This window comes from Pseudorhodoferax sp. Leaf267, from assembly GCF_001422405.1.
Classification (GTDB): domain Bacteria; phylum Pseudomonadota; class Gammaproteobacteria; order Burkholderiales; family Burkholderiaceae_C; genus Pseudorhodoferax.
This window is the reverse complement of the sequence record NZ_LMMV01000002.1, coordinates 55,698-112,633: the sequence shown is the minus strand read 5'-3', so window position 1 is coordinate 112,633 and position 56,936 is coordinate 55,698. Positions and strand designations below refer to the sequence as shown.

49 protein-coding genes and 1 pseudogene (2 of these 50 cut by a window edge) are annotated in these 56,936 nt (G+C 69.5%); 29 read left to right on the top strand and 21 right to left on the bottom strand.

The window, feature by feature from the left end:
- On the top strand, positions 1-32 hold the final stretch of the coding sequence (locus ASF43_RS07275; protein WP_056178358.1) for a GntR family transcriptional regulator. The gene continues 643 nt to the left of window position 1, outside the view; the window shows 32 of its 675 coding nt (coding positions 644-675); its start codon lies beyond the left edge, outside the window; the stop codon is at positions 30-32.
- Positions 33-191: 159 nt separating this feature from the next.
- Positions 192-2,020 (top strand): annotated as a pseudogene (ggt, locus tag ASF43_RS07270) (gamma-glutamyltransferase).
- Positions 2,021-2,065: 45 nt separating this feature from the next.
- Here ggt and guaD read toward each other — a convergent pair.
- From guaD to xdhA, 5 genes are all read right to left on the bottom strand, one after another.
- Positions 2,066-3,352 (bottom strand): guanine deaminase, encoded by a 1,287-nt coding sequence (guaD, locus tag ASF43_RS07265; RefSeq protein ID WP_056178356.1) that lies wholly within the window; start codon positions 3,350-3,352, stop codon positions 2,066-2,068.
- 4 nt (positions 3,353-3,356) lie between these two features.
- Positions 3,357-4,658 carry an NCS2 family permease gene (locus ASF43_RS07260; RefSeq protein WP_056178354.1) on the bottom strand — a complete coding sequence of 434 codons (1,302 nt, stop codon included), beginning with the start codon at positions 4,656-4,658 and terminating at the stop codon, positions 3,357-3,359.
- Complete coding sequence (locus ASF43_RS07255; protein ID WP_056178770.1) at positions 4,655-5,623, bottom strand: LysR family transcriptional regulator; 969 nt, start codon at positions 5,621-5,623, stop codon at positions 4,655-4,657. Before ASF43_RS07255 ends, ASF43_RS07260 begins: the two co-directional genes overlap by 4 nt.
- An 80-nt stretch (positions 5,624-5,703) precedes the next feature.
- Positions 5,704-8,145 carry a xanthine dehydrogenase molybdopterin binding subunit gene (gene xdhB, locus ASF43_RS07250; protein WP_056178352.1) on the bottom strand — a complete coding sequence of 814 codons (2,442 nt, stop codon included), beginning with the start codon at positions 8,143-8,145 and terminating at the stop codon, positions 5,704-5,706.
- Positions 8,142-9,719 carry a xanthine dehydrogenase small subunit gene (gene xdhA, locus ASF43_RS07245; RefSeq protein WP_056178350.1) on the bottom strand — a complete coding sequence of 526 codons (1,578 nt, stop codon included), beginning with the start codon at positions 9,717-9,719 and terminating at the stop codon, positions 8,142-8,144. Before xdhA ends, xdhB begins: the two co-directional genes overlap by 4 nt.
- Positions 9,720-9,922: 203 nt before the next feature.
- On the opposite strand from xdhA, the gene ASF43_RS07240 reads away from it, so the two are divergent.
- Positions 9,923-10,852: a class I SAM-dependent methyltransferase gene (locus ASF43_RS07240; protein WP_056178769.1), complete on the top strand. Its 930-nt coding sequence runs from the start codon at positions 9,923-9,925 to the stop codon at positions 10,850-10,852.
- On the opposite strand, the gene xdhC is transcribed toward ASF43_RS07240, so the two are convergent.
- A complete protein-coding gene (gene xdhC / locus ASF43_RS07235) occupies positions 10,824-11,693 on the bottom strand; it encodes a xanthine dehydrogenase accessory protein XdhC (RefSeq protein ID WP_369803246.1) in 870 nt (289 codons plus the stop codon). The genes ASF43_RS07240 and xdhC overlap by 29 nt on opposite strands.
- Positions 11,694-11,826: 133 nt before the next feature.
- Between xdhC and ASF43_RS07230 the strand changes: the two genes are divergently transcribed.
- From ASF43_RS07230 to ASF43_RS07205, 6 genes are all read left to right on the top strand, one after another.
- The gene (locus tag ASF43_RS07230) at positions 11,827-14,124 is read left to right on the top strand and encodes an NADP-dependent malic enzyme (RefSeq protein WP_056178348.1); all 2,298 of its coding nucleotides are present in this window, start codon (positions 11,827-11,829) and stop codon (positions 14,122-14,124) included.
- Between the two features lie 136 nt (positions 14,125-14,260).
- A complete protein-coding gene (locus tag ASF43_RS07225) occupies positions 14,261-15,289 on the top strand; it encodes an ABC transporter substrate-binding protein (RefSeq protein ID WP_056178346.1) in 1,029 nt (342 codons plus the stop codon).
- 13 nt (positions 15,290-15,302) lie between these two features.
- The gene (locus ASF43_RS07220; protein WP_056178344.1) at positions 15,303-16,145 is read left to right on the top strand and encodes an ABC transporter ATP-binding protein; all 843 of its coding nucleotides are present in this window, start codon (positions 15,303-15,305) and stop codon (positions 16,143-16,145) included.
- A complete protein-coding gene (locus tag ASF43_RS07215) occupies positions 16,142-16,909 on the top strand; it encodes an ABC transporter permease (RefSeq protein WP_056178342.1) in 768 nt (255 codons plus the stop codon). The genes ASF43_RS07220 and ASF43_RS07215 overlap by 4 nt, the downstream gene beginning before the upstream one ends.
- Before the next feature lie 49 nt (positions 16,910-16,958).
- Positions 16,959-17,933: a DUF2272 domain-containing protein gene (locus ASF43_RS07210; RefSeq protein ID WP_056178340.1), complete on the top strand. Its 975-nt coding sequence runs from the start codon at positions 16,959-16,961 to the stop codon at positions 17,931-17,933.
- Positions 17,934-17,942: 9 nt separating this feature from the next.
- A complete protein-coding gene (locus ASF43_RS07205; protein ID WP_056178338.1) occupies positions 17,943-18,440 on the top strand; it encodes a nucleoside deaminase in 498 nt (165 codons plus the stop codon).
- Between the two features lie 6 nt (positions 18,441-18,446).
- Here the strand turns inward: ASF43_RS07205 and ASF43_RS07200 are convergent, their stop codons facing one another.
- Together ASF43_RS07200 and ASF43_RS07195 are read right to left on the bottom strand one after the other, a co-directional pair.
- On the bottom strand, positions 18,447-20,747 hold the full coding sequence (locus tag ASF43_RS07200) for a bifunctional diguanylate cyclase/phosphodiesterase (RefSeq protein ID WP_056178336.1): 2,301 nt from the start codon (positions 20,745-20,747) through the stop codon (positions 18,447-18,449).
- Positions 20,748-20,766: 19 nt separating this feature from the next.
- The gene (locus ASF43_RS07195) at positions 20,767-21,303 is read right to left on the bottom strand and encodes a GAF domain-containing protein (protein ID WP_056178334.1); all 537 of its coding nucleotides are present in this window, start codon (positions 21,301-21,303) and stop codon (positions 20,767-20,769) included.
- 198 nt (positions 21,304-21,501) lie between these two features.
- Between ASF43_RS07195 and ASF43_RS07190 the strand changes: the two genes are divergently transcribed.
- A complete protein-coding gene (locus ASF43_RS07190) occupies positions 21,502-21,777 on the top strand; it encodes a hypothetical protein (RefSeq protein WP_056178332.1) in 276 nt (91 codons plus the stop codon).
- Positions 21,778-21,823: 46 nt separating this feature from the next.
- Here the strand turns inward: ASF43_RS07190 and ASF43_RS07185 are convergent, their stop codons facing one another.
- The gene (locus ASF43_RS07185) at positions 21,824-22,756 is read right to left on the bottom strand and encodes an SGNH/GDSL hydrolase family protein (protein WP_235578171.1); all 933 of its coding nucleotides are present in this window, start codon (positions 22,754-22,756) and stop codon (positions 21,824-21,826) included.
- A 370-nt stretch (positions 22,757-23,126) separates the two neighbouring features.
- On the opposite strand from ASF43_RS07185, the gene ASF43_RS07180 reads away from it, so the two are divergent.
- The 3 genes from ASF43_RS07180 to ASF43_RS07170 are packed head-to-tail and all read left to right on the top strand — an operon-like array spanning position 23,127 to position 26,621.
- Positions 23,127-24,719, top strand: a complete 1,593-nt coding sequence (locus tag ASF43_RS07180) for a glucan biosynthesis protein (protein WP_056178329.1) — start codon at positions 23,127-23,129, stop codon at positions 24,717-24,719.
- A 7-nt stretch (positions 24,720-24,726) separates the two neighbouring features.
- Entirely contained in the window at positions 24,727-25,557 is an 831-nt protein-coding gene (locus ASF43_RS07175) for an urease accessory protein UreD (RefSeq protein WP_056178327.1), read from the top strand.
- A gap of 44 nt (positions 25,558-25,601) precedes the next feature.
- Positions 25,602-26,621, top strand: a complete 1,020-nt coding sequence (locus tag ASF43_RS07170; RefSeq protein WP_056178763.1) for an ABC transporter substrate-binding protein — start codon at positions 25,602-25,604, stop codon at positions 26,619-26,621.
- Positions 26,622-26,633: 12 nt separating this feature from the next.
- On the opposite strand, the gene ASF43_RS07165 is transcribed toward ASF43_RS07170, so the two are convergent.
- A complete protein-coding gene (locus ASF43_RS07165; protein ID WP_056178325.1) occupies positions 26,634-27,713 on the bottom strand; it encodes an adenylate/guanylate cyclase domain-containing protein in 1,080 nt (359 codons plus the stop codon).
- 86 nt (positions 27,714-27,799) lie between these two features.
- Complete coding sequence (locus ASF43_RS07160) at positions 27,800-28,138, bottom strand: GAF domain-containing protein (protein WP_056178323.1); 339 nt, start codon at positions 28,136-28,138, stop codon at positions 27,800-27,802.
- Between the two features lie 380 nt (positions 28,139-28,518).
- Between ASF43_RS07160 and ASF43_RS07155 the strand changes: the two genes are divergently transcribed.
- The 8 genes from ASF43_RS07155 to ASF43_RS07120 all read left to right on the top strand — a co-directional run bounded on the left by ASF43_RS07155 (position 28,519) and on the right by ASF43_RS07120 (position 39,184).
- Complete coding sequence (locus tag ASF43_RS07155; protein WP_369803245.1) at positions 28,519-31,914, top strand: response regulator; 3,396 nt, start codon at positions 28,519-28,521, stop codon at positions 31,912-31,914.
- 23 nt (positions 31,915-31,937) lie between these two features.
- Positions 31,938-32,735, top strand: coding sequence for a protein-glutamate O-methyltransferase CheR (locus ASF43_RS07150; protein WP_056178758.1), 798 nt, complete (start codon positions 31,938-31,940; stop codon positions 32,733-32,735).
- Positions 32,732-33,325, top strand: coding sequence for a chemotaxis protein CheB (locus ASF43_RS07145; protein ID WP_056178322.1), 594 nt, complete (start codon positions 32,732-32,734; stop codon positions 33,323-33,325). Before ASF43_RS07150 ends, ASF43_RS07145 begins: the two co-directional genes overlap by 4 nt.
- On the top strand, positions 33,322-34,428 hold the full coding sequence (locus tag ASF43_RS07140) for a hybrid sensor histidine kinase/response regulator (protein WP_056178320.1): 1,107 nt from the start codon (positions 33,322-33,324) through the stop codon (positions 34,426-34,428). Before ASF43_RS07145 ends, ASF43_RS07140 begins: the two co-directional genes overlap by 4 nt.
- A gap of 125 nt (positions 34,429-34,553) precedes the next feature.
- On the top strand, positions 34,554-34,940 hold the full coding sequence (locus ASF43_RS07135; protein WP_056178318.1) for a hypothetical protein: 387 nt from the start codon (positions 34,554-34,556) through the stop codon (positions 34,938-34,940).
- A 174-nt stretch (positions 34,941-35,114) separates the two neighbouring features.
- Positions 35,115-35,933 (top strand): hypothetical protein, encoded by an 819-nt coding sequence (locus ASF43_RS07130; protein WP_056178316.1) that lies wholly within the window; start codon positions 35,115-35,117, stop codon positions 35,931-35,933.
- Between the two features lie 156 nt (positions 35,934-36,089).
- On the top strand, positions 36,090-37,637 hold the full coding sequence (locus ASF43_RS07125) for an ATPase domain-containing protein (protein WP_082497685.1): 1,548 nt from the start codon (positions 36,090-36,092) through the stop codon (positions 37,635-37,637).
- A gap of 65 nt (positions 37,638-37,702) precedes the next feature.
- On the top strand, positions 37,703-39,184 hold the full coding sequence (locus tag ASF43_RS07120) for an ATP-binding protein (RefSeq protein ID WP_082497684.1): 1,482 nt from the start codon (positions 37,703-37,705) through the stop codon (positions 39,182-39,184).
- Here ASF43_RS07120 and ASF43_RS07115 read toward each other — a convergent pair whose 3' ends face one another.
- Positions 39,185-40,333, bottom strand: a complete 1,149-nt coding sequence (locus ASF43_RS07115) for an AI-2E family transporter (protein ID WP_056178312.1) — start codon at positions 40,331-40,333, stop codon at positions 39,185-39,187. It abuts the gene before it with no gap.
- 200 nt (positions 40,334-40,533) lie between these two features.
- Between ASF43_RS07115 and ASF43_RS07110 the strand changes: the two genes are divergently transcribed.
- From ASF43_RS07110 to ASF43_RS07085, 6 genes are read left to right on the top strand one after another with little or no spacing between them, the layout of a single operon-like run.
- A complete protein-coding gene (locus ASF43_RS07110; RefSeq protein WP_056178310.1) occupies positions 40,534-41,367 on the top strand; it encodes an STAS domain-containing protein in 834 nt (277 codons plus the stop codon).
- Between the two features lie 7 nt (positions 41,368-41,374).
- Entirely contained in the window at positions 41,375-41,752 is a 378-nt protein-coding gene (locus ASF43_RS07105; protein ID WP_056178307.1) for an STAS domain-containing protein, read from the top strand.
- Positions 41,742-42,146 (top strand): anti-sigma regulatory factor, encoded by a 405-nt coding sequence (locus ASF43_RS07100; RefSeq protein WP_056178752.1) that lies wholly within the window; start codon positions 41,742-41,744, stop codon positions 42,144-42,146. Before ASF43_RS07105 ends, ASF43_RS07100 begins: the two co-directional genes overlap by 11 nt.
- Positions 42,137-43,147, top strand: a complete 1,011-nt coding sequence (locus tag ASF43_RS07095; RefSeq protein WP_056178305.1) for an ATP-binding protein — start codon at positions 42,137-42,139, stop codon at positions 43,145-43,147. The genes ASF43_RS07100 and ASF43_RS07095 overlap by 10 nt, the downstream gene beginning before the upstream one ends.
- 3 nt (positions 43,148-43,150) lie before the next feature.
- Complete coding sequence (locus ASF43_RS07090; protein ID WP_056178303.1) at positions 43,151-44,032, top strand: sensor histidine kinase KdpD; 882 nt, start codon at positions 43,151-43,153, stop codon at positions 44,030-44,032.
- 5 nt (positions 44,033-44,037) lie between these two features.
- Positions 44,038-45,654 (top strand): response regulator, encoded by a 1,617-nt coding sequence (locus ASF43_RS07085; RefSeq protein ID WP_056178300.1) that lies wholly within the window; start codon positions 44,038-44,040, stop codon positions 45,652-45,654.
- A gap of 188 nt (positions 45,655-45,842) precedes the next feature.
- Here the strand turns inward: ASF43_RS07085 and ASF43_RS07080 are convergent, their stop codons facing one another.
- The 8 genes from ASF43_RS07080 to ASF43_RS07045 all read right to left on the bottom strand — a co-directional run bounded on the left by ASF43_RS07080 (position 45,843) and on the right by ASF43_RS07045 (position 53,530).
- A complete protein-coding gene (locus tag ASF43_RS07080; protein ID WP_056178298.1) occupies positions 45,843-46,760 on the bottom strand; it encodes an SMP-30/gluconolactonase/LRE family protein in 918 nt (305 codons plus the stop codon).
- A 20-nt stretch (positions 46,761-46,780) separates the two neighbouring features.
- The gene (locus tag ASF43_RS07075; RefSeq protein WP_056178296.1) at positions 46,781-47,638 is read right to left on the bottom strand and encodes an amidohydrolase; all 858 of its coding nucleotides are present in this window, start codon (positions 47,636-47,638) and stop codon (positions 46,781-46,783) included.
- Positions 47,639-47,725: 87 nt separating this feature from the next.
- Entirely contained in the window at positions 47,726-48,682 is a 957-nt protein-coding gene (locus tag ASF43_RS07070) for a tripartite tricarboxylate transporter substrate binding protein (protein ID WP_056178295.1), read from the bottom strand.
- A gap of 44 nt (positions 48,683-48,726) precedes the next feature.
- Complete coding sequence (locus tag ASF43_RS07065; protein WP_056178293.1) at positions 48,727-49,713, bottom strand: tripartite tricarboxylate transporter substrate binding protein; 987 nt, start codon at positions 49,711-49,713, stop codon at positions 48,727-48,729.
- 69 nt (positions 49,714-49,782) lie between these two features.
- A complete protein-coding gene (locus tag ASF43_RS07060; protein ID WP_056178291.1) occupies positions 49,783-50,709 on the bottom strand; it encodes an NAD(P)-dependent oxidoreductase in 927 nt (308 codons plus the stop codon).
- A complete protein-coding gene (locus ASF43_RS07055) occupies positions 50,706-51,392 on the bottom strand; it encodes an RraA family protein (protein ID WP_056178749.1) in 687 nt (228 codons plus the stop codon). The genes ASF43_RS07060 and ASF43_RS07055 overlap by 4 nt, the downstream gene beginning before the upstream one ends.
- A 116-nt stretch (positions 51,393-51,508) precedes the next feature.
- The gene (locus ASF43_RS07050; protein ID WP_056178289.1) at positions 51,509-52,492 is read right to left on the bottom strand and encodes a tripartite tricarboxylate transporter substrate binding protein; all 984 of its coding nucleotides are present in this window, start codon (positions 52,490-52,492) and stop codon (positions 51,509-51,511) included.
- A gap of 135 nt (positions 52,493-52,627) precedes the next feature.
- Positions 52,628-53,530, bottom strand: coding sequence for a LysR family transcriptional regulator (locus ASF43_RS07045; protein ID WP_056178287.1), 903 nt, complete (start codon positions 53,528-53,530; stop codon positions 52,628-52,630).
- Positions 53,531-53,678: 148 nt separating this feature from the next.
- Here ASF43_RS07045 and ASF43_RS07040 point away from each other — a divergent pair, with 148 nt between their 5' ends.
- Positions 53,679-55,022: a sorbosone dehydrogenase family protein gene (locus ASF43_RS07040; RefSeq protein ID WP_056178285.1), complete on the top strand. Its 1,344-nt coding sequence runs from the start codon at positions 53,679-53,681 to the stop codon at positions 55,020-55,022.
- A gap of 16 nt (positions 55,023-55,038) precedes the next feature.
- On the top strand, positions 55,039-55,569 hold the full coding sequence (locus ASF43_RS07035) for a DUF421 domain-containing protein (protein ID WP_056178283.1): 531 nt from the start codon (positions 55,039-55,041) through the stop codon (positions 55,567-55,569).
- Between the two features lie 17 nt (positions 55,570-55,586).
- On the opposite strand, the gene ASF43_RS07030 is transcribed toward ASF43_RS07035, so the two are convergent.
- Positions 55,587-56,936, bottom strand: partial view of a hypothetical protein gene (locus ASF43_RS07030; RefSeq protein WP_056178280.1) — the 3' portion only. It continues 531 nt past the right edge of the window; only the last 1,350 of its 1,881 coding nucleotides appear in the window; the start codon falls outside the window, past its right edge; its stop codon occupies positions 55,587-55,589.

Here is a 56,936-nt window from a genome sequence, read left to right as displayed (position 1 = left end):
CGAGCAACGACATCTCCATGGCCCTGGCCTGAGGCGCCGCCCGCAGGCGATGCACACGCATCGCCTGCATGGATTGCAGACATTTATGCATCGGCATTTGGCCGTATGCACGCATGGTGCTCTTCTACACTCGTGAAGCCGTCGGGACCGCACCCGTTCGCGCAACCGTTCACAACGAGGAGAAGCCTTCCATGCACATTCGCCACACCCTCCTGGCCAGCAGCCTTGCGCTCGCACTGGCCGGCCTGACAGCCTGCCAGACCGCGCCGAGCGCGCCGGCCCAGCCCGCGCCGGTCGCTGCTCCCGCCCCTGCGCCGGTCGTGGCCCCCGTATCCGCGCCCCCCACGACCACGGCATCGGCACAGGCAGCCAGCGCGGCCTACGACTTCGACATGGATGTGTTCCATCCGGTCGTGGCCAAGAACGGCATGGTCGCGACGGAACAGGAACTGGCCACGCAGATCGGCCTGAACATCCTGAAGGCCGGCGGCAACGCGGTGGACGCGGCGGTGGCCGTGGGCTTCGCACTGGCCGTGGCCCTGCCGAATGCCGGCAACCTGGGCGGCGGCGGCTTCATGGTCGTGCACGACGCCAAGAGCGGCAAGAGCGTGGCGCTGGACTTCCGCGAAACCGCACCGAGCAAGGCCACGCGCGACATGTACCTGGACGTCCAAGGCAACGTGGTCGACGGCAAGTCGCTCTACACGCACTACGCGGTCGGGGTGCCCGGCACGGTGGCCGGCATGGAATATGCGCTCAAGAGCTGGGGCACGATGCCGCTGGCGCGCGTGATCGCCCCGGCCGCTGCACTGGCCGAGCGTGGCTTCCCGGTCAGCGAGACGCTGGCCAAGATCCTGGAGCAGGAACAGAAGAACATGGGCAAGTGGCCTGCCACGCAAGCCATCTTCTGGAAGGGCGGCGCGCCGCTGAAGGTCGGCGACCGGCTCGTGCAGCGCGACTTGGCCCAGTCCCTGCGCCTGATCGGCCAACAGGGCGCCAAGGCCTTCTACCAGGGCGACATCGCGCGCAAGATCGCGGCCGAGACGGCGCCTCACGCCGGCGCCGTGACACTGCAGGACCTGCGCGATTACAAGGTCGTGGAACGTGCGCCCACGCGCGGTACCTATCGCGGTTACGAGATCGTGACCATGCCGCCCCCCTCCTCCGGCGGCCCGCACTTGGTCCAGATCCTGAACATGCTGGAGCCGCTGCCGATCGCGCAATGGGGCTCCAACAGCGCGCAGTACCTGCATTACCTGGCCGAGAGCAGCAAGCTCGCCTACGCCGACCGCTCCGAATACCTGGGCGACCCGACTTCGTGAAGGTCCCGCTCAAGGGCCTGACGTCGAAGAAGTACGCCGCGCAACTCGCGCAGACCATCGACCCGGCCAAGGCCCGCAGCGGTGCCAGCATCAAGCCCGGCCAGCCGCAGCCCTATGAGAGCGACCAGACCACGCACTACTCGGTGGTCGACAAGGCCGGCAACGCCGTCGCCGTGACCTACACGCTGAACACCAACTTCGGCAGCGGCATCGTCGCCAAGGGCACGGGCATCCTGCTCAACAACGAAATGGACGACTTCTCGGCCAAGCCCGGCGTGGCAAACGCCTACGGCCTGGTCGGCGGTGACGCCAACGCCGTGGCCGCCAAGAAGCGCCCGCTGTCGTCGATGACACCCACCATGGTGCTCAAGGACGGCAAGCCCGTGCTCGTGACCGGCAGCCCCGGCGGCGCGCGCATCATCACGACCGTGCTGCAGACCGTCGTCAACACCATCGACTTCGGCATGAACCCGGCCGAGGCCGCGTCCGTGCCACGGGTGCACCACCAGTGGACGCCGGACGAGCTGCGCGTGGAAAAGGGCTTGTCGCCCGACACCGTCGCGCTGCTCAAGCAACGCGGCCACAACGTCGCCGTCAAGGCGTCGATGGGCCGCACGCAGACCATCCAGGTGCGCGACGGCAGCCTGTACGGCTACTCGGACCCGCGCAATCCGGACGGCAAGACGCTCGGCTACTGATCGGCCTGCGAATCCTTTGAAGAGCCGCCCGACCGGGCGGCTTTTTTATGCCTGCGGCTGCGCGACGACGGTGCGCTCGATGAGCCGGTCGTCGCCCAGCACGATCAGCGCGAACAGCAACTCTTCGAGCCCGTCCGCAAGCGCCGTCTTGCGCGCCAGCAGCGGCGTGGCGCCGGGGTTCAGCACCACGAAATCGGCCTCTGTGCCCGCCTGCAGCGTGCCGATCACGCCCTGCAGCCCCAGAGCCTGCGCAGCCCCGCCCGTGTGTCGCCACCACAGTTGCGAGGGCGCCAGGCTCAGCCCCGGCTTGGTCTGTCCCTCGCGGCCCACGTAATAGGCCGCCAGCATGGTGTGGAAGGGGCTGAAGCTGGTGCCGCCGCCCACGTCGCTCGCGAAGCCGTGGCGCATGTCGAGCCGCCGCGCGCCTTCGAAGTCGAAGAAGCCGCTGCCCAGGAACAGGTTGCTGGTCGGGCTCACGGCCGCGGCCGTCTTCGTGTCGTGCATGAGCTGCCGGTCGGCATCGTCGAAATGGATGCAGTGCGCGTAGACCGCGCGCTCGCGCATCAGGCCGAAGCCCGTGTAGACCTCCAGGTACGAGCGCGCATGCGGGAACAGTTCGCGCGCCCAGCGCACCTCGTCCTTGTTCTCGGCCACATGCGAGTGGATCCAGGTGTCCGGGTATTTGGCGGCCAGCTCGCCGGCGCCGCGCAACTGCGCGTCGGTGCTCGTCGGCGCGAAGCGCGGCGTGATCGCATAGCCCAGGCGGCCCTGGTTGTGCCACTTGCGGATGAGCGCCTCGGTGTCGATGAGGCTCTGCTCGGTCTCGTCGCGCACGCCGTCCGGCGAATGCCGGTCCTGCAGCACCTTGCCGCCCATCATGCGCAGGCCGCGGCGCTGCGCTTCGGTGAAGAAGGCCTCGACCGAGCCCGGGTGCGAGGTGCAGAACGTCAGCGCGGTCGTGACGCCGTTGCGCTGCAGCTCGTCGAAGAAAAAGGTCGCGACCTCGGCCGCGTGGGCCGCCTCGGAGAAGCGCGTCTCGGCCGGGAAGGTGTAGTTCTCCAGCCAGGGCAGCAGGCCTTCCGCTGGCGCGCCGATGATGTCGGTCTGCGGAAAATGGATGTGCATGTCGATGAAGCCCGGCGCGATGATGCGGCCCGGGAAGTCGCGGACGGGCACCTGCGCATGGCGCGGCGCCACCTCACGGTACGGGCCCGCGTCGACCACCTTGTGCACACCCGCGGCGTCGGGGGCGACGACCAGCAGGCCGTCTTCGTCGAACAGGGGCTGGCCGTCTGGAGAGAAACGCAACAGGCGCGCGCGGTAGGCTTGCATGGGCTCAATGGCCTCCGATGTAGATGAACTTGAACAGAAACACGGCGCCGATCACCCAGACCATCCAGTGCACTTCCTTGGCCTTGCCCGTGAACAGCTTGAGCACGGCGTAGGTGATGAAGCCGAAGGCCAGGCCGTTGGCGATCGAGTAGGTGAACGGCATGGTCAGCGCGGTGACGGCGGCGGGAATGACTTCGGTCGTGTCGTCCCAGTCAAGTTCCGTCAGCTCGCGCAGCATCAGGCAGGCGACGAAGAACAGCGCAGGCGCCGTGGCATAGGCCGGCACCACGCCGGCCAGCGGCGCGATGAAGAGGCAGGCCAGGAACAGCACGGCCACGGTGACGGCCGTGAGGCCCGTGCGGCCGCCGGCCTGCACGCCCGCCGCGCTCTCCACGTAGGCCGTGGTACTGGACGTGCCCAGCAGCGCACCGGCGAAGATGGCGCCGCTGTCGGCCAGCAGCGATTTGTTGAGCCGGTCCATCTTGCCCGGCACCAGGAGCCCCGCGCGCTTTGCCACGCCCATCAGCGTGCCAGTGGCATCGAACAGCTCGACCAGGAAGAACACCAGCACCACGTTCAGGATGCCGCCCGTGAGCGCCGCCTTGATGTCCAGCTGCAGGAAGGTGGGCGCGATCGAGGGCGGCGCCGAGAAGATGCCGCGGAACTCGTTGCCTGCAAAGAAGAACGAGCCGATGGTCACGCTCACGATGCCGATCAGGATCGCACCCGGGACCTTGAGCTTGTCCAGCACCGCGATCAGCACGAAGCCGAGCACGGCCAATACCACGGGCGGCTGGTGCAGGTCGCCCAGCGTCACGAAGGTAGCCTTGGAGCCCGCCACGATGCCGGCGCTCTTGAGCGCGATCAGTGCCAGGAACAGCCCGATCCCGACCGTGATCGCGTAGCGCAGCGACAGCGGGATCCCGCGGATGATGAGCCCGCGCAGGCCGAACAGCGTGACCAGCAGGAACAGGCAGCCCGACACGAACACGGCGCCGAGCGCGGCCTGCCAGGTGAAGCCCATCTGCAGCACGACCACGTACGAGAAATACGCATTGAGCCCCATGCCGGGCGCCAGCGCGATCGGGTAGTTGGCGTACAGGCCCATGATGGTCGTGCCCAGCGCCGCGATCAGGCAGGTGGCGACGAACACGGCGTCCTTGGGCATGCCCGCATCGCCCAGGATCGAGGGGTTCACGAAGATGATGTAGGCCATCGTGAGGAAGGTGGTGAGCCCGGCCACCAGCTCGGTGCGCACCGTGGTTTCGTGTTCCTGCAGCTTGAACACGCGTTCTGTCCAGTTCATGGGTCTGTCTCCATCGTTGACGTTGTGTTGTTCTGTGGTGTGCGCAGCGAGGCCGCGACGTCTTTGGTGAGCGCGCGCAGCCAGCGCGCGGCGCTGGAGGCATGCGTGCGCTCGTGCCAGAGCTGGTAGTACATGAGCCGCGGCAGATCGGCCGGGCACGGCAGGATGGCCAGGGGCAGGCGCTGGGCCACGCGTTTGCAGTACTGGCGGCCGGTGGTCAGCACGAGCAGGCTGGCGGCCACGATGTCGGGGATCTGGCCGAAGTGCGCACAGCGCGCCGTGATGTTGCGCTGCTGGCCCATGCCGTCCAGCAGCTGGTCGATGATGCCGCGCGCGCCCGGGTGCGTGGGCGTGGGGGCGATGTGCTCGGCGGCCAGCCAGCCGTCCAGGTCCCAGCCGCGTCGCACGGCCGGGTGGTCGCGGTTCACCAGCGAGACCACCTCGTCGTCGAACAGCCGCGCCATGTGCAGCTCGCCGGGCGGCTGCAGCCAGTTGCCCACCACCAGGTCGACCTGGCCCTGCGCCAGGTGCGCGTGGTAGTCGGCATCCGACGACAGTGCATGGATCTCGATGTGCGTGAGCGGCGCCTGGCTCTTCACCTGGGCCACCAGGCGCGGCAGGAACACCGGGTCCAGGTAGTCGCTGGCCGCGATGCGGAAGGTGTGGACGGCCGTCTGCGGCTCGAAGCTGCGCGCGTCGCTGAACAGCATCTCGGCCGCGCGCAGGATGCTGGCCGCCGGCTCCACCATGCGCAGGCCGGCCTCCGTCGGCACCATCTGCCCGCCGGAGCGCACCAGCAATGGGTCGCCCGCCAGCTCGCGCAAGCGCTTGAGCGCGCTGGAAACCGCAGGCTGGTACATGCCCAGGCGGATGGCGGCGCGTGAGACGCTGCGGTCGGTCAGCACGGTGTGCAGCACGCGGATGAGGTGGAGATCGATCTTGTCGAACAGCGCCTGGTCTCTCATGGTCGGGGCCCTCTGCTGGCTTTCGCGGCGCGACAGCGCCGGCGCGGCCAGTGATACCACGGAAGACATGGGCGCAGGCATCAGGCCTGCACGGCCGTGATCGCGCGCAGGATGGACTCGCAGGTCGCCGGCGCCTGCAGCGGCGGGTCGACGCGGTGCCCGCCAGCGGCCGACACGGCGTCGCGGATCGCGAAGAACACGGAGAACGGCAGCAGCAGTGGCGGCTCGCCCACGGCCTTGCTGCGGTGGATCGAGTCCTCGAAGTTCGGGCCCTCGAACAGCCGCACGTTCAGCACCGGGGGGCAGTCGTTGGCCGTCGGGATCTTGTAGGTGCTGGGCGCGTGCGTGGTCAGCTTGCCGCTCTGCGGGTGCCACACCAGTTCCTCGGTCGTGAGCCAGCCCATGCCCTGGATGAACGCGCCCTCCACTTGGCCGATGTCCACGGCCGGATTCAGCGACTTGCCCGCATCATGCAGGATGTCGGCGCGCAGCAGCTTGAACTCGCCGGTCAGCGTGTCGACCACCACCTCGCTCACCGCCGCGCCATAGGCGTAGTAGAAAAACGGCCGGCCCTGCAGCGTGTCCTTGTCCCAGCTCAGGCCCGGGGTGGCGTAGAAGCCGTCGGACCACAGCTGCACGCGGTCCAGGTACGCCTCGCCGACGAGGGTGTCGAAGCCCAGCTCACGGCCGTTCACGAACACCTTGCCGTTGGCGAAGCGCACGTCTTCGGGCTTGCCGCCATGGCGCGCGGCGGCGCATGCGGCCAGCCGCTCGCGGATCTGGCGCGCGGCATCCTGTGCGGCCTTGCCGTTCAGGTCGGCGCCGGTGGACGCGGCCGTGGCCGAGGTGTTGGCCACCTTGGTCGTGTCCGTCGCCGTCACGCGCACGCTGTCGAAATGCACGCCCAGCTCGTGCGCGACAACCTGCGCCACCTTGGTGTTCAGGCCCTGCCCCATCTCGGTGCCGCCGTGGTTCACGAGGATGGAGCCATCGTTGTAGACATGCACCAACGCGCCGGCCTGGTTGAAGTGCTTGACGTTGAAGCTGATGCCGAACTTGAGCGGCGCCAGCGCGATTCCGCGTTTGAGCACGGGGCTCGTGGCGTTGAACGCGGCCACGGCCTCGCGCCGCGCGCGGTAGTCGCTGCTGGCCTCCAGCTGCGCGACGAGCTCGTGCACGATGTTGTCGCTGACCGTCTGGCCGTAGGGCGTGATGTTGCGCTCGCCCTGGCCGTAGAAGTTGTTGCGCCGCACGTCCAGCGGGTCGCGGCCCAGCTGGCGCGCCACGCTGTCCATGATGTTCTCGATCGCGATCGCGCCCTGCGGGCCGCCGAAGCCGCGAAAGGCCGTGTTGCTCTGCGTGTTGGTCTTGCCCGAGTAGCCGTGCATGGCGACCTCGGGCAGCCAGTAGGCATTGTCGAAGTGGCACAGCGCGCGCGTCATGACCGGGCCCGACAGGTCGGCCGAGTGGCCGGCGCGCGAGACCATGGTGATCTCGGCGCCGAGCACGCGGCCCTCGTCGTCGAAGCCGACCTCGTACTCGTACCAGAAGCAATGGCGCCGGCCCGTGACCATGAAGTCGTCGTCGCGGTCCAGCCGCAGCTTGACCGGGCGGCGCAGCTTGCGCGCGGCCACTGCGGCCACGCAGGCGAACAGGCCGGACTGCGATTCCTTGCCGCCGAATCCGCCGCCCATGCGCCGGCACTCCACGTGCACCTCGTTCGCATGCAGGTGCAGCGCGTGGGCCACCAGGTGCTGCATCTCGCTCGGGTGCTGGGTGGAGCAGTAGACGTGCATGGCGCCGCCCTCTTTGGGGATGGCGTAGCTGATCTGGCCTTCCAGGTAGAACTGCTCCTGCCCGCCGACGTCGAAGCTGCTCTTGAGCTTGTACGGCGCGGCAGCGATGGCGGCGCGCACGGCGGCATTGGCCGGCGCGCCGTGCACGCCGGCGCTGGCGCTGCGCGACAGGTGCGAGGGCGGCAGCACGTACTGGCCGCACGCATGGGCGTCGCGCGGCGTCAGCACGGGCGGCGCTTCCTCGATGGTCACGGCCTGCTTGGCGCGCGCGGCGGCGCGGCGCGCTTCGTCGCGTGTGCGGGCGACCACGGCGAAGATCGGCTGGCCCAGGTAGCGCACTTCGCCGTCGCACAGGATGGGGTCGTCATGGATGATGGAGCCGCAGTCGTTCGTGCCCGGGATGTCGGCCGCGCTCAGCACGTCCACCACGCCGGGCATGGCGCGGATCGCCTCCAGCGACAGCGCCGTGAGCCGGCCATGCGCGACGGGCGACAGGCCCAGCGCGCAGTGCAGCGTGCCGGCCAGCTCGGGCAGGTCGTCGATGTAGGGCGCCTCGCCGGCCACGTGCAGGTGGGCAGACTCGTGCGGGCGGCTGATGCCCACGCGTGCACCGTCCTCGTGCGCACGCGCCTCGGCCTGCGCGTCGATGCGCGCGGCCACGTTGTGCTGGTAGTCGGCGAAGGATTGCGCGGCCTGCAGCAGCGCGGGGTCCAGGGACTTGTTCATGGCGTGGCTCCGGCGGGTTGCTGGGCGATGGCGTGGGGCATCACGCTCCACACGCTGGTGGCCTCGGGGGCCAGGGCGTCCTGGCTGCGCGTCTCCAGCCAGAAGCGCTGCAGCAGGTTCTGCGCGACCTGCAGGCGGTAGTCGGCGCTGGCGCGCATGTCCGACAGCGGCTTGAAATCCTGCGCCAGCGCGGCCTGGGCAGCGCGCACGCTGGCCTGGTTCCAGGGCTGGCCCATCAGCGCGGCCTCGGCCTGCTGCGCACGGCGCACCGTGGCGGCCATGCCGCCATAGGCCAGGCGCACGGCCTGCACGGTGTCGCCGTCCAGCGTGATCGCCAGACCCGCACACAGGGCCGAGATATCGCAGTCGAAGCGCTTGCTGATCTTGTAGGCCCGCACCTGGCGCTGCATCGCGGCCAGCGGCACAGCCAGCCCCTGCACGAACTCGCCGCTCTGCAGCGCGTTCTTCATGTAATCGAGGTAGAAATCCTGCAGTGGCATGCGGCGCACCTGGTCGCCGCGGCGCAGCTCGATGACCGCGTCCAGCGCCATCAGCACGGGCGGCGCGTCGCCGATCGGCGAGCCGTTGGCCACGTTGCCTCCCATGGTGCCGGCGTGGCGGATCGGCGGCGAGGCGAAGCGCAGCCACACGTCGGTGAGCTGCGGCACGCGCTGCACCAGCGCGCGCCAGGCGTCTTCGAGCGAGGCACCGGCGCCGATGTACAGCTCGCCCGGCCGCTCCTCGATGCGCTTGAGCTCGGCCACGTCGCCGATGTACAGGATGTCGCCCAGGTCGCGGAACTGCTTGTTGACCCACAGGCCGATGTCGGTGGAGCCAGCCAGCAGCCGCGCCTGCGGATGGGCTTGGCGCAGCGCGGCGAATTCGGCCAGGCCGGTCGGCGCCAGGAAGCGGTCCACGCGCTGGCCCAGCGGCGCCGCGTAATCCAGCGTGCCGCTGCGCTGCAGGCCTTGCAGCGCCTGCACCACGGGGGCCGTGTCCAGCCGCACGGCGGGCAGGTCGAACATGCGCTGGCCCGCGTCCAGGATGGGGCGGTAGCCCGTGCAGCGGCACAGGTTGCCCGACAGGTCGTCGGCCAGCTGCTGGCGCGTGGGCCGCGTGCCCTGGCCCTGGTGCTGCTCGTAGGTGGACCACAGCGACATCACGAAGCCCGGCGTGCAGAAGCCGCACTGCGAGCCGTGACAGTCCACCATGGCCTGCTGCACGGGGTGCAGCGGGTCAGGCGCGCCGGCGGCCGGGGGCTGGCAGGTCCTGGCGCACTGCGGTTTCAGGTCTTCCACCGTGAACAGCGCCTTGCCGTGCAGCGTGGGCACGAACTGGATGCAGGCGTTCACGGTGGAGAGCTTGAGGCCGCCCTCGGCGGATGCGTCCAACTCGCCGAGCACGACGGTGCAGGCGCCGCAGTCGCCTTCGTTGCAGCCCTCCTTGGTGCCGGTGCAGTGCGCGTCCTCGCGCAGCCAGTCCAGCACGGAACGCGTGGGGTGCACGTCGCTGACGTCGACCACCTGGCCCTGGTGGTAGAAGCGGATCGGTTGCGTGGTGGTCGGATGGTTCATGTGCATGCTCGTGGGGAAGATTTCGGTGCCATCGTTGCCCGGTGTCGGATGGTCCCGGTTTGAGCGCATCGCGCCATACCAGGACCACCATAGTGCCTATGCGTGCTGCGTTATGCATGCCCCGGGTTAACCCTGGGGCCAGCGATGCAATGCCTGTGCCAAGCCAGCGGCCACAATCGGCGCCCCGCGCCACACCCATGCCCATGCAAGCCCTGCTCGACGCCATCGCCCGGATGGACCCGCCCACCGATGCCCAGCGCATCTTCCACGGCCGTGGCGGCCTGCACCCGGGCTGCGAACATCTGGTGCTGGACGCGTTCCCCCCCGTGCTGCTGCTGACCAGCTTCGCCCCGCTGGACGGCGACCGCGAGGCCGCCATCGGCGACGCCCTGCACCAGCGCTGGCAGCAGGTCGCGCCCGGCCAGCCCTTGAACTGGGTGCTGCAGACCCGCCAGCCCGGCGGCCAGGCCGACACGCGGCTCATGGCCGGCGCCGTGCCGCAGCCCCATGTCGTGACCGAACACGGCGCGCGCTACCTGGTGCATGTGCTGCGTGGGCAGAACCACGGCCTGTTCCCCGACATGGCGGCCGGCCGCGACTGGGTGCGCCGCACCGTCGCCGCCCACCCTGAGCCCGCGCGCATGCGCGTGCTGAACCTGTTCGCCTACACCTGCGCGTTCTCGGTCGTGGCGCGGCTGGCCGGCGCCGGCCAGGTGCTCAACATGGACATGAGCCGCGGCGCCATCGCCATCGGCCAGCAGAACCACCAGCTCAACGGCGTGGCGGCCGGCGCCAGCTTCGCAGCGCACGACGTGTTCAGCAGCTGGGGCAAGATCGCGCGCGGCGGCGCCTACGACCTGATCGTGGTGGACCCGCCCAGCTACCAGAAGGGCAGCTTCGTCGCCACCAAGGACTACGCGCGCGTGGTGCGCCGCCTGCCCGAGCTGCTGATGCACGGCGGCCATGCGTTGCTGTGCCTGAACGCGCCCGAGCTGGGCCTGAACTTCCTGACAGCGCTGGTGGCTGAGCACGCGCCCGCATTGGAGTTCGTCGAACGCGTGGCCAACCCGCCCGTGTTCGCCGATGCCGACGAACAGCGCAGCCTCAAGGTGCTGGCGTACCGGCTGCCGTGAAGGCCGCGTTCGGCGGCGCCACCTGCAGCAGCTGCGCCGCCACGGCCACGGCGATCACCTCGGGCTCCTTGCCCGTGATGCCGGGCACGCCGATCGGGCACGTGATGCGCGCGAGCTCCACCTCGGTGAAGCCGCGCGCCTGCAGCCGGTGGCGGAAGGTCGCCCACTTCGTCTGGCTGCCGATCAGGCCCACGTAGGGCAGGTCGCCGCGGGTGCGCAGGCGCTGCAGGCAGGCGATCACGATGTCCAGGTCCTCGGCGTGGCTGAAGCTCATGATGAGCACGCGTGCATGCGCCGGCAGCGCGGCCACGGCCGCCTGCACCGGCTCGCTGGACTCGGTCTCGACCTGGGCCGGCACGGCGTCGGGGAACACACCGTCGCGGCTGTCGATCCAGCGCACGGCATAGGGCAGCCCGGCCAGCAGCCGCACGATGGCCGCGCCCACATGGCCGCCGCCGAACAGCGCGACCGGTGCCAGGGACGCCGTCAGCTCGCGCCGCAGCGACGGCGCGTCGGCCGCCGTGATGCGCCGGTAGCGCAGGAAGACCACGCCGCCGCAGCACTGGCCCAGGCTCGGCCCCAGGGGGTAGCGCAGCGCGGCGTCTTGTGTCGGCGCATCGCCCGCACCGTCGAGCAGCGCGCGCGCCGCGGCGATGGCCTGGTATTCGAGCTGGCCGCCGCCGATGGTGCCGGTCAGCGCCGCGCGCCACACCGCCATCCAGGTGCCGGCCTCGCGCGGCGCCGAGCCCTGGGTCGCCGCAACGCTGACCAGCACACCCTCTTCGCGTGCAAGGCGGGCCAGGCAATCGTCGAGCGCGGGGGGCGGCAGCATGGCCGGCATTCTGCATGCCGTGATGCCGCGCGGTATGTGACCGCACGTATACGAACAACTGGTAATTCCCTATGAACACGGGCCGGAATGCGGCCATGCATGGAGTAGGCTAGCCCCCGCGTTTTCTTACGAGGAGTCCAATGTGAGCAAAGAGTTGTCACCCGCCGAGCAGGCCCTGCGCGACGCCGCGCGCGAGTACCACCGCGCCCCCAGCAAGGGCAAGATTTCGGTCACGCCCACCAAGCCGTTGCTGAACCAGCGCGACCTGTCGCTGGCCTATTCCCCTGGCGTGGCGTACCCCTGCCTGGACATCGAGGCCGACCCCAGCCTGGCGGCCGAATACACCTCGCGCGGCAACCTCGTCGGCGTGATCACGAACGGCACGGCCGTGCTCGGCCTGGGCAACATCGGGCCTCTGGCCTCCAAGCCGGTGATGGAAGGCAAGGGCTGCTTGTTCAAGAAGTTCGCCGGCATCGACGTGTTCGACATCGAACTGGCCGAGAACGACCCCGACAAGCTGGTCGAGATCATCGCCGCCATGGAGCCCACGCTGGGCGGCGTGAACCTGGAAGACATCAAGGCGCCCGAGTGCTTCTACATCGAGCAGAAGCTGCGCGAGCGCATGAACATCCCGGTGTTCCATGACGACCAGCACGGCACGGCCATCATCTCCTCGGCCGCCCTGCTCAACGGGCTGGAACTGGTGAGCAAGAAGATCGAGGACGTGAAGGTCGCCGTCTCCGGCGCCGGCGCCGCCGCCATCGCCTGCCTGGACGTGATGGTCGGCCTGGGCGTGCAGCGCAAGAACATCTACGCGGTGGACTCCAAGGGCGTGATCTACCAGGGCCGCCCCGGTGGCTTCGACGTGTCCAAGGAGAAGTACGCGCAGGACACCTCGGCCCGCACGCTGGCCGACGCGGTCAACGGCGCCGACGTGTTCCTGGGCTGCTCCGCCGCCGGCGTGCTGACCGCCGACATGGTCAAGACCATGGCCGACAAGCCCATCATCCTGGCCCTGGCCAACCCCGAACCCGAGATCCGCCCCGAGCTGGCCAAGGCGGTGCGGCCGGACTGCATCATCGCCACCGGCCGGTCCGACTACCCCAACCAGGTCAACAACGTCCTGTGCTTCCCGTACATCTTCCGCGGCGCCCTGGATTGCGGCGCCACCAAGATCACCGAAGAAATGAAGCTGGCCTGCGTGCGCCAGATCGCCGAGCTGGCCAAGGCCGACATTAGCGAGGAAGTGGCCACCGCCTATGCTGGCAAGGAGCTCTCGTTCGGCCCCGACTACCTGATCCCCACGCCCTTCGACTCGCGGCTGATCCTGCGCATCGCCCCCGCCGTGGCCAAGGCCGCCGCGGCATCCGGCGTGGCCACGCGCCCCATCGAGGACCTGGAGGCGTACGCCCAGCACCTGCAGCGCTTCGTCTACCACACCGGCATGTTCATGCGCCCGGTGTTCACGGCCGCCAAGCTGGCCGCCCACAAGCGCGTGGCCTATGCCGAGGGCGAGGACGACCGCGTGCTGCGCGCCGCCCAGCTGGCGGTGGACGAAGGCCTGGCCAAGCCCATCCTGATCGGCCGGCCGGACATCATCGCCGCGCGCATCAAGAAGGCCGGCCTGCACCTGAACCTGGAGCGCGACGCCGAGGTCGTGGACCCCGAGAACGACCCACGCTTCCGCCAGTACTGGGAGGCCTACCACGCGCTGATGGGCCGGCGCGGCATCACGCCCGAGGCCGCCAAGGCCATGGTGCGCCGCTCCAACACCACCATCGCCGCGCTCATGGTGCACCTGGGCGATGCCGACGCCATGCTGTGCGGCCTGGTCGGCCGCTTCGACAGCCACCTGAAGATCCTGGACCAGCTGCTGGGCACGCAGAAGGACGGCCCCGGCTTCGCCACGCTGAACGCACTGACGCTGGACAAGTACACGCTGTTCGTGGCCGACACCAACGTGCACGACGACCCCACAGCCGAAGAGCTGGCCCAGATTGCCGTGATGGCCGCCGAAGAGGTGCGCCGCTTCGGCCTGCCGCCCAAGGTGGCGTTCCTGTCGCATTCCAACTTCGGCACGTCCGAGCGCGCCTCGGCGCGCAAGATGCGCAAGGCGCGCGAGCTGTTCGCCGAGCTGGCGCCCGATGTCGAATGCGAAGGCGAGATGCATGGTGACTCGGCGCTGTCCGAAGAGGTGCGCCGCAGCGTGCTGCCCGACAGCAAGCTCACGGGCGAGGCCAACCTGCTGATCTGCCCCAACCTGGACGCCGCGAACATCCTGTTCAACGTGCTCAAGATGACGGGCGCCAACGGGGTCACGGTCGGCCCCATCCTGCTGGGCGCCGCCAAGCCCGCCCATGTGCTCACGCCATCGGCCACCGTGCGCCGCGTGGTCAACATGACGGCCCTGGCCGTAGCAGACGCCAACATCACCAAGTAAGGGCAAGCCCCTGCCGAAACGCCCTGCCGCGGTGCACCGCGGCGGGGCGTTTTGCTTCCAATTGTTGGTAAAGGCACCAATAGCGTGCCGGCATCGATATTGCTTGAATCCCCGGTCCACTCACCGCACCACACCGATGAACAAGCGCCAACTCCTCCAGTCCCTTTTCGCCGCGTCCGCACTCAGCATGGGCCTGTCCGCGCACGCCCAGAACACGCCGATCAAGTTCCAGCTCGACTGGCGCTTCGAAGGCCCGGCTGCGCTCTTCCTGACGCCGGCTGCCAAGGGCTACTTCAAGGACGCGAAGCTGGACGTGACGATCGACGCCGGCAACGGCTCGGGCGGCACCGTGACGCGCGTGGCCTCGGGCGCCTACGACATGGGCTTCGCCGACCTGGCCGCGCTCATGGAGTTCCACGCCAACAACCCCGACGCACCGAACAAGCCGGTGGCCGTGATGATGGTCTACAACGACACGCCGGCCTCGGTCATGGCGCTCAAGAAGAGCGGGATCAAGACCCCGGCCGACCTGTCGGGCAAGAAGCTGGGCGCGCCCGTGTTCGACGCCGGCCGCCGCGCCTTCCCCATCTTCGCCAAGGCCAACAACGTCGCCAACGTGCAGTGGACGGCCATGGACCCGCCGCTGCGCGAGACCATGCTGGTGCGCGGCGACATCGACGCCATCACCGGCTTTACCTTCACCTCACTGTTGAACCTGGAAGCCCGCGGCGTGAAGGCCGAGGACGTGGTCGTGCTGCCCTACCCCCAGTACGGCGTGAAGCTGTACGGCAACGTGGTCATCGCCTCGCCCAAGATGGTCAAGGAGAACCCGGCCGCCGTGAAGGCTTTCCTCTCCGCGTTTGCCAAGGGCGCCAAGGACGTGATCGCCAACCCCGCCGCCGCCATTGCCGACGTGAAGGCACGCGACGGCATCATCAACGTGCCGATGGAAACGCGCCGTTTGCAGCTGGCCATCGACACCGTGGTCAACAGCCCCAATGCCCGCGCCGAGGGCTTCGGCCAGGTCAACGGCCCGCGCCTCACGCTGATGGCCTCGCAGGTGTCCGACGCCTTCGGCACCAAGACGCGCGTGAACCCGGAAGCCATCTGGAACGCCTCGTTCCTGCCCAGCGCGGCGGAACTCAACGTGCTGCCCAAGAAGTAAGGGCCGCACCCCGATGCCGCCTACCCAAGCCCCTTACTTCGTCGACTTCCGTGATGTCTGGCTCGCCTACAACGAGCAGCTGCTGCGCGAGAACCACTTTGCCGTCGAGGCCATCGACCTGAAGGTCAGGCGTGGCGAGTTCATCGCCATCGTCGGGCCTTCGGGCTGCGGCAAGTCGACCTTCATGAAGCTGACCACGGGCCTGAAGATGCCGTCGATGGGCAAGATCCTGATCGACGGCGCGCCGGTCACCGGCCCGCTGAAGATCTCGGGCATGGCCTTCCAGGCGCCCTCGCTGCTGCCCTGGCGTACCACGGTCGACAACGTGCTGCTGCCGCTGGAGATCGTGGAGCCCTACCGCTCCAGCTTCAAGAAGAACCGCAAGCAGTACGAGGAGCGCGCCCGCCAGCTGCTGCAGAAGGTGGGCCTGGCGGGCTACGAAGACAAGTTCCCCTGGCAGCTGTCGGGCGGCATGCAGCAGCGCGCCAGTATCTGCCGCGCCCTGATCCACGAGCCCAAGATGCTGCTGCTGGACGAGCCCTTCGGCGCGCTGGACGCCTTCACGCGCGAGGAGCTGTGGTGCATCCTGCGCGACCTGTGGACCGAGCAGCAGTTCAACGTGATCCTGGTCACGCACGACCTGCGCGAGTCGGTGTTCCTGGCCGACACGGTCTACGTGATGAGCAAGAGCCCGGGCCGCTTCGTCGTCAAGCGCGAGATCGAGCTGGCGCGCCCGCGCGAGCTGGAAGTGACCTACACCAAGGAGTTCACCGACATCGTGCTGGAGCTGCGCAGCCACATCGGTGCCATTCGCAGCGGTGCTGCCAAGCCCTCGGAAAACGCATTGCCCGTATGAACAAGAAGTACGTCGAAGCCTGGTCGCCCTGGCTGCTGCTGGTGGTGGTCATCATGCTGTGGCAGTTCATCTGCTCGGCCTTCAATGTCTCCGAATTCATCTTCCCGAGCCCGATGCGCATCTGGGAGCAGTTCTGGGAGTTCAAGACCATCATCGCCGGCCATGCCTGGCGCACCTTCTGGGTGACGATGGCGGGCTTTGGCCTGGCCATCGTGGTCGGCGTGCTGCTGGGCTTCGTGATCGGCAGCTCGCGCCTGGCGTATGCGGCGGTGTACCCGCTCATGACGGCCTTCAACGCGCTGCCCAAGGCCGCCTTCGTACCCATCCTCGTGGTGTGGTTCGGCATCGGCGTGGGTCCGGCGATCCTCACGGCCTTCCTGATCTCGTTCTTCCCCATCATGGTGAACATCGCGACCGGCCTGGCCACGCTGGAGCCGGAATTGGAAGACGTGCTGCGCGTGCTGGGCGCCAAGCGCTGGGACGTGCTCATGAAGGTCGGCCTGCCGCGCTCCATGCCCTACTTCTACGGCTCGCTCAAGGTTGCGATCACGCTGGCCTTCGTGGGCACCACGGTGTCGGAGATGACGGCCGCCAACGAGGGCATCGGCTACCTGCTGATCTCGGCCGGCTCGGCCATGCAGATGGGCCTGGCCTTTGCCGGCCTGCTGGTGGTGGGCGCCATGGCGATGGTGATGTACGAGCTCTTCAGCTTCATCGAGAAGCACACCACGGGCTGGGCGCACCGCGGTTCGCAGAACGCCTGATCGCCTCATCGCTCCCGGGCCATGCGCGGCGCGGCTATGCTCGCGCGCCATGGCCCGCCCCCTCCTGCTCTGCGCCTTGATGCTGTGCGGCGCGGCCGGCGCCCAGGCCGCCGGCCTGTGCCAGGCCACGGCTGACGTGCCGCCGCCACCGCGCGCGCTGGCCATGGCCCAGGCCGCCGAGCGCGAACACCTGGCCTGGGGGCAGCAGACGCTGGACGCCCACGGCCGGCTGACCCAGGCCGGTGCCTACGAGGCCGAGGACAGCCCACGCGGGCTGTTCACGCCGCCGCCGTGGCAGCGCGTGATGGGCTACTGGCAGGCGGTGGACCCTGCGCAACGCCTGCCCTCGCTGGTGCGCTTCGGCGCGCTATGGCCCGCCGACCGGGGGCTGCTGCTGCAGGCCGTGGAACTGGCCTCGGCCGCGCGCCTGCACGGCTTGGGCGCGGGCCACGACCAGGGCCTCACATCCGCCGAACAGAGCGCCATCGCCGCGGCACTGGACCGGGTTGCCGTGGTGGACACGCCGTGGTCCGCGGCCTTCGTGAGCTGGCTGGCACGCGAGGCCGGGCTCGCCACGCACGAGTTCACGTTTTCGGAGGCCCATGCCGACTACGCTGCTGCGGCCTGGACAGCCGGCCAGCAAGAGGCTGCTGGCACCGCCACGCCCTACGCGCTGCGTGCCTGCGACCTGCTGCGCACGCCGCCACGCGTGGGCGACCTGGTTTGCCAGGCGCGCGGCCGCGCCGCGGGGCTGGACAGCTTCGAAGCCCTGGGCGCCCAGCTGGCCGAGCGCAACGTCGGCATCGGCGAAAGCCTGCCCATGCACTGCGACGTCGTCGTGCAGGTCGACGCGGGCGGATTCGAGGCCGTGGGCGGCAACGTGCTGCAGTCGGTCACGCGCCGGCGGCTGGACTTCGCACCCGGCACGCGGCTGCTGGACCCGAGCTACCTGCCCAGCGCGCCGGCCGGCATCGAGCGCCACATGAGCCGCCAGCCCTGGTCGCTGCTGCTGCAGTGGCGCTAAGCTCGGCCGATGCCTGACACCGCGCCCCCGCTCACCGCCGACCAGCTCGCCCGCCACCTGCGCCGCGCCGACAGCGTGGCCCGCCGCGCCATGGCCATGGGCCGGCACCCGTTCGGCGCGCTGCTGCTCGCGCCCGACGGCGAGACCGTGCTGGCCGAGCAGGGCAACATCGACACGGTGAACCATGCGGAGTCCACGCTGGCGCGGCAGGCGGCGGCCAACTACCCGGGCGCCTACCTCGCGCAGTGCACGCTGGTCACCACCTTCGAGCCATGCGCCATGTGCGCCGGCACCGTCTATTGGGCCGGCATCGGCCGGGTGGTCTACGGCGCCGAAGAGACGGCCCTGCTGGCGCTTACCGGCGCCCACCCGGAGAACCCCACGCTGTCCCTGCCCTGCCGCGAAGTGTTCGCGCGCGGCCAGCGGCCGGTGGCGGTGGTCGGCCCGGTGCCCGAGGTCCAGGCCGAGATGCTGGCCACGCACCGCGGCTTTTGGCTGAGCCGCTGACGGCGTTCAGGGCGCGGGTGCCGCCGCGCGCACGGGCGCGGCCAGCAGCGCACGGAACTGCGCCTCGGGCATCGGCTGGTGGAACAGGTAGCCCTGCGCGACGCGGCAGCCCAGCGCATCCAGCACCATGAGCTGCGACTCGTCCTCCACCCCTTCGGCCACCACGTCCAGCTCGAGCGTCCCGGCCAGGCTCAAGATCGCGGCGGCGATGGCGCGGTCGTCGTTGCGCTGGGCAATGCCGTGGATGAAGCTGCGGTCGATCTTGACTTCGCGGATCGGCATGCTGCGCAGGTAGGACAGCGAGGAGTAACCGGTGCCGAAGTCATCGATGCTGAGCCGAAAGCCGCGCTGCGCCAGCTCGTCCAGCGGGCCCATGCCGGCGTCGCCGCTGCGCATCAAGGCGTCCTCCGTCAGCTCGATGGTCAGCATGGACGGGCTCAGCGCATGGGCCCGCAGCATCCGCTCCAGCCCGCTCGCAAAGCTGGCGCAGCGCAGCTGGCTCGGCGACACGTTCACGGCGATGGGCGGCACGGCCAGCCCTGCGTCGCGCCAGGCCCGCAGGTGGCCGGCCACCACGCTGGTGACGAGCTCGCCCAGGGCTTCAATGTTGCCGGTGCGCTGGGCCAGCGCGATGAACTCGGTGGGCGGCACGGGGCCCTGCTCCTCGTCCTGCCAGCGCAGCAGCGCCTCGGCGCCGACGATCAGGCGGCTGCGCGTATCCACCTGCGGCTGGTAGAACACCAGCAGCTGCTTCTCGATGAGCGCATGACGCAGCCGCGTGCCCATGTGCAGGTCGTGCTGGACTTTGTCCTTGAGCAGCGTCGTGTAGAACTGAACCTGGTTCTTGCCCTTGTCCTTGGCCTGGTACATGGCCACGTCGGCCATGCGCAGCAGCGCCTGCGCATCCTGGCCATGGCCTGGGTACTGGCTGACGCCGATGCTCACCGAGACGAACAGCTCATGGCCTTCGCAGAAGAAGGCATCGCCGAAGCGCTGCACGATGCGCGCGCACAGCGCCGCCAGCTGCGCCTCGTCCGCGGCCACTACCAGCGCGGCGAACTCGTCGCCGCCGAGCCGGGCCACGATGTCGCTGCCGCGAAAGCACATCTGGATGCGTTGCCCGGCCTGCACCAGCAGCGCATCGCCCAGGTCGTGGCCCAGCGAGTCGTTGACGGTCTTGAAGTTGTCCATGTCGATGAACAGCACCGCCAGCGAGCCGGCGCTGGCCGCCGCCTGCGCCACCGCGCCGTGCAGCCGCTCGAGGAAGGCACCGCGGCTCAGCAGCCCGGTGAGCTGGTCTTCCTCGCTCAGGCGGCGCAAATGCTGCTCGGCGCGCATGCGCTGGATCTCGGTGCTGGTGCGTGTGGCCATCAGTTCCATGAACTGCAGGGCCAGCTGGCTGTCGGGCAGCTCGCCGCGGCCCATGACGACCAGCATGCCGATCGCGCCACCACGCGCATCGCACAGCTGCACGCCGACGTAGCTGTCAGCCGGCAGCAGCCGCGGCAGGCGCGCGCGCGGGTAGCGCCGGCCCAGCCCCTGGGGCACCAGCACGTGCCGCCGGCCCAGCAGGTTCAGGCAGGGCCCATCCTGCAGCGGGTAGCTGAAGCCGGCGCGCCAGCGCCCGTCCGAGTACGCCGCGAGCGTGACCGCATGGCCGGGCTTGTCCGGAGACACCACCGATACCAGTGCGTGGTCGCCGCCGAACAACTGCGCCAGCTGCTGCACCAGGTTGCGAAAGTAGGTCTCGCCGTAGCCTCCGTCGCCGCTGGTCGTGAGCGTGCGCATCACATCGCCGAGCCGCCGGGTCTTGTCGAGCTCGCCAGCCAGGCGCTCGTTGACCTGCAGCAGCTCGCGGTTGCGCTGCTGGATGTCGCCCTCGAGCTGCTCCTTGTGCTGCTCCACCAGCCGCACGTAGTGGATGGTGCGCAGGTCGCTTTCGATGAAGAGCCGCATCTGCTGCATGAGCTGCTGCCACGGCGCGTCGAACGCATCGGCTGCGGCGTTGCGGACCGACAGCACGCCGTACAGCGACTGGTCCGGCCAGAGCACGGACACGACGCAGCAGCTGCCCTCGCCCTCCGCGCTGGCCAGCGGCGCCCGGGACCGCACGGCGTCCCATTCGTGCGCGTCCAGCCCGAGCACGCGGCCCGACTCGCCACCGCCCTCGGCCAGCAGCACGACCAGCTGCCCCTGCGCGTCCAGGCCGGCCAACGTGGCGACCTGCCCTTCGCGCAGGGCCGCCAGCGTCTGCACCGTGCTGCGCCACTTGCGCAGGTAGACCTTGGGAATGGCGTGGCTGTTCACCCTCGGTCTCCTGCTGGGGCTAACGGCCCCCTGCCATGGCGCGCGCGCTTGCCTCGAACCGGCTGGCGAGTTCAGGGTGGCCGTCGTCGCCGTCGGGCGCACCGATCGCGCGGAAATCGGCCTCGATGGTGTTCTTGAGCTGCTGCAGCAGCGTGTGCGCGGCTGCGCTGAAGCCGCCCGCGTGGGTGTCGAGGATGCAGACGGTGCCGAAGATGCTGTCGTCCGGCCAGACCAGCGGCAGCCCCAGGTAGCACACCATGCCGAGCGCGACGTCGGGGTTGTGCGCCCATGCGGGGCTGGACAGCGCATCGGGCACCGACAGCATCTGGCGCGTGGACATGACGGTCTCGCAGTACAGGCCCGTGCCCAGGTCGCTCATCTCCTGCGCGTCGTAGGGGTTGCCGTCGCTGACGCTGGCGACGAGCACCTCGATCTGCTCGGGCCATACGCGCATCACCAAGGCGGCCGGCACGTTCGCGGCCTTGGCCATCAGGTCCGCGTAGTCCTGCCAGCGCCGCATGAAATGGTCCGGAATGTCTTCCTTGCTGTAGCCCATGGTGACTCCCGACGCGCCCGCGCCAGCTGCCCGGGCCCAGAGCGACTATAGCGAGGCACCGTGCAATTGCATGCACTATGACAACGGCTCGGCAAGGCGAAGCTCTTGGCCGAGTGTCCAGCAGGGCCGTTACAGAAAACCGCGCGACAAGCCCGCCAGCGGCCGACAGAATGGGCCTTCCACCGAACGGAGGAAGACATGTCGCTCGACTATCTCGCCAAGCTCGAGAATGCGCATTTCCCCCTGCTGGTCCGCACCGCCAGCGAGGTCGACAAGGTTCGCGTGCTGAAGGCAGCCGAGGTCATCACGGCCTCGGTGCCGCACGGCCCGCTCAACACTCCCATGAGCCCCGAGGGCGAAGCCGTGGTCTTCGGCCTGACCGAACGCGGCGAGCGCGCCCTGCGCGCGGCAGCGCCACCGCCCGAGGCCCCCTTGCAGCTCGGCCGCCACCCGTTCGACGACTTCCGCGCCTGACGCGCTGGGCGACGGACCCTTCATGCGCATGCAGGGCGCGCCTGGCTCATTGCCGTGAGCGCCATGCGTCGTCTTTTACCAATCGTTGCACGATGCGCGCTGCCAGCAGCCGGTTGCCTTGCACCGTCGGGTGGATCTCATCCCGGTACAGCCCCAGCGTCCAGCCAGGGTCGTCCCGCAGTTCCAGCAGCCCGCAACAGCCGCCCAGCGCACCGACCAGCGCTGCACGGAACTCCAGGTATCTGGGCGTGGGCTCTCCCAGCTCTGCGCGGTGGGGCACCAGCACGAAGAGCACGGGCTTGCCCGACAGCTGCTGCAACTTTCGCTCCAGGGCGGCCACGCTGGCGGCGTCCACGACCTGCGCCCGTTGCTGGCCCGGGCCGGGCCCCATGACAGCCCACTTCAATCGGTCGAACAGGTGGCCCACATCGCGCAGCACATGGCGCTGCAGCAGGTAGACCACCGCACTGGCCGGCCGCTCCAGCGGATGGCTGATGGGGTTGGCCCACTGCGCACGCCCGCCCAGATCGGCCGTGTTCAGCACCCACACCACGACGTCGGCCTCGGCCTGCACGTCCGGGTGGTGGTCCAGGTAGGCGATCTCATTGAGCACGGCCCAGCTGTTCGCCGCAGCGGGCCAGACACGCCAGTCCGGCAGGCCTTGTTCCATCTGCGGCCCCAGCCTGTCGGGCTGGTCGTAGGCGTCGCCGCCCCATACCAGGGAATCGCCGAGCAGCAACAGGTCTCGCGCCCCATTGGGAGACCAGGACGAGGTGCCCATGGACTTCTCGTTGACCACCCAGGCGTTCTTGTGGAGCTGAGCCCCCTGCTGATCGGGCCGGGGCACGTAGCCCAACTGCGGATCCGCCAGATACAGCGGCATGCTGAGCACGCCCGACCAGCGCGCAGCGACCTCCGCCAGCAGCACCAGCAGCACGACGGCCGCAGACACGACAAACAACCATTCCCTGCGCCTCATGGCATTCCACCTTTCGCCCCTACATCCAGGCATCGGGCCTGGCGTGAGACCGAACGTACTGCAGTTCCTCGCCGTCCGTCACCGTTGCGCCCTTGGTGCCCGGGCGACACCGTGCGGCACCCACATCGAGCCTTGTACCTTGCGCACCAACATCCCGACCATCTGCATGGGCAACGTCTGCCGCAGCTCCCTGGCCGAAGCCATGCTGCGCGTGCCCTTGGGCGCCCCTTGGAGCGCACCGCATCGCGTGCGCCTCGCGCCCGACGCCACCACAGGACCGGATCGGGCTACCACCGGCCAATTCCTTCGCACTACTGCGGGCACTGCTGCGGCCGCGGGCACCCCGCGGGCCTCTGGTTAAATCCAGGTCATGTTGCACCGCAGAACTCTCATGACCGCAGGCGGCACCGCCGCGGCACTTGCCGCGCTGGGATTGTCACAAGAGGCGCTGGCACAGTCCGGCCTCAAGCTGGGCCCGCCCAAGCCCTTCTCCTTCGAAGCACTGGTCGCGCAGGCCCAGGCCCTGGGCGCGAAGCCGTTCGCGCCGCCACCGCCGCTGCCGGCCGATGTGCTCGAGCGCATCGACTACGACGCGCACGGCAAGCTCAAGTACAAGCCCGAGTTCGCGCTGTTCAAGGACGGTCCCGGCCCCTTCCCTGTCACCTTCTTCCATCTGGGGCGCTTCTTCCAGACGCCGGTCCACATGCACGTGCTGGACGCGCCCGGTGGCCAGGGCCGCGCGCGTGAAGTGCTGTATGACCCGGCCTATTTCGAGATGCCTGCCGACAGCCCGGCCCGCGCGCTGCCGCAGGGCGCTGGCTTCGCCGGGTTCCGCTTTCAGGAAAGCCGGCTCGGTGACCAGGCCAAGCTGCCGTGGCAGGGCAACGACTGGGTGGCGTTTCTCGGCGCTTCGTATTTCCGGGCCATCGGCGAGCTGTACCAGTACGGCCTGTCGGCGCGCGGCATCGCGATCGATGTAGCGGCCGCGGGCCGGGCCGAGGAGTTTCCGTCGTTCACGCAGGTCTATTTCGAGCCGCCGGCCGATGGGTCGGACACGGTCGTGATCCACGCACTGCTGGAAGGCCCGAGTATCGCGGGCGCCTACCGTTTCTCGATGCGGCGTGACAAGGCCGTGGTCATGGACATCGAGTGCCGGCTGTTCCTGCGCAAGGACGTGGCGCGCCTGGGCATCGCGCCGCTCACGTCCATGTACTGGTACTCGGACAAGCTCAAGCCCGGCGGCATCGACTGGCGGCCCGAGGTGCACGATTCCGATGGCCTGGCGTTGTGGAACGGCGCGGGCGAGCGCATCTGGCGACCGCTAAACAACCCCGGCGCGACCGGCATTTCGGCCTTTGGCGACAGGTCGCCCAAGGGCTTCGGCCTGATGCAGCGCGACCGCAACTTCGACCACTACCTGGATGGCGTCTACTACGACCGGCGGCCCAGCCTGTGGGTGGAGCCGCTGTCCGACTTCGGCGAAGGCGCGGTCGAGCTCGTGGAGATTCCGACCGACGACGAGATCCACGACAACATCGGCGCGTTCTGGGTTCCCCGCGCGCCAGCCAAGGCCGGCAGCAGCTACAACCTGCGCTACCGGCTGCACTGGGTAGACGGCGAGCCCTTTCCCTCGCCACTGGCGCGCTGCGTGGCCACGCGGCTGGGGCGCGGCGGCCAGCCGGGGCAGCCGCGGCCAGCGGGCGTACGCAAGTTCATGGTCGAGTTCCTGGGCGGGTCGCTGGCCAGCCTGCCGTTCGGCGTGAAGCCCGAGGCCGTACTCTCGTCGGCGCGCGGGCAGTTCTCGTATGTCTTCACCGAGGCCGTGCCCAATGGCGTGGCCGGCCACTGGCGCGCGCAGTTCGACTACACACCCGAAGGCCCGGGCCCGGCCGACCTGCGGCTGTACCTCAGGAACGGGGACCAGACGCTGTCGGAGACCTGGCTCTACCAGCTGCTGCCTTGAGCCCGCCATGACCTGGCATGCCAGCCTTGCGCTGGACTACCGGCTGGAGGCTGGCCGCAGCGTCGCGCGGCACCGCCACGACGGGCCCTTGCGCATCCTGCAAAGCCTCTATCCCGAGGGCGACGCGGTCTGCCACAACGTGCTGGTGCACCCCCCCGGCGGCCTGGTCGGCGGCGACACGCTGGACATCGCCGTGGACGTGGCGCCCGGCGCGCACGGCCTGGTCACCACGCCCGGCGCGGCGCGCTTTTACCGGTCGGACGGCGAGCCCGCCGTGCAGCGCAGCCGCCTCACGCTGGCAAGCGGCTCGCGGCTGGAATGGCTGCCGGCCGAGGCCCTGTGCTATGACCAATGCCTCGCCGAGAACCGCTTGCAGTTCCAGCTGGCGAGCGGCGCCGAACTGATGGGTTGGGACGTCACGGCCCTGGGTCTGCCCCATGCCGGCAAGCCCTTCCTTCAAGGCAGTCTGCAGCAGCACATCGAGCTGCCCGGTGTGTGGCTGGAACGCGCGCGCATCGACGCGCTCGACAAGCGCCTGCTCGACGGGCCTTTGGGCCTGGCCGGCCAGCGCTGCATGGCCACGCTGTTCTTCGCCTGCGGCGACAAGCTGCCACGCGTGCGCCGCGAACGCGTGCTCGATGCCGCGCGTGCCGTGGTCGAGGCGCATGCGCTGCGCACGATGGCGGGCGCGACCAGCCCGCATGCGCAGGTGGTCGTGGTGCGCGCGCTGGCGCCGGTAGTCGAGCCGGCGATGGACCTCATGAAGAAGGTATGGGCCGCGTGGCGCGGCGCCTGCTGGGAGATGCCGGCCGTGCCGCCGCGGATCTGGGCGATGTAGCGGCGGCACAATCGCTGCGGCCATCGACAGCAAAGGAGATCCGCATGCGCCTGCCCTTCCGATTCATCCCCCTCGTGCTGGCGCTCGGCGCTGGCGCCGCCCAGGCGCAAGGCGTCGTCAATGCACTGTGCAGCACCGACGCCCCCTGGTGTGAGGCCGCAGCCGCCGAGTTCACGCGCCAGACCGGCATCAAGGTCAACCAGGCCCACAAGGGCACTGGCGAGATCGGTGCCCAGTTGCGCGCCGAGGCGCAGAACCCCAAGACCGACATCTGGTGGGGTGGCACGGGCGACCCCTTCCTGCAGGCGGCCGAGGCCGGCCTGCTGGACGCCTACCGCCCGGCCTACATCAACGACCTGCACGAGTGGGCCGTGCGCCAGTACGCCATGAGCGGCAACCAGGTCGGCGGCTTCTACACCAGCACCATCGGCTTTGGCTACAACACCGACCTGCTCAAGAAGAAGAAGCTGCCCGAGCCCAAGTGCTGGGCCGACCTGATCAAGCCGGAATACAAGGGCGAGATCGAGATCTCGCACCCCGCCTCCAGCGGCACCGCCTACACCGTGATCGCGGGCCTGGTGCAGCAGATGGGCGAAGACGCCGCCTTCGACTACCTCAAGAAACTGCACCGCAACGTCACGCAGTACACGCGCAGCGGCCAGGCCCAGGCGCCCAACGTGGCCAAGGGCGAGGTGGCCATCGGCGTGACCTTCGCATTCAACTTCGAGAAGTGGAAGCTCGACAGATTCCCGGTCAAGACGGCCGCGCCCTGCGAGGGCACGAGCTACGAGATCGGCGGCATCGCGCTGGTGAAGGGCGCGCGCAACAAGGCCAATGCGCAGAAGTACTACGACTGGCTCATGAGCCCGGCCGGCCAGGCCGTGGGCGCCACCGTGGGCAGCTTCCAGACGCCTGCCAACAGGACCTTCAAGGCCGACCCGCGCATCCCATCCATCGACAGCGTCAAACTCATCAAGTACGACTTCGAAAAGTACGGCAAGTCGGCCGAGCGGCGCCGGCTGATCGACCGCTGGACGAAGGAAGTCGAGTCGCTGCCGCGCTGAGCGCCGAGGTGCCTAGCCGGCACCTACGAGCAGCTGCACGAACATCTGGATCTTGGCGTTGGTTTCGGCGCTGATCGCGGTGAACTCCAGCCCTGCCAGCAGATGCTCGCCCTCGCGCTTGACCTTGGCGATCTTGGCGCGGATATCGCCCACGTGGTAGTCGACCAGCGTGAGGTCGAAGTCGAGCGACACCTCCACCTGGTGCGCCAGCGGGCGCTCCAGTTCGAGCAGCAGGCCGTGGTAGCCCACGTCGCGGATCAGCGCGCGCTGCGGCTCGCCCACGGGGCGGCCGTCCTCCAGCATGCGGAAGCGGCAGGGCACGCGCACTTCGACGCGGTGGCTGCGGCGGAACTCCTGGCGCGGCACTTTGAGCCGGCGCGAGGCGATGGCGATGAGCTCGCGCACCTGCACGGGCAGGCTCTTGCCGGCCACGAACACGTCCTTGGGCTCGGTGGCCGAGGCCACGCCATTGCTGCGCGCGTAGGTGTTCTCGCTGATGAGCACCTGGCCGCGCATGCTGAACGATTCGATGCGCGAGGCCAGGCTGACCTGGTTGCCGATGACCGCGTATTCCGAATAGGCCGCGCTGCCGAAGCGGCCCGCCATGACCTGGCCTGTGTTGACGCCGATGCCCAGGTGCAGTTCGGGCATCTGGCGGCGCAAGTAGTGGTTGTTGAGCTCCAGCATGGCCTGCTGCATCTCCACGGCGCAGCACAGCGCGCGCAGCACGTCGTCCTCGCGCGAGGTCGGTGCGCCGAACAGCACGGTCAGCGAATCGCCGCTGAACTTGTCGATCGTGCCCTCGTAACGGAACACCACCTCGGACAGGCGCGAGAGGCACAAGTTCAGCATGGTCACGATGGTGCCCGCCGGCTGCGTGGCCGTCAGTGCCGTGAAGCCGCGCAGGTCGGCCACGAGGATCGTCACTTCGCGCTGCTCGACGGACAGTTGCACGGGCGCGGAATCGGCCTCGCCGCCGTTGAGGATGGCGGCCAGCTCGGCGTGCACGGCCGGGGCAACCGGCGCCCGGGTTTCACGTGCCAGCACGGCCAGGACGGAAGCGAGGGCGGAGGTCTGGTCCGGGTGGTTCATGCGAAACGATCCTTGCGAATGCAGCGGGTGCAGGCCGCGTCGCAGGGCAGTATAGGGGAGAGGTCCGCGCGGGCGCGGCGTGGATCTCAGGCCGCAGCCAGCAGCGCCGCGTGGGCGCCCAGCAGGCGCGCGGCCTGCTGCAGGCATTCGAATTCGTCGTCCGGCAGGAGCTGCTGGCGCAGGTCGAAATGGCACAGCGTGCCGACCAGTTCGCCGCTGTCGCTGGTGATGGGCACGCCGTGGTAGGCCACGACCATGCCTTGATACGGGCTTCCCGCCACGCGCGCGTCGTGCGTGGAGTCTTCCATGCACAGCCCACCGTCGCGCAGCACCACCTGGCAGAAGCTGTCAGTCAGTAGCACGCTGCTCAAGCCCGGCAGGGGCGGCTCGCCCTGCTTGTCATAAAGATGGGTGTTGGTCAGCAAGTCGCCGTCGAGCCGGAAGACGCCGCTTTAGCGGTGCGCGATGCCGCCGTTCAGCACGGCCAGGCTGGCATTGATGCCCGCAGTCTCAAGGGCGGTGCGAAACAGCAGGATCTTGGGGCGCATCGCGAAAATTCTAAGCGGCGTCAGGCGGTGGCACTGGGCCGTTCATCCGACAGACGCATAGGACGGCTCCTACAGAAACTCGGGCTGCCGGTTTCTAGAATCCTGCACTTCATGTCTGCGTTTCTTTGCCATTCCGCTTCGGCCACTTCCATACGTACGTCGCCGGGCCACCCGCGCGCGCCGTCGCCGTGACCGGCGCGGATCTGCGTCTTTCGGCATCCACGCAAGCCCCAGGCGGCGCACGGCTGCCTTTGCCCGTGGCCACGCTCACGGGCTTTGCCGTGGCCATCGTGGCCGTGCTGCTGATCGCCTGGTTCTCGTTCAAGTCCCTGGAGACACGCGCCGTGACGGCGCAGCGCGTCACGCAGAGCTCGGCTGCCATGGAGCAGCTGCAGCTGCTGGTCTCGACGATCAAGGACGCCGAGACCGGCCAGCGCGGCTACCTGCTCACAGGCATGGAACGCTACCTCGGCCCCTACACCACCGCGCGCGTGCAGATGGTCGGCCACTTCGAGCGCCTCACCGAGCTGCTGGCCGACAGCCCGCGCCAGCTGGAGCGGCTGGAGCTGCTGCAGCGCTACGCCGACATCAAACTCGAGGAGCTGGCGCAGACCATCGCGCTGCGCCGCGCCGGCGATGGCACGGGCGCGCTGGCCATCGTGCTGAGCGACCGCGGCAAGGAGGCCATGGACCAGGTCCGCAACCTGGTCGATGAAACGCGGGCCGCCGAACAGCAGCGGCTGAAGGAGCGGCAGGAGGAATGGCGCCTGGCCGTCACGCAGTCCTCCCAGGTCCAGGGCGGCGGCGCGGCAGCCTTGCTGGTGCTGATCCTCGTGGCCGCGGCCCTGGCCGTGCGCGACCACCGCATGCGGGAAGACGAAGTCTGGCTGCGCGCTGGCCAGGCCGGCCTGAGCCTGCGCGTGCAGGGCGAGCACCGCCTGGAAGCCCTGGGCGACCGCGTGCTCAGCTTCCTGGCCGAGTACCTGGACGCGCAGGTCGGCGCGCTGTACGTGGCCGAGAGCGACGGCAGCTTCCACCGCGTGGCCGCGTTCGCCGCGCCTGCTGACGGCCTGCGCATCCGGCCCGGCGATGGTCTCTTGGGCCAGGCCGCCAAGGACCAACGCACGCTGCGCGTCAGCGACGTGCCCGAGGGCTATTTGCCCATCAGCTCCACGCTGGGCAGTGCCAACCCGCGCGAGCTGCTGATCGCGCCGGCGCGGCTGGACGGCAGCGTGCGCGCGGTCGTCGAACTGGGCTTCGCGCGCCACCTGCGCGATACCGATGCGCAACTGCTCGAACGCGTGTCCGAGCTGCTGGCAGTGGCCGTGCGCAGCGCGCGCGACCGCACGCGGCTCGAAGAGCTGCTGGAGGAGACCCAGCGCCAGAGCGAGGAACTGCAGGCCCAGCAGGAAGAACTGCGCGTCTCCAACGAAGAGCTGGAAGAGCAGAGCCGCGCGCTGCGCGAGTCGCAGGCGCAGCTGGAGACGCAGCAGAGCGAGCTCGAAGAGAACAACGCGCAGCTCGAGGAGCAGGCCCAGCTGCTGGAGCACCAGAAGGAAGACCTGACGCAGGCGCAAGAGGTGCTGACGACCAAGGCCGCGGAGCTGGAGCGCTCCAACCAATACAAGAGCGAGTTCCTGGCCAACATGAGCCACGAGCTGCGCACGCCGCTGAACTCCACGCTCATCCTGGCCAAGCTGCTGGCCGACAACAAGAGCGGCAACCTGACGGTCGAGCAGGTCAAGTTCGCGCAGACCATCTCGTCGGCCGGCAACGACCTGCTGAACCTGATCAACGACATCCTGGACCTTTCCAAAATCGAGGCCGGCAAGGTCGAGGTGCACGCCGAACCGGTGCGCCTGGCCGGCATGGTCGAAGGCCTGGTCCGCAGCATGCGGCCGGCAGCCGACCAGAAGGGCCTGGCGCTGCAGTTCGAGATGACGCCCGGCACGCCGGCGCAGATCCACACCGATGCGCAGCGCCTGGGCCAGATCCTGAAGAACCTGTTGTCCAACGCGCTGAAGTTCACGAGCCAGGGCGAGGTGCGCGTGACGCTGTCGCCGACCGAGGACGGCCGCATCGCGTTCGCCGTGCGCGACACCGGCATCGGCATCGCGCCCGAGCAGCAGGGCCTGATCTTCGAGGCGTTCCGCCAGGCCGACGGCAGCACGCACCGCAAATACGGCGGCACCGGGCTGGGCCTGTCGATCTCGCGCGACCTGGCCGTGCTGCTGGGCGGTGACCTGTCCGTGGCCAGCACGCCCGGCCAGGGCAGCGTGTTCACGCTGGTGCTGCCCGAGCGCTACGTGGCACCGGCGCCCGACGCGGCCCCCGCCCTGCCCGCGCCCACGCCCGCCGTGGCACCGCCCCGCGTGGCGGCGCTGCGCACCGCCCCGGTGCCCGCACCCACCACGGCGCCCGCTGCGCAGCGACTGGAGGATGACCGCCACACGTTGCAACCCGGCGCGCGGCTGATCCTCGTGGTCGAGGACGACCTGCGCTTCGCCGCCATCCTGCGCGACCTGGCGCACGAGATGGACTTCCAGTGCGTGCTGACGCACAGCGCCAACGAAGGCCTCGCGGCCGCGCTCACCTACCGGCCCAGCGCCATCCTGCTGGACATGAACCTGCCCGACCACTCGGGCCTGGGCGTGCTGGACCAGCTCAAGCACGACGCGCGCACGCGCCACATCCCGGTGCACGTGCTCTCGGTGGCCGACTACACGCAGGAGGCCATGCAGCGCGGCGCGCTCGGCTACGACCTCAAGCCCGTCAAGCGGGCGCAACTCGTCGATGCGCTGCACCGGCTGGAGGCCAAGTTCTCGCAGGGCCTGCGCCGCGTGCTGGTGGTGGAAGACGACGAGCGCCAGCGCGACAGCATCCGCCAGCTGCTGGGCAGCCCCGACGTGGAGATCGCCACCGTGGCCGACGCCGGCGCTGCGCTGGCCGCGCTGGCCGATCGCACCTTCGACTGCATGATCATGGACCTGAACCTGCCCGACCTGTCCGGCTACGAGCTGCTGGAACAGATGGCGGCGCAGGACAACACGTCCTTCCCCCCCGTCATCGTCTACACCGGCCGCTCCCTCACGCGCGAAGAGGAGCAGCAGCTGCGCCGCTTCTCCAAGTCCATCATCATCAAGGACGCGCGCTCGCCCGAGCGGCTGCTGGACGAAGTCACGCTGTTCCTGCACCAAGTCGAGTCCACGCTGCCGGCCGAGGCCCAGCGCCTGCTCAAGATGGCACGCGACCGCGACGCCACGCTCGAGGGCCGCACCGTGCTGGTCGTGGAAGACGACGTGCGCAACATCTTTGCGCTGACCAGCGTGCTGGAGCCCAAGGGCGCCAAGATCGTGCTGGCGCGCAACGGCATCGAAGCCCTGTCGGCGCTGGAGCGCTCCAGGGCCGGCCCCGACGCCGCCATCGACCTCGTGCTCATGGACATCATGATGCCGGAGATGGACGGCCTCACGGCCATGCGCGAGATCCGCAAGCAGGCGCACTGGAAGGCCCTGCCCATCATCGCGCTCACCGCCAAGGCCATGCGCGACGACCAGGAAAAGAGCCTGGCCGCCGGCGCCAACGACTACATCGCCAAGCCCCTGGATGTGGAGAAATTGCTGTCGCTGGTACGCGTGTGGATGCCGAAGTGACCGACCGCACCTTCGACATCGAGATGGGCCTGCTCGTGGACGCGATCTACCTGAAGTACCACTTCGACTTCCGTGGCTATGCGGGCGCCTCGATGCGGCGCCGGCTCAAGGCCGCGATGGCCCGCTTCTCGTGCGAGACCGTCTCGCAGCTGCAGGACAAGGTGCTGCACGAGCCGGCGTTCTTCCCCCAGTTGCTGGACTACATGACGGTGCAGGTCAGCGAGATGTTCCGCGACCCACCCTACTTCCTGGCGCTGCGCAACGAGGTCGTGCCGCTGCTGCGCACCTACCCGTCGCTCAAGGTCTGGGTGGCCGGCTGCAGCACCGGCGAAGAGGTGTACTCGCTGGCCATCCTGCTGCGCGAGGAAGGCCTGCTGCAGCGCACGCTGATCTACGCGACCGACATCAACCCGCAGGCCCTGCAGCGCGCCGAGGCCGGCGTCTACGACCTGGACCGCATCGCCGCGTTCACGCTGAACCACCAGCGCGCGGGCGGGCGCAGCTCGCTGTCGGACTACTACACCGCCGCCTATGGCCGCGCGGTGTTCGACAAGAGCCTGCGCCAGCAGGTCGTGTTCTCGGACCACAGCCTGGCCACCGACAGCGTGTTCGCCGAAGTGCAGCTGGTGTCGTGCCGCAACGTGCTGATCTATTTCGACCGCGCGCTGCAGGACCGGGCGCTCGGCCTGTTCCGCGACGCGCTGTGCCGCAAGGGCTTTTTGGGCCTGGGCAGCAAGGAGTCGCTGCGCTTTTCCAGCAGTGCCGATGCGTTCTCGGACTTCGTCCGCGACGAGCGCATCTACCAGAAGCAGGTCGCATGACGAGCCTTTTGCCAGCGCGCATCGAGGCCGTCGTGATCGGCGCCTCCGCCGGCGGCGTGGAGGCCTTGACGGCCCTGCTGCCGGCCCTGCCCGCCGGCCTGCGCGCGCCCGTGTTCGTGGTGCTGCACCTGCCGCGCGAGCGCCGCAGCCTGCTCGTGGACATCTTCGCGCCCAAGTGCGCCGTGCCCGTGCGCGAGGCCCAGGACAAGGAGCCCATCGCGCCCGGCACCGTCTACTTCGCCCCGCCGGACTACCACCTGCTGGTGGATGCCGGCCCGCAGCTGGCGCTGTCGGTGGACGAGCCCGTGCACTACTCGCGCCCTTCGATCGACGTGCTGTTCCAGTCGGCGGCCGAACTGTACGGCGCCGCGTTGCTGGGCGTGGTGCTGACCGGCGGCAACCAGGACGGTGCGGCCGGCCTCGTCGCGATCCGCGCGGCCGGCGGCCTGGCTGCCGTGCAGGACCCGGCCGATGCCCTCATGCCCTTGATGCCCGAGTGCGCGCTGGCCGCGGGCCCGGCCGACTACGTGCTCACGCTGCCGCAGCTGGCCGCGCTGCTGGCGACGCTGGCCACGGAGAGCGCCCGATGACCATGCCCGTCAAGTGCCTGATCGTCGACGACCTGGACGAAAACCTGCTCGCGCTGGCCGCGCTGCTGCAGCGCGACGGCGTGGAGCTGCTGCAGGCGCGCTCGGGCATGGAGGCGCTGGAGCTTTTGCTCGTGCACGACGTGGCGCTGGCCATCCTCGACGTGCAGATGCCCGAGATGGACGGCTTCGAGCTGGCCGAGACCATGCGCGGCATCGAGCGCACGCGCCACGTGCCCATCATCTTCGTGACCGCCGGCTCGCGCGACGCGCACCGCATGTTCAAGGGCTACGAGGCCGGCGCGGTGGACTTCCTCTACAAGCCCGTCGAGCCGCACATGCTGCGCAGCAAGGCCGACGTGTTCTTCCAGCTGCACCGGCAAAAGCAGCAGTTGGCGCAGAACCTGCAGGAGCGCACCGAGACGCTGCGGCTGCACGAGATGTTCACGGCCGTGCTGGGCCACGACCTGCGCGGCCCCCTCTCGGCCATGATGATGGCGGCCGAGGTGCTGGCCCGGCGCCCGGACGAGTCCGTCAGCACAGTCGGCGCGCGCCTGTTGCGCAGCGGCCGCTGGATGGGCCGCATGATCGAAGACCTGCTGGACCTGGCCCGCACGCGCGTGGGCGAAGGCATGCCGGTGGCGCGCACGCGCTTCGACCTGGGCCAGCTGGCCGAGCGCGTGGCGCAGGAGCGTGCCTGCACCTTCCCCGACAAGCGCGTGCAGCTCGACACCAGCGGCGACATGCTGGGCGCGTGGGACGAGGACCGCATGACCCAGGTGCTGTTCAACCTGGTCGGCAACGCGCTGCGCCATGGCACGGCCGAGCCGGTGGAGCTGCACATCGACGGCGGTGCGCCCGACCGTGTGGTCCTGCGCGTGGCCAACGGCGGCGTCATTCCCGAGGACATGCTGCCCCACATCTTCGACCCGTTCCGCAGCGGCCGCACCTCGACCAACCGCGCCGAGGGCCTGGGCCTGGGGCTGTACATCGTGCAGCAGATCGTCTGGGCGCATGGCGGCACGCTGCAGGTCGCCTCCAGCGCGGGGCGGACCAGCTTCACGCTCGTGCTGCCCCGCAGTGCGGCAGGCGCAGCCGGCCACTGAACCGCTGAGTCATGCGCTCGCATGACCGGCATGGCTTGTTGGGCTGGTCCTACAGCGGCTGATGCTGCCGGCACCCACGATCGATGGACCGATCCTCGGCTGCCCCGCAACACTTTGGAGACACCATGCCCTCATCCACGACCACACTGCCCGTCAAAAGCCTGACAGGGGCCACTGCCATCGCCCTCACGCTGTTGCTGGCCGCCTGCCAGCGCAACGAGGCGCCCACGCCCGGCGCTGCCGGCAGTAGTGCCAACCCGCCCGCTGCCACCAGCAGCGCACCGGCGGCCATGCCCACCGCGCCGGACGGCCCGGCCGGCGGCAGCACGGGCCCCTCCGGCAGCGGCAACACCGGCGGCGCGTCCGGCAGCGGCGCGGCCGGCGGCGTGACGGGCAGTGGCGCCATGCCGCCCGCATCGAGCGCGAGCGAGCCCATGGGCCAGGCCATGCCGCCACCGGTGTCCGGTGCTTCGTCCGCCGTGCCCATGCCGGCGGAAAAGGCCAGCCAGTAGGGCTGCGCACGCGGCGCCGGCTGGTCGGAAGCGTCCTACCGGTGCTTGCGCAATGGGCCGTCGCAGCAGCTCGGGCCGTCGGCGCAAGGTGCTCCCTACGGTCTCGCCGCGACACCGCAGCGCACGACGGGACTGTGACCAGCAACCCCAACCGCAATCGCGAAAGGAACAGCAATGGCACAACGTGACCACCGGAACCAGCAAAGCGACTACCGCGACCACGATGGTCGGCAGCAGGACCAGTACGCCGACAGCAACCGCCAGTACGGCGGCCAGTACGGCAGTGGGCGTGACGAGCGGCAGTACGGCGGGCGTGATGCGTCCTCCTACCGTGGCGACCGTGACGACCTGAGCCGCAACGACCCGACGCAGGCCAGCTACGGGCGCTTCGGTGCACCCGACGTGCACAACCAGCCCAGCGGCGGCTACGGCGGCGCGAGCAGCTATGGCCACCAGGACCGTCAGCGCTACGACCCCTACCAGGGCCGGCAGGGCAACCAGGGCTATGGCGGCTACGGCACGCAGGATTTCGACCAGGGTTACCGCAGCCAGGACCAGCGGCGCGGCTACAACCCCTACGACCAGGGCCAGCCGCAGGCCGGCTACTGGGGCCAGGAGGATCAACGCGACCGCGGCCGCTTCCAGGGCGGATCGGGCGGCTACCAGTCCAACACCGGCGCCTATGCCGGCGCGCAGAACTACGGCGGCAGCAGCGACCAGCTGGGCTACGGCTCCAACCAGGGCGGTGGGCGCCACCAGGGCCATTGGGACCCGGACTACCAGCAGTGGCGCGACGAGCAGGTGCGCAACCTGGACAACGACTACCACTCCTGGCGCGGTGAGCGCTACAAGAAGTTTTCGGACGAGTTCAGCGAGTGGCGCAAGAACCGCCCGGCCGGCGATCCCCAGCGCAGCGAGTCGGCCGGCGCCGACACCGGCAAGCGCACGGGCGGCGGCGCGGCCTCCGGCGGCGGTACTTCCGGCACCAAGTAAGGCGCGCAGCGCTTGACCAACCGGGCGCCTGCGTGGCGCCCTTTTTCTGGCCGCACATCGCGGGGCCAGGGCGTGTAGGACGCCGCCGCATTTGCGCATGGCACGCGCTGCACTGCAGCGGCTGCGCGCGTCCGCCTACCCAGGCCCGCGCGTGCCATGGGTATAAAGGCACGACAGCCACAACGACAACTGGATGCCGCCGTGCCGCAAGCGCAAACCTCCACCTCTCCCGACACGGCGCCCGACCAGGTGCACACCGGCGTGCCTGGCCTGGACGCCGTCCTGGGCGGCGGTCTGACCTCCAACCGCCTGTACCTGCTGGAGGGCACGCCGGGCTCCGGCAAGACCACGATTGCGCTGCAATTCCTCATGGAAGGCGCGCAACGCGGCGAGCCCGTGCTGTATGTGACGCTGTCGGAGACGGCCAACGAGCTCACCGGCGTGGCGCGTTCGCATGGGTGGAACCTGCAGGGCGTCCATGTGCGCGAGATGCTGCCCACGCCCGACTCGCTGGAGCCTGATGAGCAGTACACGATGTTCCACCCTTCAGAGGTGGAGCTCAGCGAGACGACGTTGCGCATCCTGGCCGACGTGGACGCGATCCGTCCCACGCGCGTGGTGTTCGATTCGCTGTCCGAACTGCGCCTGCTGGCCGGCAATTCGCTGCGATACCGGCGCCAGATCCTTGCGCTCAAGCAGTTTTTCGCCGGGCGCAACTGCACCGTACTCCTGCTGGACGACATGACCGCGGTCGAGCACGACCTGCAGGTGCAGAGCATCTCGCACGCCGTCGTGCGGCTGGAGCAGATGCATTCGGACTACGGCTCGGTGCGGCGCCGTCTCATCGTGGCCAAGTTCCGCGGCCAGGCTTACCGCGGGGGTTTTCACGACTACAAGATCGTGCGCGGCGGGCTGCAGGTCTACCCCCGCCTCGTGGCCGCCGAACACACGCCGCCGATCACCCAGACGCGCATGCCCAGCGGGCTGCCCGAGCTGGACGCCCTGCTCGGCGGCGGCCTGGAGCGCGGCACCAGCAGCCTGTTCGTCGGCGCGCCGGGCACGGGCAAGTCCACTGTCGCCGTGCAGTTCGCCATGGCGGCTGCCCAGCGCGGCGAACATGCGGCGCTGTTCATCTTCGACGAGAGCATCAACACGCTGCGCACACGTTGCGAGGGCATGGGCATGGACCTGGCGCCCCACATCGAGTCGGGCCACATCCACCTGCGGCAGGTGGACCCGGCAGAGCTGTCGCCCGGCGAGTTCGTGCACCTGATCCGGGTCGCGGTCACCGAGCGCGAGGCGCGCGTCATCGTGATCGACAGCCTGAACGGCTATCTGAACGCGATGCCCGACGAGCGCTTCCTGATCGTGCAGCTGCACGAGCTGTTGACCTACCTGGGCCAGTGCGGCGTGGCCACCTTGCTGGTCGGTGCGCAGCACGGCCTGATCGGCATGAACATGAAGTCGCCGGTGGACGCCAGCTACCTCGCCGACGCGGTGGTGCTGCTGCGCTACTTCGAAGCCGATGGCGAGGTGCGCCAGGCGATCTCGGTGCTCAAGAAGCGCGGCGGTGCGCACGAGCGCTCCATCCGCGAGTTCTCGATGGACAGCACCGGCATCCGGATCGGGCAGCCGCTGCGGCAGTTCCGCGGCATCCTGACCGGCGTGCCGACGTCCAACACCCCCAACCGGGCCACCACGTGACGGCTGGCCCGGGCCCCGTCGAACACCGCATCCTGATGCGGGCCCCGACGTCCAGGGACGCCGACATGGCCGAAACGGTGCTGCGGCGCGCCGGCTTCGACGCCCAGCCCTTTGCCACGCTCGAAGAGCTGGTCCATGAGATGGGCCGTGGGGCCGGCGCCATCTTGCTCGCCGAGGAAGCCCTGACCGATCCGGCCGCCCCGGCCATGAAACGCGCGCTGGCCGAGCAGCCGGCCTGGTCCGACCTGCCGCTGCTGGTGCTGGCCCGCCCGGGCGCGGACTCGCGCGCCATCGGCGAGGCCATGGCCACGGCCGCCAACGTGACCGTGATCGAGCGACCCGTGCGCGTGGCGTCGTTCGTGAGCTCGGTGCGCTCGGCCATGCGGGCACGCCTGCGCCAGTACGACCTGCGTGCCACGCTGCAGGGCCTGCGCGAGGCCGACCAGCGCAAGACCGAGTTCCTCGCCACGCTGGCGCACGAGCTGCGCAACCCGCTGGCGCCGCTGCTGACCGCGATCTCGCTGCTGGACCGCAAGAAGCCCGAGCCGGCCGAGGCCACGCGGCACTACGCCATGATGCGGCGCCAGATCGACCACATGGTGCGGCTGGTGGACGACCTCATGGAGGTCTCGCGCATCACGCGCGGCAAGATCGAGCTGGACCTGGCGCCCGTGGAGCTGCAGCGGGTGCTGGGTGACGCCATCGAGCTGAGCCGGCCGCTGCTGGACAGGGCCCAGCACCAGTTCGAGGTGGACATCCCGGCCGAGCCCCTGGTGCTGCAGGGCGACGGCGTGCGGCTGACGCAGGTGTTCTCCAACCTGCTCAACAACGCTGCCAAGTACACCCCGCGTGCCGGCCACATCGCCGTGGCAGCCCGGCGCGACGCCGACCAGGCCATCGTGGACGTGCGCGACAACGGCATCGGCATCGCGCCCGAGATGCTGGGCTCGATCTTCGACATGTTCGTGCAGGCCAGCGGCACGGCCAAGACGGCCCAGGGCGGGCTGGGCATCGGGCTGACGCTGGTGCGCAGCCTGGTCGAGCTGCACGGCGGCCGCGTCGATGTGGCCAGCGCCGGCCTGGGCCAGGGCGCGCAATTCTCGGTGCGCCTGCCCTTGCAGAGCGTGCAGGCAGCGCCGCCCGCGCCCGTCGCCGCCGCGCCGGCCGCCATGCCCGTGCACACGGCCAAGGCCCTGGTGGTCGACGACAACCACGACGCTGCCGACACGCTGGCCGAGTTCCTGGATGCGCTGGGCTTCGAAGTGACCGTGGCCTACAGCGGCCAGGCCGCGCTGGAACGGCTGGCCGGCGAGCTGCCCACGCTGGCCATCCTGGACATCGGCATGCCCGGCATGGACGGCTGCGAGCTGGCGCGCCACATCCGCAACGATCCGGCCCATGCCGGCATGGTGCTGGTGGCGCTGACCGGCTGGGGCCAGGCGCGCGACCGCGAGCGCACGCGCGCCGCGGGGTTCGACCACCACCTGGTCAAGCCGCTGGACGTGGACCACCTCATGGCCATCCTGCAGACGCTGCAGCCCGCCTGATCAGTCGCTGAGCAGCTCGCCTATCGGCTGCAGGTCTTCCACGTGGTCGCAGACCGCCTTGATGACCATCATGATCGGGATGCCCAGCAGCAGGCCCGGGATGCCCCAGAGCCAGCCCCAGAAGATCACGCCCACGAACACGGCCACCGGGTTCATGCGGCTGGTGCGGCTGGTCAGGAACGGCACCAGCAGTTGGCCCACCAGCATGTGGATCAGCAGCGAGCTGCCGGCGATCAACGCGGCCGTCTCGTAGCTGTTGAACTGCAGCAGCGCCAGCAGGCCCGCGCCCACCATGACCAGCATCGAGCCCAGGTACGGAATCAGGTTGGTCACGCCAGCCACGATGCCCCACACCGCCGCGTTGTCCAGCCCGAAGGCCCAGAAGGTCAGGCCCGTGGCAACGCCCACGAGCGCGCTGGTCAGGATCTGCACTAGCAGGTAGCGTTCCACGTTGGCCGCGATGTCGTCCAGCACGTGGACGGTGATCTTCTTTTTCTGCAGGCTGGCTCCGCTGATCTTGACGAGCTTGCGCCGGAAGGTGGTGCCCGAGCCCAGCGCGAAGTAGGTGAGGAACACCACCATGGTCATCTGCGCGGCCGCGCTCATAAGGCCCACCGTGCCGGTCCACAGGTAGTCGCGCACGTTGAAGCGCGGCCGTTCGATCACCACACGCGTGACACCGCGGCGCGGCAGTTCCTTGGCGGCCGAGGCCTCGGCCGCCTGCTCCAGCTGCGCCGCGGCCTGTTGCACCGTCTGCAACGCGCTGACGTCGTTCTTGCCCCCGCTCAGCATGATCAGGCGCAGCTTCTGCGCCGCCACCGGCAAGGAATCGAGCAGGGAACCAGCGCTGGCCGACAGGGACCAGGCGGTCCAGCCCATGGCGCCCACCAGGCTCAGCAGCACCACGGCCGATCCGATCCAGGGGGAGATGTGCCAGCGCGCGAGCCACACCACGGCGGGCGACAGTGCGTAGGTCAGCAGCAGGCTCAGCATCAGCGGGATGAAGACCGGCGCCGCCCATTGCAGCGCGAAGACACAGGCCAGCACAGTGAGCACCGCCAGCGAGGCGTTGCGCATGTTGACGGCCGCATCCGGGAGCACATGGCCACTGTCTGGCGCGGGTGGGTTCTGCTCTTGTTCGCCTGCCATCGCCTTGTCCTGTGCCGAATTTCCAGATGACGCGGATCGTGCGCCGGCATACATGTGACGCGTTGCGGGCGCCGCGCCCGGATGTGTGCAGGACAACGCCGCGAGTTGCAGCCGGAAGGCTGGCACTCGGTGGGGCGCTCCTAGAATCCAAACGCCCTCACCGTACGCGGGCTATTTCAGTTCCTCAGCGAAAGGTATCCATGGCTTCCCACGACCAAACATTGCTCGCCGTCCTACAGGAAGACGAGGCAGACCTGTTGGGTAGCTGGCTCTCCGCGGCCCAGGGCAAGAGCCCCTCGATCAGCGCCAAGTCCGAAGCGCAGGATCTGCTCAAGGCCCTGATCGGCGCGCTGCACTCCGACGGTGCCGACGACCTGGCCTCGCCCGGCTGGTCGACCACGAGGAAGGTGCTGGAATCGCTGTCGGCCTCGCGCGCGGCGCAGGGCCAGAACGCGGGTGACACCAGCGCCTTCGTGCTGGCCCTGAAGCTGCCCGTGTTCGCCGCACTGCAGCGCCGCCTGGGCAAGGACAGCAAGACGCTGCTGCAAGCCGTGACCAGCGTGACCACCAAGCTCGACGCCATGGCGCACTGGACCGTGACGGCCTTCCAGCGCTCGCGCGAAGAGATCATCAAGCGCCAGCAAGACGAGCTGCTCGAGCTCTCCACACCCGTCATCAAGCTGTGGGACGGCGTGCTGGCCGTGCCCATGATCGGCACGCTGGACTCGGCGCGCACGCAAATGGTGATGGAGGCGCTGCTGCAGCGCATCGTCGAGACCGAATCGGAGCTGGCCATCATCGACATCACGGGCGTGCCCACCGTGGACACGCTGGTCGCGCAGCACCTGCTCAAGACCGTCACCGCCATCCGGCTCATGGGTGCGGACTGCATCATCAGCGGCGTGCGCCCGCAGATCGCGCAGACCATCGTGCACCTGGGCGTGGACCTGCAGGGCGTGACCACCAAGGCCACGCTGGCCGCGGCCCTGGCCTTGGCGCTCAAGCGCGGCGGCTACACCGTGACGAAATCCTGAGGCCGCCATGTACCGCATCCCGATCCTGCAGATGGGCAGCGCGCTGCTCGTGACCATCCAGGTGGACATGGAAGACCAGACGGCCCTGCTGCTGCAGGACGACCTGGCCAACAAGATCGAGGCCACGGGCGCCGACGGCGTGCTGATCGACATCTCGGCGCTGGAGATCGTGGACTCGTTCGTCGGCCGCATGCTGGCCTCGATCTCGGGCATCGCCAGCGTGCTAGACGCCACCACGGTGGTGGTCGGCATGCAGCCGGCCGTGGCCATCACGCTCGTGGAACTGGGCCTGTCGCTGGACGGCGTGAAGACCGCGCTGAACGTGCGCCGCGGCATGCAGCTGCTGCAGGCCGCGCGCAGTGGAGACCATCTCGATGAACACTGAGCCCGAGGGAACGATGCCGCTGCGGGCCGAGGCCGACATCGTGGCCAGCCGCCAGCACGTGCGCCGGCTCACGCAGCAGCTGGGCTTCAGCCTGGTCGACCAGACCAAGATGATCACCGCGGCCAGCGAGCTGTCGCGCAACACCGTGACCTACGGCGGCGGCGGCGAGATGCAGTGGGCGCTGCTGGAAGACGGCATCAAGCGCGGCCTGCGCCTGCGCTTCGTCGACCAGGGGCCCGGCATCCCCGACCTCACCCTGGCACTCAAGGACGGCTGGACCTCCGGCAAGGGCATGGGCCTGGGCCTGTCGGGCAGCCGGCGCCTGGTCCATGAGTTCGACATCGAATCGACCGTGGGCACGGGCACCTGCGTGAGCGTGACGCGATGGAAGTGATCCACGGCGCGGCGCACGCCGCATTTCCCATGGGCGACGCCAGCCGCGTGGGCGAGGCGCGCCGGCATGCTGCCACGCTGGCAACCGCGCTGGGCTGGGACGACACCACGGCCGGCCGTCTCGCGCTGGTCGTGACCGAGCTGGCCGGCAACCTCGTGCGCCACGCCCGCCACGGCCGGCTGCTGCTGGCTGCGCGCGGCGGCGCCGTGCCCGAGATCGAAGTGCTCTCGCTCGACGAAGGCCCGGGCATCGCCGACACGGCCCGCGCCTTGGGCGACGGCTTTTCCACGGGCGGCACGCCGGGCACGGGCCTGGGGGCCGTGCGCCGGCTGGCCGACGACTTCGACCTGCATTCCGAGGTGCCCGGCGGCACGGTGGTCGTGGCGCGTGTGCGGCGCGCCCGAGCCAGGCCGCCGGCGCGTGCATTCCGCTTCGGCGTCGCTGCGGTCTGCGCGCCGGGCGAGACGGTCAGCGGCGACGGCTGGGCGCTGGCCCTGGACGGGCCGCGCGCCGCCGTGCTGATGGCCGACGGCCTGGGCCACGGTCCGCAGGCGGCCGAGGCCGCGCAGGCCGCCATCGCCCAGTTCGCCAAGGCCCCCTTCATGCCGCTGGACGAGACACTCACGCTGGCCCACGCGGCCCTGCGCATCACGCGTGGCGCGGCGGCCGCCTATGTGATCGCCGACGCCAAGGCCGGCACCGTGCGCAGCGCCGGCGCCGGCAACATCACCACGCGCATGGTCTCGGGCACGGTCAACAAGACGCTGCTGAGCCAGCACGGCACGCTGGGCGTGCACATGCGCAAGCCCGAGCCCGTGGACGCGCCCTGGCCCGACCACGCGCTGCTGGTGCTGCACAGCGACGGCGTGCAGACGCGCTGGCCGGCCGAGCTGCTGGCGCCGCTGCTCATGCGCGACCCGGCCCTGGGCGCGGCCTGGCTGCTGCGCCACCACCTGCGCGGGCGCGACGACGCGACCGTGATGCTCTTGCAAAGGAGCTGAGCCATGGCCTCCGACGACACCACCCTCCCCCTGGCCGAGCAGCTGGCCGACGCGCAGGCGCAGGTCGCCGCGCTGGCCGCCGAGCTCGAGGAGACCAACCGCGGCGTGCTCGCGCTGTATGCCGAGCTGGACGTGCAGGCCGAGGCTCTGCGCCAGGCCAACGAGCTCAAGAGCCGCTTCCTGGCCTACATGAGCCACGAGTTCCGCACGCCGCTGGGCGCGATCCAGAGCATCGCGCGCCTGCTGATCGACCGGCTGGACGGCCCGCTGACCGACGAGCAGGACCGCCAGGTGCGCTTCATCCAGCAGACCACGGCCGAGTTTGCAGAGATGGTCAACGATCTGCTGGACCTGGCCAAGGTCGAGGCTGGCCGCATCGACGTCTCGCAGGCCTGGTTCGACATGGTCGACCTGTTCGCGGCGCTGCGCGGCATGTTCAAGCCTGTGCTGACCAACCCCGACGTCACGCTGGTCTTCGAGGACCCGGTGGACGTGCCTGCCGTCTTCAGCGACGACCGCAAGCTGGCGCAGATCCTGCGCAACTACATCAGCAATGCGCTGAAATTCACACAGCGCGGCGAGGTGCGTGTCGCGGCGCGCCGCACGGCGGACGACCAGATCGTGTTCTCGGTGGCCGACACCGGCATCGGCATCGCCAGGGAATACCACCACGCGATGTTCCAGGACTTCTCGCAGATCGATTCGCCGATCCAGAAGAGCCTGCGCGGCACCGGCCTGGGGCTGTCGCTGTCGCGCCGCCTGGCCGAACTGCTGGGTGGCAGCGTGTCCATGGAGAGCGAGCCCGACCAGGGCTCGACCTTCTACGTGACTATCCCCCTGCAATCCGGCCCGGCCGCGCCATCGGCCACGGGCGCCCATCGTTGACGAGCATGCACAAGATCAGCATCACCATCGACCGCTCGCGGCACAAGGTGCTGGTGGTGGACGACACGCCGGCCACGCGCTATTCGACCTGCCGCGTGCTGCGCGCGGCGGGCTTCGAGGTGATCGAGGCCGAGACCGGCGAGGCCGGGCTCGCAATGGCGCGGGCAGGCGATGTGTCGGCCGTGGTGCTGGACGTGCACCTGCCCGACATGGACGGCTTCACGGTCTGCCGCGTGCTGCGCGAGCGCACCGAAACCGTGGTGCTGCCCGTGGTCCACCTGTCGGCCACCTACATCGACAGCTCGGACAAGGTGGCCGGCTTGAACTCGGGTGCCGACGCCTACCTGGAGCACCCGGTCGAGCCGGCGATCCTGATCGCCACGGTGCAGGCCCTGATCCGCGCGCGCACGGCCGAGGACCAGCTGCGCCAGGCCGAGGAGCGCTACAAGCAGCTGGTGCTGGAACGCGAGCAGGCCGCGCGCGCCAACGCCGAGCGCCACAGCCGCACCAAGGACGATTTCGTGGCCGTGCTGTCGCATGAACTGCGCAACCCGCTCAACGCGATCATGATGAACACGCATGTGCTGCTGCGCAAGGAACTGGCGCCCGACGTGGCCAAGGGCCTGGACGCGATCCGCCGCAACGCGCAGACGCAGGCCCGCATCATCTCGGACATCCTGGACGTCTCGCGCATCAACTCCGGCAAGCTGGACCTGCAGCGCGAGCTGGCCGACCCGGCCGCCCTGGTGCAGTCGTCCATCGACGCGATGCGCCCGATGATCGAGTCGCGCAAGCTCACGCTGCACCTGGACATCGCGCCGGTCGGCCCCGTGCTACTGGACCCGGCGCGCTTTCAGCAGATGTTCTGGAACATCTTCAACAACGCGATCAAGTTCTCCAGCGCCGGCGGTGCGGTGCGCGTGGAACTGACCGAGGACGACGGCGTACTGACGCTGGGCGTGATCGACACCGGCAAGGGCATCGACCCCGGATTCATCGACCGCGTGTTCGAGAAGTTCAGCCAGAGCGATGCCCCCGGCAAGCGCGCGCACGGCGGCCTGGGCCTGGGCCTGTCCATCGTCAAGCACCTGGCCGAGCTGCACGGCGGCAGCGTGAGCATCAGCAGCCCGGGCTTGAACGCCGGCACCACGGTGCGCATCCACCTGCCCATCGTCGTGCAGGCCGCGGCCTCGGCCAACGAGGCCGTCGAGTCCATGCCGGCCGGGCTGGACTATGCGTCGCTGGCCAGCCTGGGCGGCAAGCGCGTGCTGGTGGTGGAGGACGACCGCGATGCGGCCGAGATGCTGGCCCACATCCTGGAGGACCGCGGTGCCGATGTCGCGGTGGCCGGTGACTACGACGAGGCCATCGCACAGCTGCAGACGCGCCGGCCCGACCTGCTCATCAGCGACATCGGCCTGCCCGGCAAGGACGGTTATGCACTCGTGCGCGCGCTGCGCGCCATGGAGGCCGGCGGCCCGCGCGCCCCGGCCATCGCGCTGACGGCCTTCGGCCGCCCCGACGACCGCGACATGGCGCTGCAGTCCGGCTTCGATCTGCACGTGGCCAAGCCGTTCGAGCCGCTGCTGCTGCTGAACGCCATCCGCCGCCTGCTGGGGTAATCAACCACCCCGTTTGAATGGCTCACTGCGTGTAGCCATTCCATCCCGCTCCAGGGGCGCCGCCAGCGGCCGAGCGGAGCCCGTTGCACGGCGGCCGCTGGCATGGCCTGCTCCGCGGACTTCTGAGCTTGTGCTTGCGGGTCGGATCGTTGGCTGCAGGTCGCGCGTCGCGCGATGGCAACTGCTGCTTATTGGCTGCGGTGCAGCGGCAGGCCAGCCACGTCCAGCCTGGCCTGCAGCACCTGGCCGTGCGTGGAGTCGGTGACGAACAGCGTGCGCCGGTCTTCACCGCCGAAAGCCAGGTTGGTCGTCGATGCACCCGCCGGGCCGCGCAGCACCAGCACCGGCTCGGCCCGCGCATTGAGCACCCACACGTAACCCAAGCCGGGGTTGGCCACGAGCACCCTGCCCTGCGTGTCGACGGCCAGCCCATCCGGCCCGCTGGGGCCGTAGGACGTGAAGAACTGACTGACCTTGGCCACGCTGCCGTCGGGCAGCAGCGGCACGCGCCATACGCAGTTGCCGCGCGTGACGGCCACGTACAAAAGCTTGCCGTCCGGCGACAGCGCCACGCCGTTCGGACTGGGCACGTTGGAAAGCAACAGGTCGAGCTGGCCATCGGGCCGCAGCCGGTACAGCCGGCCCGTGGGGTCGTGCAGCCCGGTCTGGCCCTGGTCGGTGAAGTACAGGTTGCCGGCCGCGTCGAACACCAGGTCGTTCACGCCCTTGAAGCGCTCGGAGTTGCGGCGCTGCAGGTGCGGCGTGACCTGGCCCGTCGTCACGTCCAGCCGCATGAGGCCGTTCTTGTAGTCGGTGATGAGCAGCGTGCGCGCGTCGATGAACTTCATGCCGTTGGGCTCGCCGTCGTACTCGGCGACCAGCGACCAGGCGCCTGCCGTGTCGATGCGCAAGATGCGGCCCCAGGGGATGTCGCTCACGTACAGGTTGCCCGCATCGTCGAGCACCGGGCCTTCGAGGAACGAGTCGGTGACGGTGCCGCCACGGTTGGCGTCGGCCCATTCACTGCGCTCGGCGCGGCGCAGGGCGGCGGGCATGGACGTGAAGACGTCGAGGTCGCGGACCTCGGGGGCTTGCAGCAGGAACATCGAAGGTCTCCTCGAAAGAATCAAAAGCCGTAGAGCCGGGCCGGGTTGTCGACAAGGATGCGGTCCATGACGGCATCCTCGTCACACCAGGCGCGCAGCACGTCGAGCAGGTCGGCGTCGTTCACCGTATCGGGCGCCTCGGTCGTGTGCGGCCAGTCGCTGCCCCAGACCAGGCGCTCGGGTGCAGCCTGCACCAAGGCGCGGCCCAGGGCCTGCGCGTCGCCATAGGCCGGCCCGCCCTCGCGCGAACGCATGTAGACGCCCGAGAGCTTGACCCAGGTGTGGCCCGCGTCCAGCAGCCGGCGCAGCACGGCGAACGCTTCGCTGGCCGGGCCCTCGGCCGGGTCGATGCGGCCCATGTGGTCGATGACCAGCGGGACGGGCAGGGACGCCAGCACGGGCTCCATCGCGACGATCTGCTCGGGCTGCGCGAAAACCTGGACGTGCCAGCCCAGCCGCGCGGCCTTGCGCGCCAGCGTGTCCAGCATCTGCGGCGTGGTCGCGCCCCAGGACTGCGGCGAGACAAAGTTCACGCGCAGTCCGCGTACGCCGGCCGCATGCAGGCGGTCGAGCTCGGCATCGGCCACCTCGGCATCGACCACGGCCACGCCGCGCGCACCGTCGCCCAGCTGCGCCAGCGCGTCCAGCGTGCAGGCGTTGTCGGTGCCATAGGTGGACGGCGTGACGACCACCGTGCGCGCCGTGCCCAGGCGGTGCTGCAGCTGCCGGTAAGAGCCCACCCCGGCCTGCGGCGGCGTGCGCGGCCAGTGCGGCGACGGCGCGAAGCGCGGGTCGAAGATGTGCATGTGGCTGTCGCAGGCCATGGCGGGCAATGCACGTGCGGGACGGTTCGCACCCACGGAATGCGGGACCGGCATGTCAGCGCCGCCCGGCCGCCCGAAGGCGCTGACGCACCCCCCACGGGGGCAGCGATACGCGAAGCGATGAGCGTGGGGGCCTCATGACTAATCGAGTTTGATGCCACCCTTGCGCACGACCTCGGCCCATTTCGTGTCCTCCTTCTTCAGGAAAGCCGCGAACTCGGCCGGCGTGGAGCCCACGGGCTGCGTGCCCATGTCCACGAAGCGCTGCTTGACCTCGTCTTCGGCCAGCACCGCGGCCACGGCCTTGTGCAGCGCATCGGCGGTGGCGGCGGGCACGCCGGCCGGCAGCAGCAGGCCGTGCCATTCGTAGGCCTCGTACCCGGGCACGGCGGCCTCGGCCACGGTGGGCACGTTCGGCAGGCGCTTGCTGCGCTCGGTGCCGGACACGGCCAGCGCACGCAGCTTGCCCGACTCGATCAGCGAGGACGAGGCCGCCACGGTGGCGAACATGAAGTCCACCTGCCCGCCCGTCACGTCCACGATGGCCGGGCCGCCGCTCTTGTAGCCCACGTGCACCATGTCCAGGTCCAGCTTCTGGCGGAACAGCTCGGCCGCCAGCCGCTGCACCGTGCCACTGCCGCCCGAGGCGTAGTTCAGCTTGCCGGGCTGGGCCTTGGCGCGGGCCACCAGGTCCTTCACGTCCTTGACGGGCGAGTCGGCCTTGACGATCAGCACGTTGGGCGCCAGCGCCACCAGGGCCAGCGGCTGCAGCGCGCCCGCGGCATAGGGCATCTTGGGGAACAGGTGCGGGTTGATGGAATACGGCGTCGCGTCGTACAGCAGCGTGGTGCCGTCGGGCTTGGCCTTGGCGACATAGCTCTCGCCGATGGTGCCGCTGGCGCCCGCGCGGTTGTCCACGATCACGCTGGTGCCGAGCCTGGTGCCCAGGCGCTGCGCGACCACCCGGGCCAGCGCATCGGCCGCGCCGCCGGGGGCGTAGGGCACGACGATGGTGACGGTCTTGTCGGCGAACTGGGCATGCGCGATGCCGGCCACGAGGGCGCAGGCGACGACGAGGCTTCGGACGATGGTCTTCATGGATGGATCTCCTGAGGGTTCGATGGTGTTCGGATGGCAGGCGTTCACTCGGCCTTGAGGTCGAGCGCGCGGGCCAGCTGGCTGTAGTCGCGCACCTCGCGCTGCAGCTGCGCGGCGAACGGTGCGCCGCACAGGCCCTGGGCTTGCATGCCCATGCCGCGCAGCTTGTCGACGGTGGCGGGGGCGCGCACGAACTCCTGCGCGACGCGCTCGAGCGCGGCCAGCACCGCGGCCGGCGCGCCGGCCGGCGCCAGCAGGCCATACCAGGCGTCGGCGCTGTAGCCTTTCACGCCGGCCTCTTCGAAGGTCGGCACGTCGGGCAGCAGCGGCGAACGGCGGGGCGAGGCCACGGCCAGCGCCGTGAGCTTGCCGGACTGCACCTGCGGCAGCACCGAGCCCAGCGTGGCGAACGAGCTGTCGACCTGGCCGCCGATGAGGTCGGTCACGGCCTGCGCCGCGCCCTTGTACGGGATGTGGTTCATCGCCGTGCCGGTCAGCCGCGTGAACTGCGCGCTGGCGAAATGGCCCGAGCTGCCGCTGCCCGGCGTGGCATAGGTGCGCGCGCCGGGCTCAGCCTTGACCTTCTGCAAGAAGTCCGCGAGCGTCTTGACCGGCAGGGCCGGGCCGACCGCTAGCACCGTGGGGCTGACCGCCAGCGTGCAGACCGGCGCGAACGACTTGACCGCGTCGAATTTCACGCGGCTCGCGTACAGCGCCGGGATCATGGTGTGGTTGGTCGCGCCCAGCAGCAACGTGTAGCCGTCGGGCGGCGCGCTGGCCACGGCCTCGGCCGCCAGGATGGTGTTGGCGCCGGGCTTGTTGTCCACGACGAAGGGCTGGCCCAGCGCACGCGCGGCATGGTCGGCAAAGGCGCGCGCCACCACGTCGGTCGGGCCGCCGGCCGAGAAGCCGACGACCAGGCGCACGGGCTTGGCGGGCCAGGCGGCCTGCGCGCTGGCCGTGCCCGCCGCGAGCAGCGCCGTGAGTGCCAAGGCCAGGCGCGCGCCGATGGATGCACAGGTGAATGTCATGGTGTCTCCGGAGAATGTCTTGCCCCCTCTCCCACACGGGGAGAGAGGAGCCAAAGCGCGCTCAGCGCGTCACGCAGCGGCCGTCTGCCGTGCCAGCACGGCCAGCAGGTTCTGCGCAGCCGCCACGCCCATGTTCACGTAGGCGTCGCTGGTCACGCCGCCGATGTGCGGGCTCAGCACGATGTTCTTTTCGCCCTGGAACGGGTGGCCTGCCACCATGGGCTCGACGGCGAAGCTGTCCAGCCCGGCCGACGCGACCTGGCCCGACCGCACCGCGGCCAGCAGCGCGGCCTCGTCGATCAAGCCGCCGCGCGCGGTGTTCACCACGATCACGCCGCGCTTGCACTGCGCCAGCGTGTCGGCATTGAGCAGGCCGCGGTTCTCGTCCATCAGCGGGCAGTGCAGCGAGATGGCGTCGGACTCGCGCCAGATCGTCGCCAGGTCCACGCTCTGCACGTAGTCGGGCAGGTTCTTGGCAAACGGGTCGAAGCCGATCACGCGCATGCCCAGGGCGTCGGCCATGCGTGCGAAGCGCAGGCCGATGGCGCCCAGGCCGACCAGGCCGACCGTGCGGCCACCCAGTTCCAGGCTCTTGTGCGTGGCCTTGTCCCAGTGGCCGGCGTGCATGCGCGCGTCCAGCGCCACCACGGACTTGGCGCAGGCCAGCAACAGCGCCAGGGCCTGCTCGGCCACAGCCGCTGCATTGGCACCCGCAGCCGCCACCACCTCGATGCCGCGCGCCTTGGCCGCCACCTTGTCGATGGTGTCGGTGCCGCTGCCGTGCTTGGAGATCACCTTCAGCGACGGCGCCGCGTCCATGACCGTGGCGCCGACCTTGCCGTAGCGCACGATGATGGCCACGGGGTCGTGCGCGCGGCACAGCGCGACCAGGTCGTCCTCGGTCGGCGTCTTGCCGGCATAGAGGACGTCATGGCCTTCGAGCAGGGCCAGGGCCTGCGGCGCAAGGTCGGCGCCAGTGACGAGTACGGCGCTCACAGCGTCTCCCCTTCCTTCAGCACGCCGGCATTGCGCAGCGCGGCGGTCAGCCATTTCGCGGCGGTGTCGCCTTCCTTGATGGCCGCAATCCGCGCGGCTTCGTCCTTGACCTTCTTGGCGGCCAGCGGCAGCAGGCCGGCAAGCTTGTCGCGCTCGACCACGACCACGCCATCGGCATCGCCGATCACGAAGTCGCCGGGGTAGACCGTCACGCCGCCCACCGACACCGGGTGGCCGATGCGGCCGCCCACGTTCTTGGTCGGGCCGTTGGGGTTGGTGCCCACGCTGAACACGGGGTAGTCCATCTCGTCGATCTCGATGCTGTCGCGCGCGGCACCGTCCATCACCACGCCGGCGATGCCGAGCTGGCGGCAGGCCGTCATCATGATGGTGCCCATGAGCGCGGAGGTCTGGTCGCCCTTGCCGTCGATGACCAGCACGTCGCCCGGCTTGGCCAGCGCGATGGCGGCGTGGATCATGAGGTTGTCGCCGGGGCGCACTTCCACCGTGATGGCGGTGCCGGCCAGCTTCATGCGGGGGTGCAGCGGCTTGATGCGGCCGTGCAGCGCGCCGCGGCGGCCGGCGACGTCTGCAAAGATGGCGGGCTGGAACTGGGCGGCCTGCGCGACGAGGTCGGCGGGCACACGTTCGAAGCTGCGGATGATGTCGGGAAGAGTGGACATGTCGGGTCTTTCGATGCGGTGGAAGAAGGGTTCGGGCATGGCGCTGCCCACGCGGGTGCTGGAACCCGCTTGCAGCAGCAGTGGAGAAAGGGTGGCGCAGCCCTGGCGCCGGAGACTCAGTCGACCTTGGCGCCGGATTCCTGGACGACCTTGCCCCAACGCACGATCTCGCTCTTGATCAAGGCGCCGAACTGCTCGGGCGTGCTGCCGCGCACCTCGGCGCCTTGTGCGGCCAGCTTCTTCTTGATCTCGGCGTCGCCGAGCGCCTGGTTGAAAGCGGTGTTCAGCCTGGCCACCGCATCCTTGGGCAGGCCGTCCGGGCCGGCCACGCCGAACCAGGTCACGGCCTCGAAGCCCTTGTAGCCGGACTCGGCGACGGTGGGCACGTTGGGCAGGTCGGCCGTGCGCTGCTGCGAGGTGACGGCGATGGCGCGCATCTTGCCGTTCTTGATGTAGCCGATCAGCGTGGGCACGGACGACATGTACATCTGGATCTGGCCGCCGATCAGGTCGGTGGAGCCCTGGGCCGCGCCCTTGTACGGCACGTGCGTGAACTTCACGCCGGCCTGCTTCTGCAGCAGCTCGGCCGCCAGGTGGGCCACGGTGCCGTTGCCCGAGCTCGCGTAGTTCAGTGTCTCGGGCTTGGCCTTGGCCGCGGCGACCACGTCGGCCAGGGTCTTGTACGGCGAGTTGGCCGCGACCACGAGCACCAGCGGCGCTTGCGCGACCAGGCCGACCGGGGCCAGGTCGGTCTCGGGCTTGTAGGGCAGCTTGGGGTACAGCGTGGGGTTGATGGCCAGGTTGCTGGTCTGGCCCAGCACCAGCGTGTAGCCGTCGGCCGGGGCCTTGGCGGCCGTGTCCACGCCCAGGTTGCCGCCAGAGCCGGGCTTGTTGTCGATGATGATGGTCCAACCGTTGGCCGTGGCCACCTTGTTGGCGACTTCACGCGCGATGAGGTCGGTGCCGCCGCCGGCCGGGAACGGCACGACGAGGCGGATGGGGCGTGAGGGATAAGGTGCCTGCGACCACGCGGGGGCGCTGGCCAGGGTGGCGAACGCCGAGGCGATCAGGACGAGGTGGCGGCGGCGTGGCAGGTGCATAGTCTTGTCTCCGGTTGGGAACTGCCCTGGCGCAACCGTTGCGTGGCGGGCGTTCGATGGAGGCAAGTATTCGTGCTGGACTGCAATAGGTCCAATCGAAACTTTCTTGCAATCGATAAATGGTGCTTGGGGTATTCAGGCTGGCGTCTCGTGGCTGGCGTGCCGTGCAAGCAAAGCCATCAGCCGCTGCGCAGCCGGCGAAACGTAGCCGGTGTCGCGCCAGGTGGCCACCAGCCGGCGCCGCATCGTGGTGGCCGGGATGCCGACCTCGCGCAGCGCCGCGCCCGAGCGCCCGGCCTGCAGGTGCAGGCGCGAGATGAAGCTCAGGAGGCCGGTCTCGCCGATCAGCGCGGGCAGCATCAGGAGCATGGTGCTTTCCACCTGCACCACCGGCCGCGGCAGGTTGTGGCGGTCGAAGGTCTGGTCCAGCCAGTCGCGCGTGGGCGCGCCGGGCGGTTGCAGCACCCAGCGCCAGCGCGCGAGGTCTTTCAAGGCCGGCCGAGGCCTGTCGAACACCGGGTGGCCAGCGCTGGCTGCGACCACGATCAAGTCCTCTGCCAGGTACTGCGAGGCGAAGCCGGACTCGCGCGCACCCTCGGTGCCGACCATGAGGTCGATGTCGCCGGAGCGCAGCAGCGGCGTGAGCACGTCGACCAGGCCCACGTGCGTCTTGAGCGTGACCTCGGGCGCCTCGGCGATCAGGTCGCGCGCCACGGGCGGCAGCAGGAACTGCGCGGCCGTCGGCACGATGCCCAGCTTGACATGGCCCGACAGGCCGCGGCCGATGTCGCCGATCTCGCGCCGCGCGCTCTCCACGTCCAGCCGCGTGCGCTGCGCCCAGCGCAGCAGCGCATGGCCGGCAGCCGTGAGCTTGATGCCGCGCCCGGTCTTCTCGAACAGCGCGGCGCCGCAGGCCTCCTCCAGGCGGCGCACGCAGCTCGTGAGCGCGGGCTGCGTGCGGTGCAGCCGCTCGGACGCGCGGCCCATGTGCTCGAGCTCGGCGATGACTTCGAAATACTGCAGATCGCGCAGGTCCAAGGGTGGTCTCCGCCATGGTGTCGATGGATGTGGGCGGCGCATGCTTTGCACCGGTGGGACAGCGCCCACAACCACACTGGCCGCATGATGGCAGACAGCCCCATCCCTGTACGCGAGGATGGCGAACCAATTTCCAGGAGCTTCCCGCATGACCCATCGCCCCGCGCCCTCGGCCCACTTGTACAAAGCGCCGATCGCCCTGCTGCTGGGGCTTGCGCTGGTCGGCTGTGGCGAGACCTCCAAGCTGCCCGACACGACAGGGATCGGCTCTGCGCCCCAGCTGCCGGCGCCTGGGGGCAGCCTGATCCCCACCGTCAAGGTCGCGCCCGTCAAGGGCTGGCCCGCGGGCACCATGCCCACGCCGGCCGCCGGCACCAAGGTGCAGGCCTTCGCGACCGGGCTGGACCACCCCCGCTGGCTGTACACACTGCCCAACGGCGACGTGCTGGTGGCCGAGTCCAACAAGCCGGCCAACGCGGGCGAAGGCAAGAAGCCCTCGATCCGCGGCTGGGTGCAGGGCCTGTTCATGAAGCGTGCCGGTGCCGCCGTGCCCAGCGCCGACCGCATCACGCTGCTGCGCGACGCCGACGGCGACGGCGTGGCAGAGGTCAAGACTGTGTTGCTGCAAGGCCTGACCTCGCCCTTTGGCATGGCGCTGGTGGGCAACGAGCTGTTCGTCGCGAACGCCGACGCGGTCGTCAAGTTCCCGTTCACGCAGGGCCAGACCAGCATCACGGCGGCCGCGACCAAGGTGGCCGACCTGCCCTCGAAGATCAACCACCACTGGACGAAGAACCTGCTGCCCAATGCCGACGGCAGCAAGCTCTACGTGACCGTGGGCTCGAACAGCAACATCGGCGAGAACGGTCTGGAGAACGAGGAAGGCCGCGCCGCGATCTGGGAGGTCGACGCCAAGACCGGCACGCACCGCATCTTCGCCTCGGGCCTGCGCAACCCCAACGGCCTGGCCTGGGAGCCCGTGACGGGCAAGCTGTGGACGGTGGTCAACGAGCGCGACGAGCTGGGCAACGACCTGGTGCCCGACTACATGACCTCGGTGCAGGACGGAGGCTTCTACGGTTGGCCCTGGAGCTACTACGGCCAGCATGTGGACGAGCGCGTGAAGCCGCCCATGCCCGACATGGTCGCCAAGGCCATCAAGCCCGACTACGCGCTGGGCTCGCACGTGGCCGCACTGGGCCTGGCGATCTCCGACGGCAAGCAGATGGTGGGCCGGTACGGCGCGGGCGCCTTCATCGGCGAGCACGGCTCGTGGAACCGCAAGCCGGTCAGCGGCTACAAGGTGGTGTTCGTGCCCTTCATGCACGGCATCCCGTCGGGCATGCCGCAGGATGTGTTGACGGGGTTCCTGAACGCCGACGGCGAGGCCCTGGGCCGGCCCGTGGGCGTGGTGTTCGATGCCAAGGGCGCACTGCTGGTGGCCGACGACGTGGGCAACGCCGTGTGGCGCGTGGCACCCGCTGCGCCATGACACCGTGGTCTAAACCATGCCAGATCTCGCCGCGCTGTTCGGCCTGTCGCTGCCGCCGGCCGAGATCCTGATCCGCGGCACGGCGGTCTACTGGTTTTTGTTTTTGCTGTTCCGCTTCGTGCTGCGGCGCGACACGGGCGCGATGGCGATCACCGACGTGCTGTTGCTGGTCGTCATCGCCGACGCCGCGCAGAACGCGATGGCCGGCGAATACACCTCGATCACCGACGGCGTGCTGCTGGTCTCGACCATCGCGTTCTGGAACTATGCGCTGGACTGGGCCGCCTACCACTGGCTGCCGGTGCGGCATTTCGTGGAGGGCGAGCCCCTGCACCTGGTGCGCAATGGCAAGGTGGACCGGCGCAGCATGCGCCGCGAGCTCATGACCATGGACGACCTGATGGCCGCGCTGCGCGAGCACGGCGTGGAGTGCATCGACCAGGTCAAGAGCGCGCGCATGGAAAAGGACGGTGAGATCAGCATCATCCGCCGCGACGAAGACAGCGACGATGCGGCGCCCAAGAAGGACGGCAAGCTGCCGGTGTAGCACCGGCAGCCCGTCGATCAACCCTTGGCGACGGCCCGGGCCGCGCGGGCCCGCACATCCTCGATCAGGTCGAGGATGGTCTTTTGCCGCGCGTTGGCCACGGTGCCCGCTGTCACAGCCGCCTTCAGGGCATCGAGCTCGGCCGGCGTCTTGCTGTAGTCACTCTTCTTCACCGACGCGAACATGGCCTTGCTCTGGGCCAGCAGTGCGGCACGGCTGGCCGCTGCGTTGGCGGGCGTCGTGAAGTCGGCATCGGCCAGCGCGCGGATGCCCTGGTCGATCTTGGACCAGGAGGACGACATGGGCACCAGGTCGGTCGTCGTCATCAGCGTGCCGACCAGCCTGGCGGCCGTGCCGGCCTGGGCGATGAAGACCTCGGGCATGAAGCGGTCCAGGCCTGGGTAGAAGGCCTGGTAGCCCGAACTGGGCCAGTCGCCCGTCACATGCCACACCGGGTGGTTGCCCAGCGATTCGAGGTGGGCTGCGAAGTTGCGGCCGAACCAGTTGTTCTGCGCCTGGCCGTTCACGCCGGGGCGTTCCTCAGCGTTGACCTGCGCCCGCGGCAGTGCAGCCATCTTCACGGCCTCGATCGCCTTCTCGACGTTGATGTCGTTGCCATGCGTGTTGATGTAGGTGGTCATGGCGCGGCCCGTGGCGCGGAACTCGTTGCCCGCATCGGCCATCTGCGCACCGCCCACGTGTTCCATGGACACGCCGCCGATCACGTACTTGCTGAGCCGGTCGTGGTTGTCCTCCACGAAGTCATAGGGGTAGGTGCGCTCGGCACCCGGCACGAAATGCCGCGTGTCGAACACCATGAAGATGCTGCGCGGCCGCTCGGCCTGCGGGATCTGCGCGTAGTACTTCACCACGGCCAGGATGCCGAGAGCGCCGGCGTCCTGGATCAGCGCGGGGCCGTCCACGTGCGTGGCCATCATGACGGCCGTGTCCTTGGCGGTGCCGAAGTCCTTGCCCGGCAGCGTGGCCACCAGCGTGTAGGCCAGTGCGTCCTGCTCGACCTGGGCGTCGAGCTTCAGCGTGGCGGTCTTGCCGGCGCGGGCGTCCTCGATGACCTTGGCGCCGTTCACCTTGTCCAGCAACAGGCCAGGCACCTCATAGCGGTTCGGCGTGCCGTGCTGGCGCCCGCCCTGCGCGGCACCGGGCGGCATGTCCATCACCACCACATGACCGACCGGCTTGTTGGTGGCACTGCGGAAGAAGTTGTTGATGGTGGTGCCCATCTGGCCGTACTGCTGGCGGTTGCGGTAGCTGGCCTCGTAGCTCGGGTCGACCGCCTGGAACGGGGCCAGGAACTGGTCTTCGTTGGTGCGGAATTCGTAGTCCGTGTAACCCGCGCTGTTGCCCGT

Coding starts and splice junctions, on each gene's coding strand:
- ASF43_RS07150 (WP_056178758.1), top strand. CDS start 31,938: ATGGGCCTGCTCGTGGACGCGATCTACCTGAAGTACCACTTCGACTTC.
- ASF43_RS07095 (WP_056178305.1), top strand. CDS start 42,137: ATGGAAGTGATCCACGGCGCGGCGCACGCCGCATTTCCCATGGGCGAC.
- ASF43_RS07085 (WP_056178300.1), top strand. CDS start 44,038: ATGCACAAGATCAGCATCACCATCGACCGCTCGCGGCACAAGGTGCTG.
- ASF43_RS07140 (WP_056178320.1), top strand. CDS start 33,322: ATGACCATGCCCGTCAAGTGCCTGATCGTCGACGACCTGGACGAAAAC.
- ASF43_RS07050 (WP_056178289.1), bottom strand. CDS start 52,492: ATGCACCTGCCACGCCGCCGCCACCTCGTCCTGATCGCCTCGGCGTTC.
- ASF43_RS07115 (WP_056178312.1), bottom strand. CDS start 40,333: ATGGCAGGCGAACAAGAGCAGAACCCACCCGCGCCAGACAGTGGCCAT.
- ASF43_RS07205 (WP_056178338.1), top strand. CDS start 17,943: ATGCCTGACACCGCGCCCCCGCTCACCGCCGACCAGCTCGCCCGCCAC.
- ASF43_RS07035 (WP_056178283.1), top strand. CDS start 55,039: ATGCCAGATCTCGCCGCGCTGTTCGGCCTGTCGCTGCCGCCGGCCGAG.
- ASF43_RS07040 (WP_056178285.1), top strand. CDS start 53,679: ATGACCCATCGCCCCGCGCCCTCGGCCCACTTGTACAAAGCGCCGATC.
- ASF43_RS07080 (WP_056178298.1), bottom strand. CDS start 46,760: ATGTTCCTGCTGCAAGCCCCCGAGGTCCGCGACCTCGACGTCTTCACG.
- ASF43_RS07260 (WP_056178354.1), bottom strand. CDS start 4,658: ATGAACTGGACAGAACGCGTGTTCAAGCTGCAGGAACACGAAACCACG.
- ASF43_RS07125 (WP_082497685.1), top strand. CDS start 36,090: ATGGGTATAAAGGCACGACAGCCACAACGACAACTGGATGCCGCCGTG.
- ASF43_RS07130 (WP_056178316.1), top strand. CDS start 35,115: ATGGCACAACGTGACCACCGGAACCAGCAAAGCGACTACCGCGACCAC.
- ASF43_RS07190 (WP_056178332.1), top strand. CDS start 21,502: ATGTCGCTCGACTATCTCGCCAAGCTCGAGAATGCGCATTTCCCCCTG.
- ASF43_RS07195 (WP_056178334.1), bottom strand. CDS start 21,303: ATGGGCTACAGCAAGGAAGACATTCCGGACCATTTCATGCGGCGCTGG.
- guaD (WP_056178356.1), bottom strand. CDS start 3,352: ATGCAAGCCTACCGCGCGCGCCTGTTGCGTTTCTCTCCAGACGGCCAG.
- xdhC (WP_369803246.1), bottom strand. CDS start 11,693: ATGCCGGCCATGCTGCCGCCCCCCGCGCTCGACGATTGCCTGGCCCGC.
- xdhB (WP_056178352.1), bottom strand. CDS start 8,145: ATGAACAAGTCCCTGGACCCCGCGCTGCTGCAGGCCGCGCAATCCTTC.
- ASF43_RS07225 (WP_056178346.1), top strand. CDS start 14,261: ATGAACAAGCGCCAACTCCTCCAGTCCCTTTTCGCCGCGTCCGCACTC.
- ASF43_RS07210 (WP_056178340.1), top strand. CDS start 16,959: ATGGCCCGCCCCCTCCTGCTCTGCGCCTTGATGCTGTGCGGCGCGGCC.
- ASF43_RS07165 (WP_056178325.1), bottom strand. CDS start 27,713: ATGAACCACCCGGACCAGACCTCCGCCCTCGCTTCCGTCCTGGCCGTG.
- ASF43_RS07110 (WP_056178310.1), top strand. CDS start 40,534: ATGGCTTCCCACGACCAAACATTGCTCGCCGTCCTACAGGAAGACGAG.
- ASF43_RS07105 (WP_056178307.1), top strand. CDS start 41,375: ATGTACCGCATCCCGATCCTGCAGATGGGCAGCGCGCTGCTCGTGACC.
- ASF43_RS07065 (WP_056178293.1), bottom strand. CDS start 49,713: ATGACATTCACCTGTGCATCCATCGGCGCGCGCCTGGCCTTGGCACTC.
- ASF43_RS07075 (WP_056178296.1), bottom strand. CDS start 47,638: ATGCCGGTCCCGCATTCCGTGGGTGCGAACCGTCCCGCACGTGCATTG.
- xdhA (WP_056178350.1), bottom strand. CDS start 9,719: ATGAACCATCCGACCACCACGCAACCGATCCGCTTCTACCACCAGGGC.
- ASF43_RS07170 (WP_056178763.1), top strand. CDS start 25,602: ATGCGCCTGCCCTTCCGATTCATCCCCCTCGTGCTGGCGCTCGGCGCT.
- ASF43_RS07220 (WP_056178344.1), top strand. CDS start 15,303: ATGCCGCCTACCCAAGCCCCTTACTTCGTCGACTTCCGTGATGTCTGG.
- ASF43_RS07255 (WP_056178770.1), bottom strand. CDS start 5,623: ATGAGAGACCAGGCGCTGTTCGACAAGATCGATCTCCACCTCATCCGC.
- ASF43_RS07145 (WP_056178322.1), top strand. CDS start 32,732: ATGACGAGCCTTTTGCCAGCGCGCATCGAGGCCGTCGTGATCGGCGCC.
- ASF43_RS07100 (WP_056178752.1), top strand. CDS start 41,742: ATGAACACTGAGCCCGAGGGAACGATGCCGCTGCGGGCCGAGGCCGAC.
- ASF43_RS07120 (WP_082497684.1), top strand. CDS start 37,703: ATGGCCGAAACGGTGCTGCGGCGCGCCGGCTTCGACGCCCAGCCCTTT.
- ASF43_RS07175 (WP_056178327.1), top strand. CDS start 24,727: ATGACCTGGCATGCCAGCCTTGCGCTGGACTACCGGCTGGAGGCTGGC.
- ASF43_RS07055 (WP_056178749.1), bottom strand. CDS start 51,392: ATGTCCACTCTTCCCGACATCATCCGCAGCTTCGAACGTGTGCCCGCC.
- ASF43_RS07185 (WP_235578171.1), bottom strand. CDS start 22,756: ATGAGGCGCAGGGAATGGTTGTTTGTCGTGTCTGCGGCCGTCGTGCTG.
- ASF43_RS07240 (WP_056178769.1), top strand. CDS start 9,923: ATGCAAGCCCTGCTCGACGCCATCGCCCGGATGGACCCGCCCACCGAT.
- ASF43_RS07135 (WP_056178318.1), top strand. CDS start 34,554: ATGCCCTCATCCACGACCACACTGCCCGTCAAAAGCCTGACAGGGGCC.
- ASF43_RS07215 (WP_056178342.1), top strand. CDS start 16,142: ATGAACAAGAAGTACGTCGAAGCCTGGTCGCCCTGGCTGCTGCTGGTG.
- ASF43_RS07070 (WP_056178295.1), bottom strand. CDS start 48,682: ATGAAGACCATCGTCCGAAGCCTCGTCGTCGCCTGCGCCCTCGTGGCC.
- ASF43_RS07180 (WP_056178329.1), top strand. CDS start 23,127: ATGTTGCACCGCAGAACTCTCATGACCGCAGGCGGCACCGCCGCGGCA.
- ASF43_RS07090 (WP_056178303.1), top strand. CDS start 43,151: ATGGCCTCCGACGACACCACCCTCCCCCTGGCCGAGCAGCTGGCCGAC.